The organism is Rhodovulum sulfidophilum DSM 1374, assembly GCF_001633165.1.
Taxonomy (GTDB): domain Bacteria; phylum Pseudomonadota; class Alphaproteobacteria; order Rhodobacterales; family Rhodobacteraceae; genus Rhodovulum; species Rhodovulum sulfidophilum.
This window is the reverse complement of record NZ_CP015418.1, coordinates 3463867-3521200: the sequence shown is the minus strand read 5'-3', so window position 1 is coordinate 3521200 and position 57334 is coordinate 3463867. Positions and strand designations below refer to the sequence as shown.

The window sequence follows — 57334 nt, the reverse complement described above, 5'->3', positions numbered from 1 at the left end:
TGCGCGACAAGGCCGGTTACTCTACATGCAGATGGTTGGCCGAGGCCTCAGAGGACCGGCGAACGGCGGTACCAATCACTGTGAGATCATGACCGTTGAAGACAACATCATTAATTTCAAAGACCGGCTCGCCTATCACTTCTGCAGGCGCTTTTTGATACTTGAAGCAGCGCGCGAGTGCCCTGCAGGAAGGAATGCCAATGATCTGCTCTTCGCTGAAACGGCTTTTCCGCATCGTCTGTCTCCTCGTTTGGAGAACAGGCTAACCTCAAACCGCGGACTGTTCAGGGGAGCACGTCAGCAGCTTTCTTCTTGGAGGAATCAAACTCATGGTTTAGTCGTGGAATTCCATAGCGGTTCTCAAGATTTACTTGATTTTTCCGCCTTAGATCAAATCCGTTTCTACTTCTGCGCTTCCATCGCGTATTTTTAGATTACTTTACTAGCTCCAGATGCGAACTGAAGAGCTGCCCATCCCTCAACTCCCCCGACGTCCCATCAGATTCGGAGATGATTTTACCCTTGGCTGCGGCAGACAGCGCACCGGTAAGTTCGTCACTTCTCGGCGCATCGCTCTTTGATATCTCAAACCACTCGTCGAATGCATCCTTCTGAATAGTCGAAGATATCTTGACTTTAGTGAATCTACCCTTTTCGGTAATGATGGGGAAAGGTAAATCAATATTTGCCATACGGCCATACCCTTCTGGCGAAGGCGTCAGCATAGACTGCTCCTCGTCAACTTGCTCCCTGAGCTGCCTTTCACGTTCCATCTGCCGTTTGGAAATTATCACGTCCGGCGTTGCACTCGGCCTATCGCCGTACGGAGCAGCTACTATTCGCGCGAGGCTGTTAGCACCGGCGAGCGTCAGTATTCTGGATATTTTCCCTCTAGCAATTGCATCATGAGCGATCTTTTCTTCATCGTCGTCAATTCTCAACTGCGGAGCCTTGGGTTCCGGATCTGTTATTATGAACGTGCTGGAATGAGTATTGCTTTCCGCGCTTATGGAAAAACCGGTTGCCAATGATTCACCCGTTATTGAGGCGTCAAAAGATATAGCCTCTTTCTGCGGGTAGGCGTCAGCAAGTTGCCTCTCTGCATATGCGAGGCCAGACTGCGTGCCTTTGCATTCAATCACATGGTATCGCCCGGAACTATCGATTGCGACGAAATCAGGTGATTTTCGCGGCCCTCGTTTTGCTCCAGTTGCCGCAACATGGCAACGCACTCGGGGCGCGACACGGTCAATGAAATACTTCCCATCACAAAATTCGGTAAGATCGAGCGCCGATGCAAGGAGTTGTAATGAAATCCCCATACCAAAATCATCCGACAAAATAGTTTTTTGATGGGGGTCTAGTTCCGAAAAATCGGCGCCGAGCCTTAAGTCTTGATCCTGAGATATTGCGCCGAAGTATCGGACCCAGGCCCAAAGCGAGTTGATCGAGTGACGTGCAGCATGCGCGGGAACTGTACAGTAGCCAATCATCAATAGAAATTCGATCAGATCAACCTGGCGGAGGCCTGATAGAGCTTTGATGTTTGGGGGCGCGACGTTCCGAGGCCACGTATTGTCGTCAACCCTCACCCTCAGATTTCGCCGCATATCTTGCCCTTACACTACTGGCTTTATATTATTTCCCGAATAGCTACATGCTTTTGGGGCAGAGGCTAGTGGCGCAGCTTAGATTTGCAGCTGTGTTGCAAGCGTGCCGTACCCTCTCAAGGAGTTTTAGGCCACAAATGAAGAGGTGCAAAATGTGGTACACCGAGGAATCATAGGATAAAGATATGGTTTTATCAAGCAATTGCGGGAGTGCACGCGCTCCCTTCATCGCTTTCGAAGGGGGCGCCGAAGGCGCGGTTGCGCTGCTCGCCGTCATGTCCGATGACGTAAAGCCGCAGGCTGTCGCCCTCGCCCAGATGAGCCGCCAGTCGCTGGCACAGCGCTTCGGCGCGGGCCGGCCCCGACCTGAAACGCCGTGACAGTGCCCCCGTCGCCGCCCGCGGCCCCTGCATTCGCGCGCACTTTCTCCCTGGCGCGGTCGAGGCGGCGCAGTGAAAGCAGGCTTTGCCAAAGATCGTATTTCGGCGATAAAGGCATGGGCCGACCCGACTTTGGGGGTGAAAAATGCGCAATCAGGTTCAGAAAATCAACAATTCACTGTGAACAAAACATAAAATACAGATCGTGCGTCAAAAACGGCGCAATTCAAACCCGGCATCGGGCCGGGTCCGTTTTGCCTTCAGAACCGTGGCATTTTTTCGGCTTGAACAAAAGGGGCTGCAAGAGCTAGACTGAAGCAACCGGTCCGCATGAGACGTACTTTCTCTTGACCGGCGGCTCCGGCGGCAGTCACGCTCTGCCCCATGCGGGGGGAGCGGTACGCAGGCTTGGCGGGCGCGCTGGCGGTGCCAGAACGGCACGGCGATACAGCCGCCATGGCTGCGGCCTGGGCCGACCAGACGGTTACTCTGCGGTTGGCCGGGGCTGGCCATGCCCCGCCGGAGTTGGGCGCGCATCTGCGCCGCTCTTTCCTTGGGGCCATGTGGCGCGCGGCTTCACCGGCGGCTGAAGCCGGTCGGCCCTGCGATTGGATCCTCCCTGCGCACTTGACGTCTTCCGCCGCGAACAGCTTCGCGGCCCCAAAGGCGAGGGCCTGCCAAAACACTATGTGCTGGCGGCCTGGCCCGATGGGGCGGATCTGGTCGTGACCTTGCGGATCGTCGGAATAGCCATCGACTGGGCCATGGCTGCCGCTAAAGCGCTGGTGACCGGGATCGGCACGATACTGCCCTGGGGCCGCGTTCTGCCAAGCGCCGGAGGCGCGCCCGTCATCGCAGGTCGCGAGATCGGCTTGCATCGGATCGTGGCGGACCCGCCCCCCCCCCAATGCCGTGCGGCTTGTCATTCTGTCGCCGATGGGTGCGACGGGGGGCGATGCAATGGCGCAGCCTTGGACAATCCTCTCGCGCGCGCTGCGTCGCGCGGACGCACTGTCGCGCTGGAATGGCGCGGCGCTTGATTATGCCCGTAGCTCTGCGTTCGATATCAGTGGCACTGAGTACGTGTGGCGCTCTTCGGCTCCGGGAATCCCTGTCCGGACTCTTGGCAGCAGCGATCATGCCAATCCGCTCATCGTGCTTGATGAGATCGACAAGGCCGGAGCGACAGTCGGCGGGAATTCGGTCGAAGCGCTCCTGCCGCTTCTGCAGTCCGACATGGCGCGGGACTTCGTTTGTCCGTTCCTTCAGGGAAGCATCGATCTCTCGTGGATTTCCTGGATCGCGACGGCCAACGATCTCAGCCGGGTCCCGGATCCGATCAAAGACCGAATGAAGATCTTCCGGGTTGAGGCCCCTCGCGGTGCGGGTCTTCGGCAAGTTGTGGCTGCGCGGCTCGGGCGGGTCGGTCATTCCAGGTGGGCGATTCTGATGCTGCTCGCATGCATCACGAGCGTCGCCATTCTCTTCGGATCTGACTGTGTTGCGGACAGAATCGCGATGATTCCGGGTATGGCCGGAGCATCGATAAGGGATCTGAACCGCGATCCGCGCCTGACGGCGGTACAGGGTCGAATAGTCCGGTACCGACCAGTCGAGACCGGCCATCTTGATTCGGCTCGCGACTAGACCGACGGTTTGGCGGAGCGGTAGGCCGAACATGCCGGGGCTCCGCCCGTTCAGGGCTGAAACGATCCCCCGGATCGTTTCCGGGACGCCCCTCACCCTTCAGCGTCAGGCAGGTCTGAATGGCGCTGTCGGAGAAGGTCTCGGGGTGGCCGTGCCTACCGGTCCTGACCGCGTACCACTCCATCTCTGGATCGAACCAGATCGACAGACCGTAATGATCGATGCGACCTATCTGAAGGCGCACCGCACAGCGACCAGCATGGCCGCGAAAAAGGGGGGCGTGCCCGCCTGATCAGTCGCACCAAAGGCGGCATGAACACCAAGTTGCACGCCATCTGCGACAGCAAGGGACGGCCGCTCAACCTATTCGTAACGGCAGGACCGGTGAACGACTACATCGGCGCGCGGGCACTGCTCGGCACCCTGCCAACGGTCGACTGGTTGCTCGGGGATCGCGGCTATGACGCCGACTGGTTCAGAGACGCGTTGAAAGACAAAGGGATACGCGCCTGCATCCACGGCAGAAAGCAACGCAAGACCCCGGTCAAATACGACAAGCGCCGATACAAGCGGCGCAACCGCATCGAGATCATGTTCGGCAGGTTCAAGGATTGGCGGCGCGTGGCGACACGCTATGACCCGCTGTCCCAAGGTGTTCCTCTCCGCCATCGCCCTCGCAGCGGTCGTCATCTACTGGTTATGAATCCTGACCCTAAATCTGTCCCTCAAACGGTTTTCTCGCAGAAGAAACGGATTCCTATTGAATCTCAAGGCTTCCAAGGCAAGTCGCTACAGGGTGCCTAGCTGGAGCGGATTGCCGTTTGGCAACGAGACCGCTCCCCAAATACCTCTAGCCGCTAGAATGCGACCACATGAAACACCATTAGTTTCAAAGGGCTATGGCGGAGACGAAGGGATTCGAACCCTCGAGACGGTTTCCCGTCTACTCCCTTAGCAGGGGAGCGCCTTCGACCACTCGGCCACGTCTCCACCGCCGGGTATAGCCGCGCAAGCCAAGGATATACAAGGCGAAATTCCATCTCCTGCCAAGACGCGACCCCGGTGTCCCAAGCCTTTGAAATTGCACTGAAAGGCATCGGAAATCACCGTGGGTAGGAAAGAATCGGTCAACTCCCTCCCTCAGGTTCGCGGCTTGGGTCGACGGTTGTGCCTGCGGCGGAAGTCCGTTCTCCCCGATTCGGAGCATGTTCGGATCGGTTTTCAGGGATGCGTGTGACTAACCGATTTACTCGTCAAGAGGGGCTTGCGCCATGACCGCACCGGATCAGAAACCCGTCCACGCCACACAGGAGGAACTCGCAGAAGATTGGCGGCTGCAGCCTGTGCGCGCCACTCAGGAGCTCGCCCGCAAGCTTGGTCTTCGCAGGGGCCGTGGGGTGAGTAGGCCCCATAGGTTGGTCCAGTTTGATTGTTAGGGTCAACCGTTGGAAACGATGGAGCGATAAGGGCGTCTTCGCCCGCATCTTGGCGGGTCTCCCTTGTAGCATGAGCAGGTTTTCAGTGGGTCGATACGAAACTGCACGCCATCTGCGACAGCCAGGGCCGGCCCATCGACCTGTTCCTGACTGCCGGACCCGTCAGCGATTACATCGGGGCGCGTGCCCTGGTCAGCGGGTTGCCCAAGGTGAAATGGCTGCTCGGAGATCGCGGCTACGATGCCGATTGGTTCAGAGAAGCCTTGCAGGACAAGCAGATACGTCCTTGCATCCCGGGCCGGAAGAAACGCAAGACGCCCGTCCGGTACGACAAGCGCAGATACAAACGTCGCAACCGGATCGAGATCATGTTCGGCAGGCTCAAGGACTGGAGGAGGGTTGCAACCCGTTATGACCGCTGCCCACAAACCTTCTTCTCAGCAATCGCACTCGCTGCGACCGTAATCTTCTGGCTTTGAGAGAGAACGAGTCCTGAACCTAGTGTATGATTGGCGCCCGGTTCATTGGAACGAAGCTTTCCGGCGCTGGCGGCCGGTAGCCCATAGCACCGTGTGGGCGTTTGGTGTTGTCCTGTCTCCTCCATTCTTCGGTCAGGATCTGGGCTTCGCGCAGGCTGCAGAAGGACTCGCCGTTGAGCAACTCGTCGCGGAACCGGGCATTGAAGCTTTTGCAATACCCGTTTTGGCGTACTGCTCGGGGAGTCCAAGCGTTCGGCAGGCAGTAGTGCGCCGCCGGACCTCTCGTCGCCAGAGGCTTGTAGCGTCTTCGATCCCTTCGCGCTGTAACGATCTGCGGCCAAAACGAACGACAAAATAACAGCATCAACGATCATCGGCTTTGAGGCTGTAGCCGCCCCCGACAGTATCAACCTGCCAAGGTGGGATCGCAACAATCCGATTTGTAAGGCGGTCATTTCGGAGATTGTCAGGGTCGTGTTAGAGCTAGTGAAAAACCTGTCCCAGCTCCACTGTGCTTACAGCCAAGGCAATGCTGTCTTGCGCAAGAAACTTGGAAGGGCTCAGGCGTTCGAGTTCTTCGCCAGGTTGCCTCCCTGCCCGGTGGCGATGGAGGTCTGCGGCGGTGCGCCTTTCCCGGGGGGGCGGAAGCTGGCAAAGTCGGGCCATGACATCCGCCTCATCCCCTCCGCATATGTGAAGCCCTTCATCAAGAGCCAGAAAAATGATGCCGCTTACCGCGAAACCTCCGGATTACAGCACCTGACGCACCGCCTGGCGGAGTTCAGGGTGCAGGATCCAGTTGCCCGTTTCTTCCTCGTTGGCCGTTGCTCCCCTGAAACCGAGAAGGGCGGCGCCTTCCGGAGCGCCCGGGGCGTCGTCAGCCTGGGACTCGACGGAGAGATATTCGGCGATCAGCAAACCCGCCGCCACCAGGGATCTGTTGGCCGACGCCTTGGACTTGTACCCCGCGGCATTTGCCATCTGTGCGTCCTTCAGTCCGTCCTCCTCGGCCAGCGAGAGGGCTGTCAGCATGGCGCATTGCGGGCCGGACAGGGCGATCTGGCGGATCGCTTCGACATATTCTTCGACGCTCGGGACGTCGACGCCGTTTTGCGTGTCCTTGCGCCGCTCGTCCGTCCTTCGATCTTCGCGAGCGTCGATGATCTCGTGCAGCGCGGTGATCGCCGCTTCTTCCGTCGCGCCGGTCGCCTCGGCGATCATGCCGCGTGCCTTTGTCGGTGGTTTCGGAAAGGCCCGCGCAACGAAGGTTCCCGCAAGCCAGCCCGACTTGATCTGGTAGCGGCTGTGCTCGCCGAGCTGAATGGCGGGCGCTTCCTTCGGCTTCTTGGTCGGTTTCTTGGCCTTCGACATGCTCCTGAACGGGTCACGGACGGCGTTCGCGTGTCTGGTCGAACCGTTGATGGACATGCTTGGGCTCCTTGGGGTTGGTGGGCGGAAACGGACGTGCCGGGGCCGCAAGGCCCGGTCAGGCGATCCGCGTATTGCGGGACCGGAGGGTGAAATTCAGTGTGAATGTCGCCGTGATCCGGATCGGGTCGAGGCTGAACGACGCGCCGACGAGAATGCCGCCGGGACGGTGAAGGTCGACAGCCAGAGGGTAGTCGCGGCGAACATATCGGCCGGGATATGCCTCAGGCCTAAGAAACCGCCTGACCGCAACATGTTGAAGGCGATTTGCCCCGTCAATCCTGCGTCGTCGATAGGGCTGCGAGGGCCATGCCGTCAGATGTGACCGCGAAGCGAGCGGCCACGACCGGCATGCGGGAGCATAAGGACAGGAAGCATCCGCTTCGGTGGCGTCGAGCAGGGCTTTGGCAGACCGGCATATCATGCGCCGGGCTTGAATGGCATGGCTGAGACAGCCGGGGCGGAGCAGGGGCAGGACGGGGCCACCAAGGCGCGCCGGTCATGCCTGTGCTTCCACTTGCTGTTAACGCCGCTCAGGTGGGCGCGTCCACAGCCCCGACCGGTTCAGGGCCTGTGCAGCCTGGGCGAACGTTGGGCGCATGGTGCGCCCAACGTCCAGGTTCGTTCACGCCAGGGCGAGGTTGGTCGCGCTTTCGCGACCATCGCGGCCGGTTTCCACGTCGAAGGTCACCTTCTGGGCGTCCGACAGGCCGGTCAGGCCGGCGCGTTCGACCGCAGAGATGTGGACGAAGACGTCCTTGCCGCCGGTCTCGGTTTCGATGAAGCCGAAGCCTTTTTGGGTATTGAAAAATTTCACGGTGCCATTGGCCATATCCGTAGTCTCCTGTTCATGTGCTGCCCGCAGGATGCGGCAGCCCGGCAAAGTCAGACTGAATCGATCAACTGAAAGCCGGATGAACGGAAGCAGAGGTTCGAAGCGAACAACGATTACCTGACCAACATGCGCCTTCCGGTCGAGACATACAAGGGGTGTTGCGCCATATCGCGAAATTTGTCCCTAGGCTGCCGTTCGGGGCGGGGCGACATTGAAATGCCATCGACGGCTCCCCATATCTGAATTGCGTTATCGCTCTGCCGCGTGAGCAGGCGGGATTGCTCCCGCCCCCGGCCGTGACGCATCGTTTTCCCATATCACGAAGGGGGGACGCCGCCCAAGGCGGCTCCGGGCACAATGCGGTGTCGGAGTGTTCGCCCCGGGTGCACCCCGACCGACCACGCATTGGCGCGTGTCGGTGACGCCGGACGCAAGGTCCGGCCAAGGATTGACATGACGTTCACCGAACTCGGGCTCAATGCCCGCATGGTCTCGCGGCTCGGCGCGCTGGGGCTGACCAAACCGACCCCCATTCAGGAAAAGGCCATCCCGCAGGCGCTGCAGGGCCACGACATTTTGGGGATCGCCCAGACCGGGACCGGCAAGACTGCCGCCTTCGGCATCCCGCTGATCGTGGCGCTGTCGAAACAGCAGGAGCGTCCCGCGCCGCATTCGGCCCGCGGATTGGTGCTTGCGCCCACGCGGGAACTGGCAGGCCAGATCGTCCAGAGCCTTCAGGGCATGACGGCCGATCTGCGCATCACGCTTGTCGTCGGCGGCAAGTCGATCAACGTGCAGGCCGAGAAGCTTGCGCGCGGCACCGATATCCTCGTCGCGACGCCGGGCCGGTTGATCGACCTGATGGATCGCCGGGCCATCGATCTTGGCCGGACACGGTTTCTGGTTCTCGACGAGGCCGACCAGATGCTCGATATCGGCTTCATCCATGCGCTGCGCCGCATCGCGCCGAAGCTGAGCAAGGACAGGCAGACCATGATGTTCTCGGCCACGATGCCGAAGGCGATGGCGGAATTGTCCCGCGACTATCTGGACAAGCCCGTCCGTGTCGAGGTCTCGCCGCCGGGCAAGGTCGCCGACAAGGTCAGCCATTCGGTGCATTTCGTCGCCAAGGAGCGGAAGCAGGATCTGCTGATCGAATTGCTGCGCGGGCATCGCGACGACCGGGCGCTGGTCTTTTCGCGCACCAAGCATGGGGCCGAGCGGTTGATGAAGCATCTCGATAAGGCGGGGTTCGCGGCGACCTCGATCCACGGCAACAAGAGCCAGGGGCAACGGGACCGGGCCATCGCGGCCTTCAAGGCGGGATCGGTGCGTGTGCTGGTCGCGACGGATGTCGCGGCCCGCGGGATCGACATCCCGGATGTGGGGCATGTCTACAATTACGACCTGCCGAACGTGCCCGAGAACTACGTGCACCGGATCGGGCGGACGGCCCGGGCAGGCCATAGCGGCCGCGCGATTGCCTTCTGCGCCGCCGATGAAGTGGCGGAACTCAAGGCCATCGAGAAGGTGCTTGGCACCCGTGTCGAGATTGCCGGTGGCCGTCCCTGGGAGGCGATGAAGGCTGCGCCGAAAACTCCGCAGAAACGCCGGACGCGTCAGCGCTCGGCAGGCCGTTCGGATCGACTGGCTGCGTAACCGCGGGCCCTTGGCCATATGACAGAGACCGCGCTGTGCCGGCAGCGGACTGCGACCCGGACAGGCTTTCACAGCGAGGCGGCGCTTTCTCCGCAGGAGGATATCTCGATGGGCATGCTCGAATGGCTCGAACCCGGCATCTATGGCGCTGTGATCGCTGCGGCGATCCTCGCCACCGGCGGCTTCACCCGGGCCGGCCGGGCGGCCCTGTCCGGCGTCCCTGCGTCGGACCGGGACCTCGCGCGGGCCTGCCCGGCCGCGCCTGGCGTTGCAGCCTCGCCCCGGCGCCCGGACGTCACGGGGGAAAACGCATGAACGGTTTCATCGCGACTGCCGGGCTACGGATCCCGGGGACGAGCCCCTGGATGGCGGTGATCCTTGCGGTGGGCATGGTCGCCTCGCTGGCATTTCCGGCCCTTGCGCAGGACGGCACCGGAACGGTGCCCGAGAATGCCGTCGCCCGGAACTATGACGGCGGCTGGGATTGCACCCCCGGATACCGTGTGGCCGGCGCAGAATGCGTTGCCATCGAGCTTCCGCAGAATGCTTATCCGAACGGGCGGTCATATGGCCCGGGCTGGGGATGCCTTCGCGGCTATGAAGAAGTCGGAGACACATCCTGCGGACAGATCCCGGTGCCCGAAAACGCCTTCCTGAGAGCCTCGGGCTACGACTGGCAGTGCAACCGCGGCTACCGGCAGGATCGCAAGGCCTGCGTTCCCATCGTCCTGCCGGAACATGCCTATCTCACGGATGACAGGTCAGGCTCCGGTTGGGTTTGCGACCGCGGCTTCACGGTCAGCTCCGGCGCCTGCGTGCCGATTGCGGTTCCCGAGAACGGCTATCTTACCAATGCCGATTACGGCGACGAATGGGCTTGCGAGCGGGGGTTCTTCGCGAACGAGGGCCGATGCGATCCCGTGGCACTTCCCAAGAACGCCTTTCTGGATCAGGATGTCTATGGACCGGGGTGGCGATGCGAGCGGGGCTTCGAGCCGGTGGGCAATGCCTGCGTTGCGATCGACCTGCCTGCAAACGCGCATCTCGATCGCTCCGGAAACAGTTGGCGCTGCGACCGCAGTTTCCAACTCTCGGGCGGGGAGTGCGTTCTTGGACGATAGAGCGACAGGCGCAGGCCATGGCGACCCGCCGGGCATCCGGATGCGGATCGGCTGCCGCCTGAAGTACCGGCTGACACAGCCGACCCCACTCATCGCCATGCTGAACGTGCATTACTCGCGCTTCGGCGATCTCGAGCGTGCCGACTATCTCGTGACCTCCCCCAGCGTGCCGCTGGAAAGCTATCGCGACGGGTTCGGAAACTGGTGCACGCGGATGGTGGCGCCGGCCGGCGAGTTCACCTTGTCCACCGACGGTATTTTCCGCGATTGCGGTCTGCCCGATCCGGTCGCGCCCGACGTGCCGCAACAGGCCGTCCAGGATCTGCCCTTCGATATGCTGGTCTATCTTCTTGGCAGTCGCTACTGCGATACAGATCTTCTGTCGGAAGAGGCCTGGCGCCTGTTCGAGCATACACCGCCGGGTTGGGCGCGGGTGCAGGCGATCTGCGATTTCGTGCATTCTTCGGTCTCGTTCGATTACATGCAGGCCAGCGCGACGCGCACGGCGTCCGAAACCCTGGCCGGACGGCAAGGGGTCTGTCGGGACTTCGCCCATCTCGCGATCGCGCTCTGCCGGTGCATGAACATCCCGGCCCGCTACTGCACCGGCTATCTGAGCGATATCGGCCAGCCCGAGCCCCATCCGCCCGGCGATTTCGCGGCCTGGATGGAGGTCTATCTGGGTGGCCGCTGGTGGGTCTTCGATCCGCGAAACAACACAAGGCGCATGGGGCGCATCCTGATCGCGCGCGGCCGGGATGCGGCCGATGTGCCTCTGACCCAGACCTTCGGGCCAAGTATCCTGACCCAATTCGACGTCTGGACCTGGGACGCGGAAGCTGACCCGACCGAGGCGGTGCCTGTTTTTCGCGTTTAGCCGGTAGCGTCCCGTCGCGGGGCGGATGTGTTCCTTCGTCGCCGGGTCGCAAGCCCGACCGCTCTGGCGGCGTTCTCGTCATGGCATCCCACGTCACCAATCGTCCTGGAGAACCGAGATGACCACTTCGATCAAGACGACCGCCGCCTTCCTTCGGCCGTTCCGGCTTCCGAGCTTCAACGAAACGCTTCCGGAGGGAGAATACGAGATCGAGACCGAGCTGTCCCAGCCCGTCGACCGGATCGAACCGGCAAGCTGGACCTCGTCGGTGCTCGTCCGGCTGCATCCGCGCGCCTCGCATCCCGGGCTCAGCCGGACGCTCACCGTGCCGCTTGCCGAACTCGAGCATGCGGTTGCGAAGGACAAGCTGACCGGCAAGGCCCTGATCGACTTCTTTCTCGAGGAAATGCTGGCCGACCCGATGATCCGTCTCGTCATGCAGGCGGATGGTGTGGCCGAGGCTGACCTGCGCGATCTCTACGCGCGCCAGCCGGACCGACGGCATGCCGGAGCAGACGGGCGCCGTCCTGCCCGGGAGGCAGGCAATACCGGCCCGGGCGCCGAGGGCAGGCATGCCGGCATCGGGAAATGACGGCCCCGGCGGGCAGGTGGCGCCCCCTCCGGCCTACGGCCCGTCACGCCGGACCCGGAGGGCATCCGCGATGATCGATACCCCGATCGATCTCGACGGCCACAGGTCTGCCGCGGGCCAGCATGATGCCGAGATGCGGCGGCGCCCCGTGAATACCGAGCCGGATTCCGGGCCCTCGCGGCAACCGCATCTTGAAGATCTCGAAGACCGGATGCTGGCGGAGCCCGCGCGGAGCTGGGTCGAGGTCATGGAGAAGTGGCGCTTTCTTCTCGACCGTTATGCGACGACGCCCGAGGCCGGAGATGAACGCGTTCAGATGCTTATCAAACGCGCCCTTGGTGACATGGAACGATTGAGAAAACGTGAGGAGCGGAAATGACGATCAAGTCTGCCGACATCGAATTCGGGACGGTCAGGGCAACGGCCGACATTGCCGCCTCGCGGGTCTGCCTGAGATGCAGGTCGAGCTTCTGGAGCGAAGGGTTCGGCGAGCGGATATGTTCCCGTTGCAAGGGATCGGTCGCCTGGCGATCCTCCGTTGCCGGGGGCGGCGGACAGGGCCAGCGCCGCTCTGGCGGACGGTCGTCCTAGGGCTTGCCGATGCCATCCGTCACGATCCTGCACGCGACCGATTATCGTTACCGGACCGAGGTCCCGCTCGGGGCGCACCGGCTGATGCTGCGTCCGCGCGAGACCCGGGATCTCAGCCTGACATCCTTCGAGCTCGAGATCACGCCCGAGGCCCGCATCGACTGGTCGAACGACGTGGCCGGCAATGCGGTCGCGACGGCGCAGTTCGACCGCACCACGACGATGCTGTCGATCCGCGCCCGCACGCGTCTTGAATTGCGCGCCCCGGTCTGGCCGGTCTTCCCGATCGCCGCCGCCGCGGCCTCGTATCCGTTCGCATATTCCCCCGATGACTGGACCGATCTCGGCGCCCTGGCCATGCCGCAATATGCCGACGATACGGGGCGGCTGTCGAAATGGGTCGAGCGCTTTGTCATGTCGCGGCCGACGGATACGCTTTCGCTGCTGAAGGATGTCAGCAACGGCATCACGGCCTTGATTTCCTACCAGAGCCGCGAGACGGAGGGCACGCAGGGACCGCTGGAGACGCTGGACCGGGGCTGGGGCTCCTGCCGCGATTTCGCGGTCCTGCTGGCCGAAGCCGTCCGCACGCTTGGTTTCGGGGCGCGGCTGGTCTCGGGCTATCTCTTCGATCCGGACGGCGACAGGACCGGGGCGGCGGCGACCGGCTCCACCCATGCCTGGGTCGAGATCTTCGTCCCCGGCGCGGGGTGGGTTGCCTTCGACCCCACCAATCGCGCCATGGGCTCGGCCAACCTGATCCCGGTTGCCGTTGCCCGACGTATCGCACAAGTCTCGCCGGTCAGCGGCAGCTTCCACGGAAGGCCGTCAGACCTGCTGGCGCTCAATGTCGAGGTCAGCGTCTGTCAGGACGGAGCGTCGCGATAGGGTCGGAGCCTCTCACGCCGCATTGAGGGCGCGGATCGTCTCCTCCAGAGCGGAGGAGGTCACGGGCTTCGGGAGGAAACGGCTGCCCGTCGGCATCTCATCGGGCCGGGGAGGTCGGCCGCCCGAAACGATGAGGATTTGGCACTGGGGCAGGCGGTCGCGAACCGCGACTGCAAGCGCGAGGCCATTCATCGCGCCGGGCATGTCGATATCTGTGACCAGCAGCTCGAACCCGGTGCTTTCGTTCAACAGCTCGAGGGCCTGATCCGCGCTGGACGCCTCGGTCAGGCTGTAGCCCATTTCTTCGAGCATTATGGCAAGATCCATTCGGATCAGACCATCGTCCTCCACGAGAAGACTCCGGGGATTTTGATCGTCCATGCCGCGCGCTCCCATGTCCCGGCAGCGCATCGCGTCGCCCGGCAGATAAACCCCGCTCGGGGCAGATCGTTCCTCGGGGACCGGGAGATGAGGCGAAACCGGCATTATATGTCCGGGCAGTCCCGGCAAGGTCGGCATTCCCGACCCGTTTTCGGTGCGCGTCTCGGGGCCTGTCGGCGGCGCCCGGCGCGTCATTTCAGGTGTCGATAGCGATGAGACAATGCCCGGGGCCGGATGGATCGGGTGGTCGTTCATACAGCGGCCCTGAATTGATCGCCGGGGCCGAAAGCGGGTTTCGCCGGTTTCAAGCTGTTGTCCGACATGCTGCGCGAGCTGGTCGCGACGGTTCTCCGGGGCTTGTTGTTATCCGGCGTCTCCTGCCCATGGGCGGGGCCATCCATGCCCGTCGCTTAGCGCCCATCAACGATCCTGCCGCATCGGGAGGCACGCGTTTCGGCCGTTGGATGCCGATTGGGTCCCGCGCTTTGCGCCTTGTTCCGCTCATCCCGCGCGTGCGGCAGCTCGCGGCTTTGTCGCGAAACGATCTTGTGCTTATCTTCCCCCGGTTCGTCCGGCGCCGACATCCCCGCGCCCGCAGGTCGAGCCGGGGCGCCGTTTGGGTGCGCCTCGTTTGTTGGACGAGTTGCCGTGACGTTTCTTTCCCCTGCTACCCCGGATCGCCAGCCATGACACACCGTTCCCCGAACGGCGGCGCCGTGGTGCCCCTGCGCCATGAAGCGGTGCTCGAAGCGGTTGCCGCGATCCGTGCCGCCGGGGTGCTGGGGCGCAGCCCCCGCCGCGCCCGGCTGCTGGAATATCTCGTCGACCGCGAGCTCTCCGGCCATGGCGATGAAATCAAGCCGCATGCCATCGCGGTCGAGGTCTTCGATCGCGATCCACGTCTTGAAACCGGCCGCGCCGGTGTCGTGCGAAGCGAGATCGGCCGGCTGCGCGAGGCGTTGGCCCGGTTCTACGCGCTGGCCGATCCCGAACTGCCGGTGATCGAAATCCCCGATGGCAGCTGCCGTGCGACCCTGCGCCCCGGTCCCGGCGAGGCGGGACCGCCGCCGTCGCCCGGTTGGTGGCGCGTGGCGCTTCTTGCGGGGCTTGTGCTGCTGCTGATCCTGCCGGTCCTCTGGCAGGCGCATCTCCGGCACGACCGGGACGAGATCATCGCGGCCGCCGCGCGGCCCGTCGAAGAGGCTCCCTATCAGGTGCTGCGGGTGGCGGTGCTGCCGCTGCGGGCCGAGGGGCGGCTGGCCGGGCTGGAGGATCTTGCCTTCGGTCTCGCTGCCGAGATCGCCACCGATCTTGCCACCCGTCCCTGGATCGCGGTCAGTGCCCCGTCAGATGCCGCGCGGGCGGCGGAAACCGCCGATTACCTGCTCAGGGGGCGTCTGATGTGGCGCAGCCAGGCCCTGCTGGCCCAGCTCGAGCTCATTTCCTTTCCCGAGCGGCGCACGGTCTGGACCACCTTCCAGCGCGTTGGCGACAGCGCCGAGGCGGTCCGGGCCGTCGAACGTGACGCGGTCGGCCATATCCTCCGGCGGCTCGGGGCGGCGCATCGCATGGGGCCCGATCAGATCGGGCCGCCACCGCCTCGCCAGGGCGCGGGCGGTCTGCCGGAGCTGTCCTGCCTGATGGGGATTCACCGCTATCTGGCCACGCCGGCGGCACCGGCCCATGCCGAACTGGGCCTGTGCCTCGGCCGGCTCGTCGAGGGGCATCCCGGCCTTGGCGAGGCCTGGGCGGCGCTGGCGCTGGTGCGTCTCGACGAGGCCCGGTTCGGGCGCAATCTCAGGTCTGGCACTGATGCGGTTGCCGCGGCCTGGTCCGATGCGGCGCGGGCCAGCGCACAGGCGCTGCGGCTTGCCCCGAAAGGCCTGATGACGCTGCAGGCCGCGGCCATGCTGGCGATCGAGGGGCCGGCCCGCGATCCGGAGAGCTTCCGCTTCCACGCGGCACGGCTGCTCGAGCTTTATCCGCACCACCCGCCAAGCCTCGCGCTGATCGGGTCCCGCATTGCCGCCTTCGAGGGGCGCTGGGACGAGGGGCTGGCGCTGGTGGCGCAGGCGCTGCGGCTCGAACCGGACCCGCCGGGCTGGTTCCATGTCGCGCCGGCCCTCCATGCGCTGATGGGGGCGGATGCGGTCGCCGCGCGGGAGGCGGTGCGCCCGCTCGATCCGTCGGGGTCGCGGGTCGAGCGGCTTCTGGTCGGTCTTGCCGCAGCCCGCAACCGGAGCGCGCCGCCCGAGGCGCAGGCGGGCCTGACCGGGCTTGCCGCATGGACCGCGCCGGGCGGGCTTGCGGCGGCGGATGCGCTCGGCGATGCGCTCGGTGCCGGGGCGGCGGCCTTCGTCCGAAGCCGCGGCTATGCGCCCGCCCTCCAGGCCGAGCTCCTGCGCCAGATCGCGGCCGCGGGTCCGGTCGCGCCCGCCCCCTGAGCCCCTGAGGCCGGACGTCGCCCGATGCCGCAAAAGTGGCGGGCCGGGGCCCCGGGCAAGGCGGCTCCATGCCGCGTTTCAGCGGCGCTGCGGCGCATTGAACTCGGCAATTGTTTGCCTATTATTCTCCCGCTATGGCAGAGTTCTGCGCATCCGGTGTATGACGGTGGCCGGAAACCTGCCTGCGGTCATGCGGAGGAATTGCCGCCGTTGGCAGATGCTCCAGTTTCTGCGCAAGCATCGGGTTTTTCCGGCGTGTTTCTGCCATGCTGCGCCTGCAGGGTGCATGGGGTCGGGACAAACGGAGAGTCTGGTGGCAATCAAGAACGACGAACCTTGGTTAAGGGGTCCATTAATGTTTCCAGACAGTTCCAGTTCTTCGGTGCTTACCGGAGAATCCTGTCCGTCCCGTCGCCGCCTGCTTGCGGCGCTTGCTGGCTCTGCCGCGGTCGCGGCGCTGGGCCTGCCCGGACATGCCGCGGCGCAGGATGCCGCGCCCGAGGCCGAACCCTCCGCACCGGCGCCCGAGGTCGCGCCCGAAGCCGTTCCCGAACCGGCGCCCGAGCCGGTTCCGTTCTCCTTCGACGTGCTGAGCGACCGGATGCAGGCGCTCTCGAAAGAGCCTTACAAGGCCGCCGCACTGCCCGACGGGCCGCTTTCGGGGCTCGATTACGACGCCTATCGCGCGATCCGCTTCCGGCCCGATCATTCGCGCTGGGCCGATGAGGGCACATTCTTCCGTCTGCAGGCCTTCCATCCGGGCTGGCTCTACAAGGAGCCGGTCGAGATCTACGAACTGGTCGACGGCCTCGCCGAGCCGATGCATTTCTCGGCCGCCGATTTCGAGTATGACGGCAAGGCCGCCGACCTGGTCCCGGCCGATTTCGAGATGCCGGGCGTCGCGGGCTTCCGCCTGCATGCGCCCTTCAACCGTGCCGACACCTTCGACGAGGTCGTCGTGTTCCAGGGCGCGAGCTATTTCCGGGCGCTCGGGCAGGGAAATGTCTACGGGCTCAGCGCACGCGGGCTTGCGGTCAACACCGCCTCGGGCAAGACCGAGGAATTCCCCCGCTTCAGCGCCTTCTGGCTGGAACGTCCGGCGCCCGGCGCGACGTCGATGACGATCTATGCCGCGCTCGACAGCCAGTCGCTGACCGGCGCCTACCGCTTCATCGTCACGCCGGGGGTGAACACCGTCATGGACGTGACCGCGCGGCTGTTTATGCGCGAGAATGTCGATCAGCTGGGCATCGCGCCGCTGACCTCGATGTTCCTGCTGGGCGATAACGATCGCGGCGATTTCGACGATTTCCGCCACAGCGTGCATGACAGCGAGATGCTGATCATGAACACCCGGGATGGCGAGACCTGCGTGCGTCCGCTGAACAACCCGCCGCGGCTGGCCAGCTCCTATCTGGCGGCGCAGGACCCGGTCAGCTTCGGCTTGATCCAGCGCAATCGAAGCTTCGACGACTATCTCGATGCGGGGGCGCATTACGAACGCCGTCCCTCGCTGATGGTCGAGCCGGTCGGCAACTGGGGCCGCGGCACGGTGCGGCTGGTCGAGATCCCGTCGGATCTGGAGGCCAATGACAATATCGTCGCCTTCTGGGTGCCCGAGCAACGGGCGCGCAAGGGCGATGCGATGGAATACGATTACCGTCTGCACTGGGGCACCAATCCCCCCGGTGCGGTCGGGACGCGCGCCCATGTGGTGCGCACGCTGGTCGGGCGGGGCGGTGTCGCCGGCGCCGCCGGAAGCCCGGGACTGCGAAAATTCGTGGTCGATTTCGAAGGCGGCACTCTCGGGGAACTTCCGGACGATGCGGACGTTACTGCCGAGGTGTACGCAAGCACGGGCCGGATGGAGAAACCCGTGTTCAGCCGTATCCCGGATACGAATACATGGCGCCTTGTCGTCGACATAACCGCCGATACGGGCGCTCTGGTCGAACTCAAGGCCGAAATTACGGGGTACGGGCAAAACCTGACCGAAACCTGGCTCTACCAATGGATCAACGAATGAGTGCAGATACCACCTTCGATGCGCAGAACGCGATTGCGGTAGAAGGCCCGCATTGGGCTCCTCCGGTCGCTCCCATGGACATGCCCCAGCAGGTGCTGGAGGCGCGGCGCGAGCTGCGCCTGCCGGTCTGGCTGGCCCGCCTGATGCGACCGCTTCAACTGGGCTGACGGCAAACCAGATGTCCCGCATCCTTGCGTCCGGTTTCCGGACCCGTCTGCTGCGCGGCCTCGCGATCGGTTTTTCGCTCGCGGCGGCGTCCGTCGCCGCGTCCCTTCTGGCCGAGGCCTCTGCGCAGGATGGCGTCGACCCTTGGGACATGGCCCGAACCACCCTGATCTTCATCACCACGGCCTGGCTCGCCTGGGGTGCGGCCGGGGCATTTCTGGGGCTGCTCGGCCATCTGCGCCGGGCGCCCGAGCCGCAGCTGAAGCTGCCGCATCAGCCGACCGTGGTGCTGGTGCCGATCTGCAACGAGGACCCGGTGACGACCTTCGCCCGGATCGCCGCGATGGACGTATCGATCCAGGCGGCGGGGCTTCGTTGCGACATTGCGGTGCTGTCCGATACCCGCGACCCGGCCAATGCGGCGCGCGAACGCGACGTCTTCGCCCGGCTGCTGGCCGAGACCGGCGGGGCAGGGCGCATCTTCTATCGCCGCCGCACCGACAATCGCGGCCGCAAGGCGGGCAATATCGAGGATTTCATCCAGAGCTCGGGCGGCGCCTATGAATTCGCGCTGATCCTCGATGCCGACAGCCTGATGGAGGGCGTGACCATCCGCCGGATGATCGCGCGGATGCAGGCCGATCCCCGGCTGGGGCTGTTGCAGACGCTGCCCAAGATCATCGGCGCGGGCTCGCTTTTCGGCCGGGCGATGCAGTTCTCGGCCAGCTTCCACTCGCCGGTCTTCGCGCGCGGACTGGCGCGCCTGCAGGGCAATACCGGCCCGTTCTGGGGCCATAACGCCATGGTGCGGGTGCGGGCTTTCGCCGAAAGCTGCGGCCTGCCCGCGCTGGGGGGCAAGCCCCCCTTTGGCGGCCATATCCTCAGCCATGACTATGTCGAGGCCGCGCTTCTGGCGCGGGCCGGATGGCGCGTGAAGCTCGACGAGACCATCGAGGGCTCGTTCGAGGAGGGGCCGGACAACATCCTTGCCCATGCCAAGCGCGACCGCCGCTGGTGCCAGGGCAACCTTCAGCACATCCGGCTGGTGCTGGCGCCGGGGCTCGCGGGCTGGAGCCGCTTCGTCTTTTTGCAGGGCATCTTCGCCTATCTGGTGTCGCTTTTGTGGGGCGCCTTCCTGATCGCCTCGCTGCTGGCCACCGTCTTCGCGCCCGCGCCCGACTATTTCCCCGAGCCCTACCAGCTTTTCCCGGTCTTCCCGTCGGACCGCACGAAAGAGATCATCACCCTTCTGATCGGCATCTGCGGCCTGCTGCTTCTGCCCAAGCTGTCGATCCTTCTCGGAGCGGTGCTGTCGCGCCGCGCAGAGGGCTTCGGCGGCGGCAAGCGGGCCGCGGCCTCGGTCCTGGCCGAGATCCTGCTGACCTCGCTGCTGGCGCCGCTGATGCTGATGTATCAGTCGCGCGCCGTGCTGCAGGTGCTGTCGGGCCGGGATGGCGGCTGGCCTGCGAACCAGCGCGGCGAAGGCAAGCTGACGCTGTTGCAGGGGCTGCGCGCCGGGCTCTGGATCACCCTGACCGGGGCGGCGGCGCTGGCGCTCGTCACCCGGATCGCGCCCGACCTGACGGTCTGGCTGCTGCCGGTCTGTCTGCCGATGCTGATCGCGCCGCTGCTGATCGCCTGGACCTCGCGGCCGCTGACCCACAGCCTGTTCGCCGTTCCCCAGGAAGCCGAAGCCGCTCCGGTGATCCGGGCCTATCGCGATCTGGTCCGGCGCTGGATGGCCGAAGACGCCAGGAAGGAGGCGGTCGATGTCGCGGCCTGACCCGGTTTCCCTTCCCGGCAAGCGTCCGCGCGACCCCCGGATCGACGCGTTCCGCGGCCTGGCCCTGGTGATGATCTTCATCGACCATGTGCCCGGCAATCCCTACGAGAACTGGACGATCCGCAATTTCGGCTTTTCCGATGCGGCCGAGGCCTTTTTCGTGATGTCGGGCATTGCCGCGGGGCTGGCCTATTCCGGTCGCTTCGCCGCGCCGCAGATCCGGCTGAACGGGCTCTGGGCCGCGATCCGCCCGATCTGGAGCCGGTCCTGGACGCTTTACATCGTCCATGTCCTGCTGAGCGCCTGGGCCATCGCGATCTTCGCCTGGGGCGCGATGGCGCTGGACGTGCCCGAGCTGCTGACCAGGATCAACCTGCGCCAGGTGTTCGAGAATACCGCCCAGGCGCTGATCGGCATTCCGCTCCTGACCCACCAGTTCGGCTATGTGAACATCCTGCCTGCCTATTCGGTGCTGCTGCTGTTCGCGCCGGTGGCGATCTTCGTCGGGATGCGGGCCCCTCTGCTGATGGTCGCGGTCTCGGTCGCGATCTGGTTCGTTGCCGGGATGGGCCGGATCGATCTGCCGAACTATCCCAATCCGGGCGGCTGGTTCTTCAACCCGCTCTCGTGGCAGATCATCTTCGTGCTGGGGATTCTGACCGGCATTCACATGCGCCGGGGCGAACGCTTCGTGGCGCGGCGTCGCTGGCTGTTCTGGTCGGCCCTGGCCTTTCTCGGCTTCGTCTTCCTCTGGGCGCAGATCCCCGCGCTGGGCCAGCCCTTGCATGCGCTGATGCGGCAGGCGGGCGAGGCGGGGCTGCCCTTCCATGTGGTCGGTTTCGACAAGACCTATGTCTCGCTGCCGCGGATGCTGCATGTGCTGGCGCTGTTTTATGTTCTGTCCTGCCTGCCTGTAGTCGTCCGGCTCGCGGGCAGCCGGGTGGCGGCGCCGTTGCGGCTGATGGGTCAGCACGGGCTTCTGGTCTTCTCCTTCGGCACGGCGGTCTCGCTGCTGTTCCAGGTGCTGTTGGCGGGCTATCCCGATATGGCGCTTTTGCCCTGGCTGCTGCCGCCGCTGGGGGTGGCCGCGATGCTGGTCGCGGCAATGCTGGGCCAGGCCGCGCGGCGCGACCGTCGCCGGGTGCCGCTGCCCGTGGTCGATCCGGTGACGGCGCCTGCCGGTCCGCTTCCCCAAGCGGCGGCCGTCGCGGCGGCCGTGCCCTGTCCGGATTGCTCCGCCGATCCGCTTCCGGCGACGACGCTGCCATCCGCCGGGCGTGCGCCGGGACTGCAACCCGCCGAATAGAGGACCCCAATCCCCGGGTGGCCGTGACAGGGCAGAGCGTTCCGCCCGGCTCGCTCCCTCGGTGCTTGTCTTGCCGGTTCGGCGGCTTAAAAGCTGATCGTCGGTCGCCTTTCGGCGGCGGCCTGCCGGTGATCCTCGGCCATCCGGTCCCGCCCGTGGACCGGGCCGGGATGCCGGCGATGCAGATCCGCTTCGTCTTTCGGGGGCCGAGGGACGCCGGACGGGACCGCTCAGCCGCCGAGCACGCGCGGAAGCCACAGCACCAGCGCCGGAAAGGCCAGCAGCAGGCCGACGCGGAAAAGCTCGGCCAGGAAGAAGGGCAGCACGCCCCGGAAGGTCTCGGCCATCGACACGTCGCGGGCCAGGGACGAGATCACGAAGACATTCATGCCGACCGGCGGGGTGATCAGACCCAGCTCGACGACGATGAGGGCGAGGATGCCGAACCAGATCTTAAGCTCCTCGGTGCCCATGCCGAAGCCCGAGCCCTCGGCCATCTGGTACAGCCCGCCATTGACCTCGACCAGCACCGGCCAGAAGAACGGGATCACCAGAAGGATCATCGACAGGCTGTCCATCAGGCAGCCCAGCACGATCAGCGCGGCCAGAAGCAGGACCAGCACCGCGAGCGGTGCAAGCCCGGCGCCCGCGATCCACTCGGCACCCGCCTGGGGCAGGCCCGCACGGGACATGAAGATCTTCATCAGCTCGGCGCCCAGCAGGATCAGGTAGATCATGCCAGAGGTCGCGGCGGTCTCCAGCACCGAGGCGCGCAGGGCGCCGAGGCCGAGCCGCCCGCGCAGCGTGCCATAGGCCCAGACCAGCGCGACGCCCACGGCGGCGCCCGGCGTCGGGTTGTAAAGCCCCAGATAGATGCCGCCGAGCACCAGCGCGAAGATGCCCAGCACCGGCAGCACGCCCATGGTCGCGGCGCGGAACTCGGCCTGTCCGGCCGGGGCATGGGCGGGCCCGGCGCCGGGCCGCAGCGCGACATAGCCCGCGATGGTCAGAAGGAACAGCAGCACCGCAAGCGCCGCCGGCAAGAGCGCGGCCATGAACATGGTGACCACATTGGCCTCGACCAGGATCGCGTAGAGGATCAGCACCACCGAGGGCGGGATCAGGATGCCGAGCGTGCCGCCCGCCGCCAGCGTGCCGGTGGCCAGCGCGCCCGAATAGTTCTGGCGCCGCAGCTCGGGCAGGGCGACCTTGCCCATGGTCGAGGCGGTGGCGAGCGACGAGCCGCAGACCGCGCCGAAGCCCGCGCAGGCGGCGATGGCGGCCATCGCGGTTCCCCCGCGCATCCAGCCGAGCCAGGCCGCACCCGCCCGGAACAGCGCCGCCGACAGCCCGGCATGGCCCGCCAGCGCCCCCATCAGCACGAAGAGCGGCACCACCGACAGGTCGTAGATCGAGAACTGGCCCCAGGCCAGCGTCTTGAGCTGGTTCAGAAGCAGCGCCGGGCTGTTCAGCGCGGCGATGCCGCCGCCACCGACCAGGATCATCGCATAGGCGATGGGCATCCGCCCCGCGATCAGGAGGACCAGCGCGCCAAGCCCGATCAGGCCCAGCATCATCGGATCAGGCATTGCCCCTCCCGCGCGCCGCGGTGGCATCCTCGGCCAAGGTCGCGGCGGCTGCCAGCGCCAACAGCGCCAGCGAGACCAGCACCGGCACGAAGCAGGGCCAGAGCGGGATCTGCAGGATCGCGCTGGTATAGCCATAGGCGTGCTGATCGGCGAGCCCGAGGCTCATGCGCCAGAACAGGATCCCGGCCACGGCAAGGGCGGCCAGCGACCCGGCAAGGCTCATCCGCGCGGTCCAGATCGGTGACGCGCCCATGGTGAAGACATCGGCCGTGACATTGGCGCGGGTCAGCTGGCACCAGGGCAGGAAGGCGAAAACGGCGATGGCGGTGCCGATCTCGGTCAGCTCGAAATCGCCCGGGACCGGATGGCCGACCATCCCGCCGAGGATCGAGGCCAGGTTCAGCCCGACCACGCCCGCCAGCACCAGCCCGCCGAGGATCGCCCAGAATGCGACCGCGGCGGCCAGCGCGCGCCGGGCCATCAGCGGCTCTCGTGGGCGGCGATCGCGGCGCGGGCGCGGGCGACCAGCGCGGCGCCGTCGATGCCGCGGCGTTCCGCGTCCTCGATCCAGCGCTCGACGACCGGGGCGAGCGCCGTGCGGAAGGCCTCGGTCTCCTCGGGGCTCAGGACCTGATGGCTGCGCCCCGCGGCGGTGGTGATGGCGACCCCGGTTTCTTCGGTGCCGCGCCAGATCCGGCCCAGCTCGGCCAGCCATTCCGGGCCCGAGGCCTCGCGGAAGGCGGCCTGGATCTCGGGCGGCAGGCTGTCCCAGCGCGCCTTGTTCATCGACATCTGGAAGGTGGTGGTGCCGAAGCGGGTATGGCTGTCGCCCTCGATCAGCCGGTCGGTCTGGTCCTGCAGCTTCAGCGCGGGCACGATCTCGAACGGCACCAGCGCGCCATCGACCACGCCCTTCTGCAGTGCCTGCGGCAGTTCGGGCACCGGCATCGCCACCGGCACCGCGCCCAGCGCCTCGAGCACCCAGGCGCCGGTGCGCGACGGGATCCGCATCTTCTTGCCCGCCAGATCGGCCGGGGCATGGATCTCGGGACCGCGCAAGGCGATGCCGTTGCCGGCATGCACATGCAGGAACATCACCTCGAGCCCCTTGTAGTCGGGCTTGAGGTCGGTCTCGAACAGATCTGCCAGCGCCAGATTGGCCGCGCCGGGATCGTTCACATAGACATTCGGAAGCTCCATCACCTCGGTCCGGGGAAACAGGCCCGGCGTGTAGCCGTTCACCACCCAGATCAGGTCGACCACCCCGTCGCGGGCCTGGGTCACCAGTTCGGGCGGGCGTCCGCCCAGCGTCATCGAGGGATAGATCTCGATCCTGACCCGGCCGCCCGAGCGGGCCTCGACCGCGCGCGCCCAGGGTTCGAGCGTCTCGGTCTGGGTGGGCGAGGTCGCGGGCAGGAAATGGTGCAGCTTGAAGGTGTAATCCTGCGCCAGTGCCGCGCCCGTGGTCCAGATCGCGGCCGTTGCCGCGGCAAATGCGCCAACCAGTTTTCCGGCCAGTTTTCCGGTTGGCCTTCCGGCGCTGCGTTCCGGTCCCATCCCGTTCTCCCCCCGTCTGCGGCTCCTAGCGGCCGGTCGCCACGGGCCTACACCGGGAGGGAAAACCGGTCAACGCCGCGGGCCCGGGCCGCCCGGTACCCGGCCCGGTGGCAGCCCGCAGCGGGCGCGGGGCATTGACAGCTCGTTGACGCCAAGGGGCGAGGATGGTGCGACGGGGATGACATGACGCCATCGTGAGGCCTTGTGATCGCGCCCGGGAAACACGATCGCGCGGGGGCGCGTTGTCCCCCTGCCGAGCAGAAAGGCAGAAAAGGAGATCCGGATGAGCCGCAAGAGCGAGAAAGAGCAGAGCGAGCGCCGCGCGCCGACGCCGAGGAACGATCGGGGCCTGCCGAGCGCGCCGACGACCTGGCGCTTTACCGACTGGGCCATGATCTGAACGAAAAAGCCCCGCGGCGGCTGCCGCAGGGCTGGGTGTTCATATCTGTGACGGCATTCGGGCCGGTCTGCGCCGCGGGCGCGTCCGGCCCGTCGGGCCTCAGATTTCGGCCAGTTTGGTCGCCGATTCACGGCCGTCGCGGCCGGCTTCGATCTCGAACGACACTTTCTGGCCGTCCTGCAGGCCGGCCAGGCCCGAGCGTTCGACGGCAGAGATGTGCACGAACACGTCTTTCTTGCCGCCGTCCGGGGCGATGAAGCCGAAGCCTTTGGTGGTGTTGAACCATTTCACGGTGCCGGTAGCCATCCCGTGTGTCTCCTCAAGTAATGCCGCTCGCGGAAGTGCAGCGGCCCGGCTCGTCAGGTATCGATCGATGAACTGACAGCCGCTTAAGGGAAGACAGTGGTCGATAGAGATAACGTCGCGCACCGTGCTATGGGGCTTTTCTCGAGTCGCTGCAAGAAAAATTCGCGGCCTTGCCGGGGGGCGGGACGGCCTGTCGCAGAGACGGCCCCCAACGACAAGCTTTGACAACAGGCCGACGAAGTCGGGCCTTCGCGGGCCTGCCATTGCACCCGAACCGGGGCGGAATGCTCGGCGCGGGGGATGAAACCGCGCCATTGCCGCCTGTTATTCTCGCCATCACCTCCTAATTAAGAGACATTGTGGCCGGATTAACCGGAAAAACGCTCCAAGCGGGCAAAACGCTCCAACGGGAAGGTGCATGGCACGGCAAATCGGTCTCTCCGTCCTGCTTCTGGCCGGAACGCTCGCGCTCTGGGTCGCCTTCGTTCCGGGGGCGCGCCCGCTCCTCGACAGGATCGGGATCAGCGCCGTGCTGGGGCTGGCGCCGGCCGGGTCAGATGTGGGCTCCGGTCCCTCGGGGCCGCGCGGCGGGCCTGTGGCCGTCACCGTCGGGGAGGTGGCGCAAGGCCGCATCCGGGACCGGGTGGCCGCCATCGGCGATGGCCGGGCACTGCGCGCGGTCACGCTGCGCTCGAAGGTCACGGGCGAGGTGGTCGGGATCGGTATCCGGGATGGCGAGCGGGTGGCGGCGGGCGATCTGATCGTGCAGCTCGACGACGAGGCCGAGCGGATCGCGCTCGACCGCGCGCAGCTGGTTCTCGAGGATGCCCGCGACGAGGCTGAACGCGTCACCCGGCTGGAAACCACCGGTGCCGTCACCGAGGTCCGGCGGCGCGAGGCCGATCTGGCGCTCCGGACCGCCGAGCTGGAACTGCGCCAGGCCGAATTCGATCTTTCCGAACGCACGGTTTCCGCCCCTTTCGCGGGCTGGGCGGGGGTGCTCGACATCGATGTCGGCGACCGGGTCTCGAGCCAGGACGCGCTGGCCGTCATTGCCGACCGCAGCCGCATCCTGATCGATTTTCACGTACCCGAACGGGTGGTGGGCCAGGTCACTGAGGGGCTGGCCCTGACCGCGCGGCCGCTGGGCATGCCGGGCCGGCTGCTGGAGGGGCGGGTCCATGCCGTCGACAATGCCGTCGACCCGGCCAGCAGGACCCTGCGGGTGCAGGGCGAGCTCGACAATGCCGACGATCTTCTGCGTGGTGGCATGTCCTTCGAGGTGGTGCTGAATTTCGAGGGCGAACCGCTGCCCATGGTCGATCCGCTGGCGGTGCAATGGTCGAGCGCGGGCGCTTTCGTCTGGGCGGTGCGCGACGGCCGCGCGACACGGGTGCCGGTGGCGATCCGTCAGCGCAATGCCGACAGCGTGCTGGTCGAGGCCGATCTGGCGGTCGGCGAGCCGGTGGTGGTCGAGGGGCTGCAGACGCTGCGCGAGGGCACCGAACTGCGCGTCGTCGGGCCGCAGGCGGGGCGGACCCCGCCGCGTCCGGCGCGGGATGCGGGCTAGGGAGGCGCGGCCATGCTGCAGGAAGCATTGCGCGAGGCCGAATCCGGCGGCACGTCGCTGTTTGTCCGGCGTCCGATCCTGGCGCTGGTGCTCAGCGCGCTGATCGTGCTGGCGGGGCTCGCGGCCCTGTTCGGGGTCGAGATCCGCGAGCTTCCCAATGTCGACCGCCCGGTCGTCACCGTCACCACCTATTTCACCGGGGCGGCGCCCGAGACCATCGATCAGGAAATCACCAGCCGGATCGAGGGCGCGGTCGGCCGGGTCTCGGGCATCCGCTCGATCGAGTCGAATTCGCGCTTCGGGCGCAGCCGGGTGACGCTGGAATTCGCCGAGGATGTCGATATCGACGTCGCCGCGACCGATACCCGCGATGCGGTTGCCCGGATCCAGCGCGAGCTGCCCGATGAGGCCGACGATCCGCGCGTGGTCAAGGCCGATGCCGATGCCCAGCCGGTGCTTAGGGTCGCGGTGACCTCGTCGCGGCGCTCGGCCGAGGCGCTGACCGAGATCGTCGAGGACCGGATCGAGGACCGGCTGGTCTCGCTGCCGGGCGTGGCCGATGTGCATGTCTATGGCGACCGGGCGCCGATCTTCCGGATCGATATCGACCAGGCGCGGCTGGCCAGCCGCGGGCTGACGCTGGCCGATCTGGCCGAGACGCTGTCGGATGCGGGTTTCAACGCCGCGGCGGGCGATCTCGAGGGCGGCCGGCAAAGCCTCAGCGTGCGCACCACCGCCATGGTCGTCTCGGCCGAGGCCTTCGAGGATCTGCGCATCGCCCCCAATGTGTTCCTGCGCGACGTGGCGCGGGTCGATCTCGGCCCCGAACCCAACACTTCGGTGCTGCGCGCCAATGGCCGGACCGGGATCGGCATGGGGGTGATCCGGCAGGCGGGCAGCAACACGCTCGACATCTCGCGCGAGGTGCGCCGCACCGTGGCCGAGCTCGACCGCAGCCTGCCCGAGGACATCTCGATCTTCGTCACCTCGGACGATGCGGTCTTCATCAAGGGCGCCATCGCCGAGGTGCTGAAGACGCTGGGGCTTGCCGTCGCCATCGTGGTGCTGGTGATCTTCCTGTTCCTGCGCGATCTGCGGGCGACGCTGATCCCGGCGCTGACCATGCCGGTCTCGCTGATCGGTACGCTGGCCGCGATCTATCTGGCGGGCTTCTCGGTCAACATCCTGACGCTCCTGGCGCTGGTTCTGGCCACCGGCATGGTGGTCGACGATGCCATCGTGGTGCTGGAAAACATCGTCCGCCGCCGGGCCGAGGGCATGGGGCCGCGCGCCGCCGCCGTGCTGGGCGCCAAGCAGGTCTTCTTCGCGGTCGTCACCACCACCGCGACGCTGGCGGCGGTCTTCGTGCCGCTGTCCTTCCTGCCGGGTCAGGCGGGGGGGCTGTTCCGCGAATTCGGCTTCACCCTCGCGATCGCGGTCGGGATCTCCTCGGTCGTGGCGCTGACGCTCTGCCCGGTGCTGGCCAGTCGCATGCTGGCCCGCGCGCCCGGGACCGGGGCGGGCACGGGGGCCAGGATCGGCGCGGCGCTGGCCGGGCTCTACCGCCGCAGCCTCGGCGGCGCGCTGGCGCTGCCCCTCGTGGTGGTGACGGCTGCGCTCCTGTTTGCCGCGACCGCCCTGCTTGTGGCGGGGGGCGTGCGCCAGGAGCTGACACCGCGGGAGGACCGCTCGGTCGCGCTTCTGAGCATCCAGGCGCCGCAGGGCGTCTCGCTCGATTACACACAGGCGAAGATGGCCGCGATCGAGGACGCCATCGCGCCGCTGCGCGCCTCGGGCGAGATCGTCAACATCTTCTCGATCGCGGGCTCGGGCGGCTCGGACAGCCGCGGCTTCATGGTCTTCACCCTCGCCCCCTGGGAGGCCCGCGACCGCAGCCAGGACGAGATCGTGACCGATATCAACACCCGGCTGCGCGAGGTGATCGGGGTCCGTGCCTATGCGATCCAGCCCAATTCGCTGGGCATTCGCGGCGCGGGCAGCGGCATCAGCGTGGCCCTGACCGGCGAAAGCTACGACCGGCTGGCCGAGACCGCCCAGGCGCTGGTCGAGCGGATGCAGGATGACGGCGCCTTCGGCGAGGTGCGGCTCGATTTCGAGCGCACCCAGCCCGAGCTTTTCGTCGAGGTCGACCGCACCCGCGCGGCCGATCTGGGCATCGACATCGCGGGGCTGGGCGATGCGCTGAGGGCCTTCCTGAACGGGCGCAGCGTCGTCTCGGTCTTCGTCGGCGACCAGAATTACGACGTGCAGCTCGTGTCCTCGGCCGAGCCGGTGGACGATCCCGGCGATCTGGAGAACATCTTCGTGAAAAGCACGGGCGGGCGGATGGTGCCGATGTCGACCTTCGTGCGGCTCGAGGAACGCCCCGTGGCGCCCGATCTCGACCGACTGGATCAAAGCCGCGCGGTGTCGATCTCGGCCGATCTGGGGCCGGGCCAGTCGCTGGGCGGTGCCTTCGAGCGGATCGTGCAGCTGTCGGACGGGCTTTTGTCCGATGACAACCGGATCCTGCCCAAGGGCGCCGCGGCCACCATGGACGAGACCAATTCCGGGCTGTTGCTGATCTTCGGCTTCGCCATCGCGGTGGTGTTCCTGGTGCTCGCCGCGCAGTTCGAAAGCTTCATCTCGGCCATCGTGGTGATGGCGACGGTGCCGCTGGGGCTGGCCTGTGCCATCTTCGCGCTGCTCGTGACCGGGCAAAGCCTCAATGTCTACAGCCAGATCGGGCTGGTGATGCTGGTCGGCATCATGGCCAAGAACGGCATCCTGATCGTCGAGTTTGCGAACCAGCTGCGCGACGGGGGCGCGACGGTGCGCGACGCCATCTTCGACGCGGCGACGATCCGGCTGCGCCCGGTGATGATGACCATGGTCTCGACCGTCCTGGGCGGCGTGCCGCTGATCCTGTCCTCGGGAGCGGGGGCCGAGGCGCGCGAGGCGCTGGGCTGGGTCATCGTCGGCGGGCTGGGGCTGGCCACGCTCTCGACGCTTTACCTGACGCCGGTGGCCTATCTTCTGCTGGCGCGGTTCTCGCCGCCCCGGGCCGAGGAAAAGCAGCGTCTCGTGCGCGAGCTGGAAGAGGCGCTGGCAGGATGAGCCCCGGGGCAAGGCAATGGTCCGGGAAGGATGCGGCCCGGGCGGGGGGAAACGCCCGGGCCTTGTCGGCGGCGCGAAAGGCCGGTGAGGGAGCCGGCCCGAGGTGCATCTACGCGGCTCGCCGCCAGACAGTCATCGTTGGAAAAACTCCGGGCATGGCTGCAAGTTCCCGCGTCGATGCGAAAAATCCCGTCGGTGCGGAAAGGGGCGGGGCGCGATGATGGGCGGCTGGGGCGAATTCGCGGCCGCCTATGCGCTGTTCCTGCTGTCGCATGCGCTGCCGGTCCGGCCCGGGGTGCAGGCCGGGCTGCGGCGCTGGTTCGGTCGGAGGGGCTATCTTGCGGCCTATGTCGCGGTGTCGCTGGCGGCTCTGGGCTGGCTGATCGTGGCGGCGGGCCGGGCGCCCTTTATTCCGCTCTGGGCGCCTCTGCCCTGGCAGCTCTGGCTACCCGTTCTGGTCATGCCCTTCGTCTGCCTGTTGATCGCGGCGACGCTTGGCGCCCCCAATCCGCTGAGCTTCGGCGGCGCGGGGAATGCGCGCTTCGACCCGGAGCGGCCGGGCATCGTCGGGCTGACGCGGCATCCATTGCCGGTTGCGCTGACGCTCTGGGCGTTGGCCCATGCCGCGGCCAATCCCGATCTGGCGCATCTCATGATGTTCGGCGGTTTCGCGGTTTTCGCGATGGCGGGCAGCCGGGCCATCGACCGGCGGAACCGCCGTCTGATGGGGGCAGAGTGGGACCGGCTTGCCGCCCGCACCGCGACCCTGCCTTTCGCGGCACTCGCGACCCGGCGCTGGCGCCCCTCGGGGCCGCCGCCTCTCTGGCGGCTCTTGCTGGGCCTTGCGCTCTGGGCGGGGCTTCTCGCCGTCCACCGCCCGGTGATCGGGGTCTCGCCGCTGCCGTTCTAGTCCGCTCAGCGCGCGTCGCGCTGGGCTTAGGCTGGTGCCCGGCCCGGGAAGCCTCGAGAGGCACTCACGCTTCGGCGCCTTCCGGATCGCCGTTGCGAATAGGGCAGGGGTGCTGATGGCGACGCCTATGGTCTCGTGGAGGCCTGCGCAGGCGCTGACCGCATCTGGAGAGGGCTGCCTGCACAGACGCCGTGAGCCCGTCCCGGAGGTTCTCCATGGTCGGGGCGGTCGCTTCAAATCCGGCGGCGGCCGACAGCTTCCATGCGTCTGGTCCCGGATGAAGGACTATTCCGTCCGGGCACAGGCGTGGGGTGTCGCACTTCGTGTCGAGCCAAGCCGGTTGCCGTTGCCTCCGGTCGGGCGAAGGTCTGTATCTGCGTACAGACGCCTTGGCGCCTGCCGCCAGAGATGCGGGACGTGACAGGCCGCGCCCGTTACGGAACCGCGCCGGAAACCGGCAGCCTTATCGCTATTCTGAGAAGGAGACCCTGGAGCGGGCGATGAGATTCGAACTCACGACCCTTACCTTGGCAAGGTAATGCTCTACCCCTGAGCTACGCCCGCATCCATTGGGTAGGCGGGGTGTATAAATTCCGGCGGGGGGCTGCAAGAGGAAAATTGCGTGCTGCCTGCGGCGAGGCTGTCGACGGGACGGATCGCCGCCCAAAGCCCGCATCCGACCTTGCGGTCGGTTCCGGTCATCGAGATTTTCGAGAGAAACTGGAGCGGGCGATGAGATTCGAACTCACGACCCTTACCTTGGCAAGGTAATGCTCTACCCCTGAGCTACGCCCGCATCCATTGGGTAGGCGGGATGTATAAATTCCGGCCGGGGGCTGCAAGTGGAAAAAGCGGCCCGGGGCGGAAAAATCGCCCTGAAGGGGTGCCAGGCCGCAGAGGCGCGGGAGGGGCAGGCCGATAGCGGGGCCGTTCGCGCCCCGAAAGGGCCGCTCTGTTCTGGCCATGCGTTCGGGACCCACGCGTTCGGGCTAGAGGTGGAAGGTCTTCGAAGAGAGGCGCCGGAGGCGGTCCATGATCTTGAGCTTGCCCATGGCGTTCGGCTTCTCCGGCTTCTTCCAAGACTTGCGTTTCTTGCGGTTCGTCCTCCGGACTTCTCCGTTGGGGTTGATCATGCTTCCTGCCTCTGGGGCCGGCAGGAAAAGACCGGGCTCCGAATACAGGAAGTGGTCATGCAGGCCTTCTTGTCCGCGCCGGGCGAACTCGTCGGCGACAGTCCGGATCGGGGTCTCGGCCGCAACAGTGCGCCGCGCGGCTTCCCGCGAGATCACATAGGCATGGGCGCGCCATATATTGTGATCTTTCCCGGCGTCGCGCACGATCCAGCGGTGCCAGAAGCCCACGCCGCATCCGGCCAGAACGCGGTTGACGGTCTTGGGGCGTTGCCGCCGCTTGACGCCGAGATGCAGGATGAAGGAGGCGCCCTGTCGGCCCTGTTCGAAAACGGGCATGAGGATCTCCGGGAGCACGTCAAATGCCCGCGGGTCGGCGGGGCGGGCGTCATCCTCGAAGATCAGGACGAGGGGATGGTCTGAGTTGGCGAGCCATTCCATGACGCGCCTGTGGGACAGCGCGCATCCGACTTCGCCGGGAAGGGGCCTGCGCCCGATGGACCGAACAAAGTGCTCCATATCCGCGATTTCAGCCAGGCGCGCCTCATCGGCATTGCGCAGATCCGATGCGGGCCAGCAGCCCTCGACCCAGTCTGCGGGAAAACCCGCCTGCCTGAGATTGGCGCGGCGCTCGGTCGCGTCGTCGAGCGAGATCAGCGCGACGGGGATGATATCGGTCTTGTCGCTGTCGGTTTCCGCGTCCCGCCAGCTTGCGAGACGCGGCTGGTTCTTCGTCTTTGTCATTCGAATTCGATCAGCAAATCCTTGGCATCGATCTGTTGGCCCGGGGCGACATGGACGGCCTTGATCATGCCGTCGCGTTCGGCGTGAAGGCCGGTTTCCATCTTCATTGCCTCGATGGTCAGCAGCAGATCGCCCTCCTTGACCTCCTGACCGGCCGCCACGGCGACGGTGGCCACAGCCCCCGGCATCGGCGCGCCGACATGGGCCGGGTTGCCAAGCTCGACCTTCGGGCGGCGGGCGACGCTGGCCTTGGCCTTGCGGTTCGGCACCCGGATCACCCGGGGCTGGCCGTTCAGCTCGAAGAAGACCCGCGCCTCGCCATCCTCGGCGGTCTCGCCCACCGCCTGCAGCCGGATCTCGAGCGTCTTGCCGGGATCGATCTCGGCCTCGATCTCCTCGCCGGGCTCCATCCCGTAGAAGAAGGTGCGGGTGGGCAGGGTGCGCACCGGCCCGTATTGCAGGTGCCGCGTGGCATAATCGGTGAAGACCTTGGGATACATGAGATATCCGTTCAGGTCCTCGTTATCGAAGGTCAGGTCCTCGAACTGGGCCTCGAGCTCGCCGCGGATCCTGTCGATATCGGCCGCGGGCACATGCTTGCCGGGCCGGTCGAGGAAGGGCTTTTCGCCTTTCAGGATCTTGTTCCGGATCGCCTCGGGGAACCCGCCCGGGGGCTGGCCAAGATTGCCGCGCATCATGTCGATCACGGAATCGGGGAAGGCCACATCCTTCGACGGGTCCTCGACCTCGGCACGGGTCAGGCCCTGGCTGACCATCATCAGCGCCATGTCGCCCACCACCTTGGAGGAGGGCGTCACCTTCACGATATCGCCGAACATCTGGTTCACCTCGGCATAGGTCTCGGCGACCTCGTGCCAGCGCTCCTCGAGCCCCAGACTGCGGGCCTGGGCCTTGAGATTTGTGAACTGACCGCCGGGCATCTCGTGCAGATAGACCTCGGAGGCCGGCGCCATCAGACCGGATTCGAAGGCCGCATATTGCTGGCGCACGGCCTCCCAGTAGGCCGAGATCTCGCGCACCGCGCCCATGTCGATACCGGTCTCGCGGGGCGTGTTGCGCAGCGCCTCGACGATCGAGCCCAGGCAGGGCTGCGAGGTGCCGCCCGAAAAGCCGTCCATGGCAGCGTCGACCGCATCGACGCCCGCCTCGGCCGCGGCAAGGATCGTGGCCGCGGCAATGCCCGAGGTGTCATGGGTGTGGAAATGGATCGGCAGCCCGACCTCGTCCTTCAGCGCCTTGATCAGTACCGTGGCCGAGGCGGGCTTCAGGAGCCCGGCCATGTCCTTGAGCCCCAGGACATGCGCGCCCGCGGCCTTCAGGTCCCTGCCCATCGCGACGTAATAGCTCAGGTCGTACTTGGCCCGCGCCGGGTCGAGGATGTCGCCGGTGTAGCAGATCGTGCCCTCGCAGACCTTGCCGGTCTCGAGCACCGCATCCATCGCGACGCGCATGTTCTCGACCCAGTTCAGGCTGTCGAAGACACGGAAGACATCGACCCCGGTCTCGGCGGCCTGCTTCACGAAGCCCTGCACCACATTGTCGGGATAGATGGTGTAGCCGACACCGTTGGCGCCCCTCAGCAGCATCTGCGTCATCACGTTCGGCATTGCTGCGCGCAGGTCGCGCAGCCGCTGCCAGGGGCATTCCTGCAGGAAGCGATAGGCCACGTCGAAGGTCGCGCCGCCCCAGCATTCGACGCTGAAAAGCTGCGGCAGGTTATGGGCATAGGCGGGCGCCACGCGGATCATGTCGATCGAGCGCATCCGGGTCGCCAGCAGCGACTGGTGCCCGTCGCGCATCGTGGTGTCGGTGATCAGAAGCTGCTTCTGCGCGGCCATCCACTCGGCCAGTCCCTCGGGGCCGGACTGTTCCAGGATCTGGCGCGTCCCGGGGGCATAGGTTTCGTGCCGGGCGAGCGGCGGCCGCGGGTCGCGCGCCTCGGCCGGGGGCTTGGCCCGGCCGGTCGTCTCGGGATGCCCGTTGACGGTGATGTCGGCGATATAGGTCAGGATGCGGGTCGCCCGGTCGCGCCGTTTCTCGAAGCTGAACAGCTCGGGCGTCTCGTCGATGAAGCGGGTCGAGTATTCGTTGTTCAGGAAGGTCGGGTGCTTCAGCAGGTTCTCGACGAAGGCGATATTGGTCGAGACGCCCCGGATCCGGAATTCGCGCAGCGCCCGGTCCATCCGGGCGATGGCGGCCTCGGGGGTCGGAGCCCAGGCGGTGACCTTCTCCAGCAGCGAATCGTAATAGCGGGTGATGACCGCGCCGGAATAGGCGGTGCCGCCATCCAGCCGGATGCCCATGCCGGTCGCGCCGCGATAGGCGGTGATGCGGCCGTAATCGGGGATGAAGTTGTTCAGCGGGTCCTCGGTCGTGATCCGGCATTGCAGCGCATGGCCGCTCAGATCTACGTCATACTGGCTGGCCACGCCGGTCGCCTCGACCAGGCTCTTGCCCTCGGCGATCAGGATCTGGGCGCGGACGATGTCGATGCCGGTCACCTCTTCGGTGACGGTATGCTCGACCTGGACGCGCGGATTGACCTCGATGAAGTAGAAATTGCCCGTCTCCATGTCCATCAGGAACTCGACGGTGCCGGCGCATTCGTAATTCACCGCCTCGGCGATCTTCTTGCCGAGATTGCACAATGTCTCGCGCTGGGCGGGCGACAGGTAGGGGGCGGGGGCGCGCTCGACGACCTTCTGGTTGCGGCGCTGGACCGAGCAGTCGCGCTCCCACAGATGGTAGATCGTGCCGTGCTTGTCGCCGAGGATCTGCACCTCGACATGGCGCGCGCGGGTGATCATCTTTTCCAGATAGCCCTCGCCATTGCCGAAGGCGGCCTCGGCCTCGCGCCGGCCCTCGCGGACCTTCTCGGCCAGCTCCTCGGGGCCGTGGATCGGCCGCATGCCGCGCCCGCCGCCGCCCCAGGAGGCCTTGAGCATCAGCGGATAGCCGATGTCCTCGGCCTCCTTGGCGATGGCGTCCATGTCATCGCCCAGCACCTCGGTCGCGGGAATGACCGGCACGCCGGCCTTGATCGCGACCTTGCGGGCGCTGGCCTTGTCGCCGAGCGCGCGCATGGTCTCGGCCTTCGGACCGATGAAGGCGATGCCCTCGGCGGCGCAGGCCTCGACGAAGGCGGGGTTTTCCGACAGCAGCCCGTAGCCCGGATGGATCGCATCGGCGCCGGACATCTTGGCGACGCGGATGATTTCCTCGATCGAGAGATAGGCCTGGACCGGCCCCAGCCCCTCGCCGATCTTGTAGGCCTCGTCGGCCTTGAACCGGTGCAGCCCCAGCTTGTCTTCCTCGGCGTAGACCGCGACGGTGCGCTTGCCCAGCTCGTTTGCGGCGCGCATCACGCGAATGGCGATCTCGCCTCGGTTGGCGACGAGAACCTTGGTGAATTCGGTCAAGTTGGGGCCTCCCTGGGGTCGTTCCGGACCGCGATATCGGATCGCGGCTGATTTCTGTCGGTATAAAGCTGCGCTGCGGCGAAGCAAGGGTGAACGGGCCTTCGGGCCATGATGGGACGTGTCGTCCGACCCCGGAAGCGGGCGCGCGGGCGGTCTCGCATGCCCGGCAAAGTCGCGCTTTCCGCGGCCCTTTGTGGCCTCGTTCCCGGGGCGCGGGACCGGGATGCGGCGCGGTCCTGTGGTGCCGGGCGAGGTGCGACATATCCGTCTCGATTGCGAGGCGCCGCCCGATGTGGTCGAGCCCGGGTTCGATGCCCGCCGGTCGTCCCGCGACTCGCTGCCTCGGGCGCTGGTCGCGGTGCACCCGGCCGGCAAGGAGGATCGACATCAATGGCCGCAAGGAACCGGCCGAGTTCCATATGCGTATGGGCGGCGGGGGGCAGTGACCTGACAGTCGATGCCGATGTCCTGGCCGTTCGGGCAGGCGCGGCCAGGTCCGGTCAGGTCGATGGGATCGGGGTGACGGTGACGACGCGGCCGTCGCGGGTGGTCTGACAGCGCCAGGTGCCGTCGCGCCCGGCCATCTTCATGTCGATCCAGACCCCCGCGGCGGTGGGGCCGGTGCCGACCTGGAAGATGCCCGCTTCGGGCTGGTGGAAGCGCGCGGCCATCTCGGCGCTGCAGGCGGGGGCCGAGGCCTCGGGCGCCTGCGGCAGCATTTCGGGGGTGATGAGTTTCGGAACGCCGGTTTCCGGCCGTTCCGGCGTGCCGCAGGCGGCCAGAGCGGCCAGTGCCAGACCCGACAGAATGATGCGATATCGACTCATTCTCTTTTTCGCCCCTGTTTGTTCCGACTATTCGCCTTATAGGCGAATTTGCAATCGCGACGGCAAAAAATGCCCGAAAACAGGAACGGAATGGGAACACTTCTTTAACTCACCGCCGGAGCGCGCTAGATTGGTCGCCATGTGCCCGATCGACGACTCCGATGCTTTCGAAACCGCCGCAGAGGCGCCTCTTTCCGTTCGCGCCTCCGTTGGTGCCATGGCGGCGCGGTCGGCGCCCTATCTCGACGGGCTGAACCCGTCGCAGCGCCAGGCGGTCGAGACGCTGGACGGCCCGGTCCTGATGCTGGCGGGGGCGGGCACCGGCAAGACCCGGGCGCTGACGGCGCGGATCGCGCATCTGCTGTTCACCGGCGCGGCCCGGCCGAACGAGATCCTGGCGGTGACCTTCACCAACAAGGCCGCGCGCGAGATGAAGGAGCGGGTCGGCCGGATCATGGGCGAGACCGTCGAGGGCATGCCCTGGCTCGGCACCTTCCATGCGATCTGCGTCAGGCTGTTGCGCCGCCATGCCGAGCTGGTCGGGCTCAAGTCGAATTTCACCATCCTCGATACCGATGACCAGATCCGGCTGCTGAAGCAGCTGATCGCGAGCGCGAATATCGACGAGAAGCGCTGGCCCGCGCGCCAGCTGGCCGGATTGATCGACCACTGGAAGAACCGCGCCTGGACGCCCGAGGCCGTGCCGGCCTCGGAGGCTTCGGGTTTCGATGGCCGGGGCGTGAAGCTTTACGCCGCCTATCAGGAACGGCTGAAGACCCTGAACGCGGCCGATTTCGGCGATCTGTTGCTGCATGTGGTGACGATCTTCCAGGCCCATCCCGATCTGCTCGAGCAGTACCGGCGCTGGTTCCGCTATATCCTTGTCGACGAATATCAGGACACCAATGTCGCCCAGTATCTGTGGCTGCGGCTTCTGGCGGGCGGGCACAAGAACATCTGCTGCGTCGGTGACGACGATCAGTCGATCTATGGCTGGCGCGGTGCCGAGGTCGGCAACATCCTGCGCTTTGAAAAGGATTTTCCCGGCGCCGCGGTGATCCGGCTGGAACAGAATTACCGCTCGACCCCGCATATCCTCGCCGCGGCCTCCCATCTGATCGCGGCCAACAAGGGGCGGCTTGGCAAGACGCTCTGGACCGAGGCCGAGGGCGGCGAGCAGGTCCGCCTGATCGGCCATTGGGATGGCGAGGAAGAGGCCCGCTGGATCGGCGAGGAGGCCGAGGCGTTGCAGGGCGGCAGCCGCGGGATGCGGCCCTTCTCGCTGGACGACATGGCGATTCTCGTGCGGGCCAGCCACCAGATGCGCGCCTTCGAGGACCGCTTCCTGACCATCGGTCTGCCCTATCGGGTGATCGGCGGGCCGCGCTTCTACGAGCGGATGGAGGTCCGCGATGCGATGGCCTATTTCCGCCTCGCCGTCAGCCCCGCCGACGATCTGGCCTTCGAGCGGATCGTGAACACCCCCAAGCGGGGGCTTGGCGACAAGGCGCAGCAGAAGATCCAGGCCACGGCGCGGGCCGAGGGCGTGCCCTTGGTCGAGGGCGCGCGGCTGCTGCTGGAAGCGGGCGGGCTGGGTGGCAAGGGCGCGACCGAGCTGCGCAAGCTGATCGAGGCGATCTGGCGCTGGCATGACGATGTGCGGGCCGCGGCCCCCTCGGTCGTGCCGGACGAGGCCGCGCTGATCGATGACGAGGCTGTGCCGCTGGAGACCGGGCGGGGGGCTCCGACCCATGTCGAGCTGGCCGAGCGCATTCTCGACGACTCGGGTTACACGGCGATGTGGCAGGCCGACAAGACGCCCGAGGCGCCGGGCCGGCTGGAAAACCTCAAGGAACTGGTCAAGGCGCTGGAGGAATTCGACAACCTGCAGGGCTTTCTCGAACATGTCGCGCTGATCATGGATAATGAAAGCGAGGCGTCCGGGGCCAAGATCTCGGTGATGACGCTGCATGCCGCCAAGGGGCTGGAATTTCCGGTGGTGTTCCTGCCGGGCTGGGAGGACGGGCTGTTCCCCAGCCAGCGGGCGATGGACGAGACCGGACTGAAGGGGCTCGAGGAGGAGCGGCGGCTGGCCTATGTCGGGCTGACCCGGGCCGAAGAGCTTTGCACCGTGTCCTTCGCCGCCAATCGCCGGGTCTACGGGAAATGGCAGTCGCAACTGCCCTCGCGCTTCATCGACGAGCTGCCGCCTTCCCATGTCGACGTGCTGACGCCGCCCGGGCTTTACGGTGGCGGCTATGGCGCGGCCGCGCCTCAGGCGGCGGTCTCGGGCATCGAGGCACGGGCCTCGCGCGCCGATGTCTACAATTCGCCGGGCTGGCAGCGGCTGCAGAGCCGCAATGCCGGACGGGCGCCCGCCGCCCCTTCGCGCGGCGCGCGCGGCGGCGGTGTCGTGATCGATGCCGAGGCGGTGCCGGTCTTCGAGCTTGGCGCGCGGGTGTTCCACCAGAAATTCGGCTATGGCACGGTGACCGGTATCGAGGGCGACAAGCTCGACATCGCCTTCGACAAGGCCGGGGCGAAGAAGGTCGTGGCCCGGTTCGTGGTGGCGGCCGCCAGTGCAGACGACGTTCCCTTCTAGAAACTGACGGCAGGCGATTCGATGTCTGTGCGCCGCCGCTTGGCCGGGGCCGTTGCGGCATGCGGCTGCGAAGGGCTTGGGCCGGGGCCTGATCGGTACCTGTGGGCGGATCTGTCTGCTGGGCTCCCCCGGAAAAGAGAAACGGCGACGCCAGGGAGGAGAGGGCGCCGCCGTTCTGCACAACGGCAGTGTCAGGGAGGAGGAGACAGACTGCCGTATTCCGGTGGGACCGAGGTCCCGTATGAAAAATGCGGCGGCACCTGGGAGGAGGTAGGTGCCGCCGCGAGATGAGGAAACCCAGGGAGGAGGAGGGGTTTCCTTTCTCTGGGCGGTGGGACGTCGGTCGATGCCGGTGCGTCCCGCCCGCGCCGTTGGTCCTATAAATACGCCTTTGCTGCAGTTGCACAATGGCTTGCGGTCGAATTGCTGCCATGCGGAAACTGCATAAGTCATTCTGACATAGTTTTGGGCGGGTTCTGCCGGAATGGCGCAGGAACGGGCAGGGTGGAAACGACTCTTGCCCTTTCGGGGGATCCGGCCAAGTAAGAGGGCAGGTCTCGCGTGAAACGGAGTCTCTGATGCCTCTTTCCAATGATGTGATTTTAGCCGAACTGTCCCGAATCGCGGTGCCGGGCGGCGGCGATCTGGTCTCGCGCGATCTGGTCCGCGCGCTGTCCGTCGACGGCGAAACGGTTCGTTTCGTGATCGAGGCCGAGACGGCCGAGGCCGCCCGGGCGATGGAGCCGGTGCGGGCGGCCGCCCAGGCCGCGGTCGAGGCCGTTCCGGGCGTGGCGCAGGCGTCGGTCGTGCTGACCGCGCATGGCGGGGCGGCTGCGGCGCCGCAGCCCGGGCCCCGGATCGGTCGCCACCCCACCCCCGACGATGGTCCGCGCAATCCTTCGGGCGTCGACCGCATCCTGGCGGTGGCCTCGGGCAAGGGCGGCGTCGGCAAGTCGACGGTGGCCAGCAACCTGGCAGTGGCGCTGGCGCGTCAGGGGCGCCGGGTCGGGCTGCTCGATGCCGATATCTACGGTCCGTCGCTGCCGCGGATGATGGGCGCGACCCGCCGCCCGGCCTCGCCCGACGGCAAGATCATCGAGCCGGTCTCGGTGCATGGCGTGGCGATGATGTCGATCGGCCTGTTGCTGAAGGAGGACGAGGCGGTGGTCTGGCGCGGCCCGATGCTGATGGGCGCGCTTCAGCAATTGTTGGGCCAGGTCAATTGGGGGCGGCTCGATGTGCTGGTGGTCGATCTGCCGCCGGGCACGGGCGACATCCAGCTGACGCTGTGCCAGCGGACGCAGCTGACCGGTGCCCTCGTGGTCTCGACGCCGCAGGACGTAGCGCTGCTGGATGCGCGCAAGGCGCTCGACATGTTCGCGAAGCTGCAGGCCCCGGTGCTGGGGCTGATCGAGAACATGTCCACCTATATCTGTCCGAATTGCGGGCATGAAGCGCATATCTTCGGTCATGGTGGGGTCGAGGCCGAGGCGCGGAAGCTGGGTGTGCCCTTCCTCGGCGCGCTGCCGCTGGCGCTCGAGGTGCGGGAGGCGGGCGATGCCGGGCGTCCGGTGGCGCTGGGCGAGGGGGCGATGGCCGAGGCCTATGCCCAGATCGCCGGTCGGCTGATCGGCGGCGGCATGGCCTGAACCGCGCATGAGGTGGGCAGGGATGGTCCTGCCGCCGCGCTCACGGGAATTCATGGTCTTCTTTGGTTATATGGCTCCGGATCCTTGATTCGGAGCCATTTTTGTCGGTTTCAGGGGGAGGGCATCCGCTCACGCCTCTATGGTCCCCACACGCTATTCGTGATTTTTTTCTTGGGGACACGCATAGGCTGCGTTGGGGTTGTTAACTACGATATGTGGGAGTCGTTGCGGCCGAAGGCTCAATTTGAGGTATATGCAGGCCGGACTCGGTGCCAATTTCTGGGCGTGTTTCTGCCTTGGGGGCGTGCTTTCTTCAACACATTCCCGCCAAATTCAGTTGATCTCCATGAATTCCCATGCCATAAGAGTTCCAGAAGGCGATGGCGGTCGAACGGATCAAGGGGCGCACGAAGAGACCCCGAAAGACCAAGAAACGGTTTCATACAGGCACCCGCCACTGCCTCCATAAAAGATCCGGCGCGCGAGCGAGCAGACATCCCCCAGGTGGTGCGCGCAGCCGGGCAACCCGGAACGGGACGAGGGCGGCGGATTGGGCAGTGGCAGCAGCTCAGTCCGCCGTTTTCGTCGGAGCGGCCGCGAGATCGGTCATTGTCGCAGGCGGTGAGGGTAAAGGAGCGTCGGGCAGGTGGCGCGCAGGTTCAGAGGCGAAAGCCAGCACAAGGTGGATGCCAAGGGCAGGGTCTCGATCCCGGCCCTGTTCCGCCGTGTGCTCGAAGCTTGCGATCCGGACTGGACCGAGGGGCTCCGCCCGCAGCTGGTGATCGTCTATGGCGACCATCGCCGCAAATATCTGGAATGCTATACCATCGAGGCCATCGACGAGGTCGACGAGAAGATCGCGGCGCTGCCGCGCGGCTCGATGCAGCGGCGGATGCTGGAACGGATGTTCCACGGCCAGTCGCATCCGACCGAGGTCGACAATGACGGCCGGCTGACCCTGCCGCAGAAACTGCGCGACAAGATCGGGCTCGAGGGCGAGGCCTTCTTCATCGCCTCGGGCGATACCTTCCAGATCTGGAAGCCGGAAACCTACGAGACCGAGGAACTGGCCAAGACCGAGGCCTGGCTCGACGAACTGCCCGACGATGTCGATCCGCTGAGCTTCCTCGACGGTGCCGTCGCCGAACCCGCCAGGGACGGCTAGGCCATGACTGCCGCGGACAATTCCGCCCCCGCCGAGCCGCCGCATATCCCGGTCCTGCTGCGCCCCCTGCTCGAGGCGGTGGCGCCGGTCTCGGGGCTCTGGCTTGACGGCACCTTCGGCGCGGGCGGCTACAGCCGCGGGCTGCTGGAGGCCGGGGCCGACCGGGTGATCGGGGTCGATCGCGACCCCAGCGTCGCCGATCTGGCCGCCTCCTGGTCCGCGGGCTGGGGCGACCGGCTGCAGCTTGTCGAGGGCGTCTTCTCCGAGCTCGACCGCCATGCCGAGGCCCCGCTCGACGGGGTGGTGCTGGATCTTGGCGTGTCCTCGATGCAGCTCGACCAGGCCGAGCGCGGGTTCTCCTTTGCCAAGGACGGCCCGCTCGACATGCGGATGGGCGCCGAGGGGCCCTCGGCCGCCGATCTGGTTGCCTCCGCCTCCGACACGGCCCTGGCCGACATCCTGTTTCATTACGGCGAGGAACGCGCCTCGCGCCGGATCGCGCGGGCCATCGTCAAGGCACGTGCGATCGCGCCCATCGTGACCACGGCGCAGCTGGCCGAGGTGGTGGCGCGCTGCCTGCCGCCGCACCGTCCGGGACAGACCCATCCCGCGACCCGCAGCTTTCAGGCGATCCGGATCGCGGTCAATGACGAGCTGGGCGAGCTGGTCCGTGGGCTGGAAGCCGCCGAGCGGGCGCTGAAACCCGGCGGAAAGCTGGCCGTCGTCACCTTCCATTCCCTTGAAGACCGGATCGTCAAGCGGTACCTGCAGGTCCGGTCCGGACAGGCCGCGGGCGGCAGTCGCTATGCGCCCGAAGCCCGGCCCGATCCGGCCCGTTTCGAGCTTGTCACCCGGCGCGCCGTGGCGCCCGACCCGGTCGAGCTCGAGGCGAACCCGCGCGCGCGCTCGGCCAAGCTGAGGGTCGCGATCCGCACCGGCGAGCCCGCCGGACCCGTGGACCGCGCCCGTCTGGGGCTGCCGAAGATCATGGAGGATTGATGCGCAGCCTCGTCTATGTCCTGACGGCGATGGCGGTGATGGCGCTGGCCTTCTGGGCCTATCGCGAGAATTACCGGACCCAGGCGGCGCTCGACAATGTCCAGCGTCTGAACCGCGCGATCGGGTCGCTGCGCGAGCAACTGGCCATGCAGAATGCCGAATGGGCCTATCTGAACCGTCCCGAACGGCTGCGCGAGCTGGCTGCGCTGAATTACGACCGGCTCGGGCTCGGTCCGCTCGCGCCCGAACAGTTCGGCCAGATCGATCAGGTCTCCTATCCCGAGATGGTGCTGCCAGACATCGTGCTGCCCGACGAGCTTTTCCAGGAGATCATGGCCGAAGCCGACCGCCCGGCCCAGACCGCCGCGCCGACCTTGCCCGTCGAGGATGCCGCCGCGGCCCCGGCCGTGCCCGAGGCGCTTGACGCGCAGGGCGCGCAGGATGCGGAGGCCGGGCAATGATCCGGACGCCGTTGCGCCCGCTGGCCCGCATTCTCGAGGCCCGCGCCAAGGGCGAGAATCCCGATGCCATCGAGCGCGAGAACAAGCGCCTGCGCCACGAGAAGATGCGCGATCAGGCCCGGGTCCGGGCCGAGGGGCGGCTGCTGGTGCTGGGCGTGGTGTTCTGCGCGGCCTTCGCGGTGGTCGGCGTGCGGATGGGGCTGCTGGCGGGATCGGTCCCCTCCGAGCCGCGCGCGACCGCCCCGGGCGCCTCGATCGTGGCGCAGCGGGCCGATATCGTCGACCGGAACGGCAATATCCTCGCGACCAATCTCGCCACCCATTCGCTTTATGCCCAGCCGCCGCTGATGATCGACCCGAAGGCGGTGGCGCGCGAACTGGCCCGGATCTTCCCCGATCTCGACGAGGCGCGGATGGTGAAGGATTTCACCGGCAGCCGCAAATTCGTCTGGATCAAGAAGAAGATCAGCCCCGAGCAGATGCAGCTGGTGCATGATATCGGCGATCCGGGCCTCAGCTTCGGCCCGCGCGAGATGCGGCTCTATCCCAACGGGGCGCTGGCCGCGCATATTCTCGGGGGGGCCGGGTTCGGCCGCGAGGGCGTGCAGTCGGCCGAGGTGATCGGCGTGGCGGGGGTCGAAAGGTATTTCGACGATTATCTGCGCGATCCGGCCAATGGCGGCCAGCCGCTCCGGCTGTCGCTGGATCTGACGGTGCAGGCCGCGGTCGAGCGGGTTCTGGCCGGCGGCATGAAGCTGATGAACGCCAAGGGCGCGGCCGCAATCCTGATGGATGTGCATAGCGGCGAGATCCTGTCGATGGTCTCGCTGCCCGATTTCGACCCGAACGAGCGTCCGCGCCAGCTGGTCAAGGGCGACCCGTCCGACAGCCCGCTGTTCAACCGTGCGGTGCAGGGGGTCTACGAGCTCGGCTCGACCTTCAAGACCCTGACCCTGTCGCAGGCGCTTGAAGAGGGCATCGTCACCCCGAATACCATGATCGACACCAAGGGACCGCTGGTCTGGGGCCGGTTCCGGATCCATGATTTCCACAATTACGGCTCGAGCCTGTCGGTGACGACGGTGCTGGTGAAAAGCTCGAATATCGGCACCGCCCGGATCGCCCAGCGGATCGGCGGAGAGCGTCAGCGGGCTTTCCTCAGCCGCCTCGGGCTTTTGGACCCGTCGCCGGTGGAGCTGGTCGAGGCGGCCGGGGCCAAGCCGCTGCTGCCCGCGAACTGGAGCGAGCTGTCGACGATGACGATTTCCTATGGCCACGGGGTGTCCACCAGCCCGCTGAACCTGGCCGCGGCCTATTCCACCATCGCCAATGGCGGTCGTCTGGTGCGTCCGACGCTGCGGGCGGGCGGCGGCAGGCTGGGCGAGCGGGTGATTTCCGAGGAAACCTCGCGCCAGATCCGCAAGATGCTGCGCGAGGTGGTGGTGCATGGCACCGCCTCCTTCGGCGAGGTGCCGGGCTATCGGGTGGGCGGCAAGACCGGCACCGCCGACAAGCCGAAGCCCACCGGCGGCTATTACGACAAGAAGGTGATCGCGACCTTTGCCAGCATGTTCCCGGCCGAGGCGCCGCAATATGTGCTGATCGTCACCCTCGACGAGCCCCAGGACACCACCGGTCCCAAACCGCGCCGCACCGCGGGCTGGACCGCGGTGCCGGTCGCCGCCGAAATCATCCGGCGCGCCGCGCCGCTTCTGGGGCTCCGGCCGGAGATTGAACAGGCGCCGGGCTTCGGGGTAACACTGACCGCGAACTGAGGGGCGCGGAGATCATGACAATCCGGACCGAAACGACGCTCGGAGATCTTGGGCTCACCGCCCAGGGCGGGCGCAACACGCATATCACCGGGCTGTCGGTCGACAGCCGCCAGACGAAACCGGGCCATCTCTTCGCGGCGATGCCGGGGACGCGGGCGCATGGCGCCGAATTCGTGCTCTTCGCGCTGCGGATGGGGGCGGCGGCGGTTCTGACCGACCGCGCGGGCGCGCGGATCGCCGCCGAGGCGCTGGCCGGCAGCGAAGCCGCGCTGGTGGTGGCCGAGGATCCGCGTCAGGCGCTGGCGGGGGCGGCGGCGCTGTTTTACGGGGCCCAGCCCGCAACCATGGTCGCGGTCACCGGCACCGCGGGCAAGACCTCGGTCGCAAATTTCACCCGGCAGATCTGGGCCGGGCTGGGACATGCGGCCTGCAATCTCGGCACGATGGGTGTGCAGGGCGCCTATGAGGCGCCGCTGGCGCATACCACGCCCGAACCGCTTACGCTGCACCGGCTGCTGGCCGAGATGGCGCAGGCGGGCGTGACCCATGCGGCGATGGAGGCCTCGAGCCACGGGCTCGACCAGCGGCGGCTGGACGGGGTGGCGCTGAAGGCTGCCGCCTTCACCAATTTCAGCCAGGACCATCTCGATTACCATGCCGGGTTCGAGGACTATTTCGCGGCCAAGGCCGGGCTCTTCGACCGGGTGCTGCCCGAGGACGGCACCGCGGTGATCAATATCGACGATGCGCGCGGCGCGCAGATGCTGGGACATGCCCGTGCGCGCGGACAGACCATCCTGACCGTCGGCCGCTCCGAAGAGGCGGATCTGCGCATCCTGGCGCAGCGCTACGACGCCACCGGCCAGGATCTGCGCTTTGCCTGGGAGGGCCGGTCGCAGCAGATCCGGCTCGACCTGATCGGCGGTTTCCAGGCCGAGAACGTGCTGGCGGCCGCCGGGCTGGTCATCGCCGCGGGCGAGGCGCCCGGGCAGGTCTTCGCGGCCCTGCCAGAGCTTGCCACCGTGCGCGGCCGGATGGAGTTGGCCGCGACCCGGGCCAATGGCGCCACGGTCTTCGTCGACTATTCGCACAAGCCGGGCGCGCTGGCGGCGGCCATCGCTTCGCTGAGGCCCCATGTGATGGGCCGGATCGTGGTCGTCTTCGGGGCGGGCGGCGACCGCGACCGGGGCAAGCGGCCGCTGATGGGGCAGGTGGCCAGCGAGCATGCCGATGTCGTGATCGTGACGGATGACAACCCCAGATCCGAGGACCCAGCGGCAATCCGTGCGGAAATACTGCAGGGCTGCGCCGAGGCGATCGAGGTCGGCGACCGTGCCGAGGCGATCCTACGCGGGGTCGATGCGCTGGAGAAGGGCGATGCGCTCCTGATCGCGGGCAAGGGGCATGAGACCGGCCAGATCGTCGGTGACGCGGTCTATCCCTTCGACGATGCCGAACAGGCCAGCGTCGCGGTCGCGGCGCTTGACGGGCGGCTGGCATGAGCGCGCTCTGGACCGCGGCCGAGGCGTTCGGGGCGACCGGCGGGCGCGTCACCCGGGACTGGTCCGTCAGCGGCGTCAGTATCGATACCCGCAGCCTGAAACCCGGCGATCTGTTCGTGGCGCTGAAGGACCAGCGCGACGGCCATGATTTCGTCGCCGAGGCGCTGGCGCGCGGCGCGGCCGCCGCGCTGGTCTCGCGCCTGCCCGAGGGTGTGGACGAGAGCGCACCGCTGCTGATCGTGCCCGATGTGCTGGCAGCGCTCGAGGCGCTCGGCCGGGCCGGGCGCGCCCGCAGCAGCGCCCGGGTCGTCGCGGTCACCGGCTCGGTCGGCAAGACCTCGACCAAGGAGATGCTGCGCGCGGTGCTGGCCGGGCAGGGGCGGGTCCATGCCGCCGAGGCGAGTTTCAACAACCATTGGGGCGTGCCGCTGACGCTGGCACGGCTGCCGCGCGAGGCCGATTTCGCGGTACTCGAGATCGGCATGAACCATCCCGGCGAGATCGCGCCGCTGGCGCGGCTGGCGCGGCCGCATGTGGCGCTGATCACCACCATCGCGCCAGCGCATCTGGAGGCCTTCGACGGGCTCGCGGGCATCGCCGCCGAGAAGGCCATGATCTTCGAGGGGCTGGAGCCGGGCGGCATCGCGGTCTATCCGGGCGATCTGGAAACCACCCCGGTGCTGGCCGCGGGCGCGGCCGGACGGGCCTCGGCCGACATCAGCTTCGGCGCGGAAGACGGCTGCGATTTCAGGATGGTTCGGGCCGATCTTCATGCCGATTCGACGGTCGTGCGGGCCGAGGCCCGGGGCCGCGATCTGCTGTTCAACATCCATGCCCCGGGGCGCCATTTCGCCAGTAATGCGCTGGGCGTGCTGGCGGTGGCCGAGGCGCTGGGCGTCGATCTTGTGGTCGCGGCCTGCGATCTTGGCCAGTGGAGACCGCCCGGCGGGCGCGGCGCGCGGCTGAGGATCGCGCTCGACCCGGTCGAGGAAAGCCTTTCGGTCGAGGTGATCGACGACGCATTCAACGCCAACCCGGCCTCGCTGGCGGCCGCGCTGGAGGTGCTGGCGGCGGCCCGGCCCACCGACGGGCTCGGCCGGGTGGCGCGCGGGCGGCGGATCGCCATTCTGGGCGACATGCTGGAACTTGGCCCCGACGAGCAGGCAATGCATGCGGGGCTGGCCGATCTGGACGCGATGGCGCGCGTCGATCTGGTTCACTGTGTCGGGCCGCGGATGCGCGCGCTCTATTTCGCGCTGCCCCTGTCCCGGCGCGGGCAGTGGTTCGACGAAGCCGATCTCCTGGCCGCCAAGGTCCATTCGCTGGTCGATGCCGGCGACGTGGTGCTGGTCAAGGGGTCGAAAGGCAGCCGCGTGTCGGTCGTGGTCGACGCGCTGAAAAGGCTGGGGCAAGGCGGCCCCGGCAGCGACGAGGAACTTTCGTAATGCTTTACTGGCTTGCCGACCTGTCCGATGGCGGTGGCGTCTTCAACCTGTTCCGCTACATCACCTTCCGGGCGGGCGGCGCGTTCTTCACGGCGCTGCTCTTCGGCTTCCTGTTCGGGCGACCGCTGATCAACCTCTTGCGCAAACGGCAGAGGAACGGCCAGCCGATCCGGACGGACGGTCCCGAAGGCCATATCGTCTCGAAGGCGGGCACCCCCACCATGGGCGGCGTGCTGATCCTGGGCGGGCTGATCGTCTCGACCCTGCTCTGGGGCAGGCTCGACAATCCCTATATCTGGATGCTGCTGTTCGTGACCCTTTCCTTCGGCGCCATCGGCTTTGCCGACGACTATGCCAAGGTCTCGAAGAACAACACCAAGGGGGTTCCCGGAAAGATCCGCTTCGGGCTGGGCCTGCTGATCGCGGCCATTGCCGGATATTGGGCGGCCTGGGCGCATCCGGCGGATCTGAGCTACAATCTGGCGCTGCCGGTCTTCAAGGACACGCTGATCCATATGGGGGTGTTATTCGTCCCCTTCGCGATGATCGTGATCGTGGGCTCTGCCAATGCGGTCAACCTGACCGACGGGCTCGACGGACTGGCGATCATGCCGGTGATGATCGCGGCCGGGGCGCTGGGCGTCATCGCCTATGCGGTCGGCCGAGTCGACTTCACCGACTATCTCGAGGTGCATTACGTTCCCGGAACCGCCGAGATCCTGATTTTCTCCGCAGGGTTGATCGGCGCGGGGCTCGGGTTCCTGTGGTATAACGCCCCACCCGCCGCCGTCTTCATGGGCGATACCGGTTCCCTGGCGCTGGGCGGCGCGCTGGGCGCGATCGCCGTCGCCACCAAGCACGAGATCGTTTTGGCCATAGTAGGCGGGCTTTTCGTGGTCGAGGCGCTGTCGGTGATCATCCAGGTCGGCTATTTCAAGGCGACCGGAAAACGTGTGTTCCTGATGGCCCCCATCCACCACCACTTCGAGAAGAAGGGCTGGGCCGAGCCCCAGATCGTGATACGATTCTGGATCATCAGCCTGATCCTTGCGCTGATCGGTCTGGCTACCCTCAAGGTCCGCTGAGTGGTCGGGCCGGGGTGGCCGAGGAGAAGAGAGATGCAGATGAACCCGGTCGAAGACACCTACAACTATCTTTCGCCGGCCGCCCGGCTCGGCAGTCCGTCCCTGCACGCGGTCACGCCCGACGTGAAGCTCAAGTCCTGGAACGGCGTCCCGCCCTATGCGGTCTGGGCGGGCCTTGGCTACCTGCTGGTTCTGGCGGTGATCTTCTCGGATCAGATCGTGCCCTATTGCGAGGCGAATTTCGCCCAGCCGCAGAACTGCGCGCCGATCTTCGGCAAGATCATCCCGATCTTCGTGGCGGGCATCATCCTGGCTCCGGCGCTTGCCGGTGCGGTGCAGCGGATGGGCGGCAACAAGGCCACCGGTCTGGCCTTTTCCTTCGCCGTGGCGGTGGTGCCGCCGGTGATGCTGGGCTGGTCCTACCTGCTGGGCTGAGCCCGCAGCCCCCGCGACCCGCGTCGCCCTGACAGGGGCGCGCGCCCGGCGACCGGGGCCCTCGGGCTGGTCGCCCGTCCTTTCCGTAGCCGATCCGGACCGTCTGCCCTGTCTTGCACCCGGCCCGGGCGGGGGGCATCGTCGCGCCGCTGACAGCGAAAGGACAGGGCATGATTCCGGTGCGAGGTGTAGAGGGCCAGAAGCTGGCCGTGCTGGGGCTGGGCCGCTCGGGCCTCTCGGCGGCGCGGGCGCTTCGCGCGGGCGGGGCCGAGGTCCTGCCCTGGGACGATAACGAGGCCGCGCGCGCCGCGGCCGAGGCCGAGGGCTTCGTTCCCGTCGATCCGACCCGCGCAGGCGCGCTCGACGGCGTGGCGTCGCTGATCGTCAGCCCCGGCATCCCGCATCTTTACCCCAGTCCGAACCGCGCGATTGTGGCCGCCTGGGCCGCGGGCGTGCCGGTCGACAACGATATCGGGCTGTTCTTCCGCTCGCTCGCGACCCCGGACTGGGACAGTTTCGATGTCGCCCCCAAGGTGATCGCGGTGACCGGCTCGAACGGCAAGTCGACGACCTCGGCGCTGATCCATCACGTTCTGGAACATTGCGGCCGCCCCAGCCAGCTTGCAGGCAATATCGGCCGTGGCGTGCTGGATATCGACCCGCCGGGCGAGGGCGGGGCGGTGGTGCTGGAGCTGTCCTCCTACCAGACCGATCTGGCGCGGGCGCTGACCCCCGATATCGCGGTCTTCACCAATCTCTCGCCCGACCATCTCGACCGGCATGGCGGCCGCGGCGGCTATTTCGCGGCCAAGCGCAGGTTGTTCGCCGAGGGCGGGCCGGACCGCGCCATCATCGGCGTCGACGAGGATGAAGGCATGTTCCTCGCCAACCAGCTGGCCGAGGGCGCGGCCGATGACCGGGTGATCCGGATCTCCTCGGGGCAGAAGCTGGCCGGGCCGGGCTGGCTGGTCTTCGCCCGCAAGGGCTTCCTGAGCGAATGGCGCAAGGGGCGGCAGGTGGCCAGCATCGATCTGCGCGCCATTGCCGGTCTGCCGGGGGCGCATAATCACCAGAACGCCTGTGCCGCCTATGCCGCGGCGCGCTGCCTCGGGATCGGACCGAAGCAGATCGAAGAGGCGCTGGAGTCCTTCGCCGGGCTGCCCCATCGCAGCCAACTGGTGGCCGAGGCGGACGGGGTGCGTTTCGTCAATGACAGCAAGGCCACCAATGCGGCCAGTGCGGCGATGGCGCTGGCGGCCTTTCCGAAGATCCGCTGGATCTGCGGCGGGCTCGAGAAGGAGGGCGGTCTGGGGCCGCTTCTGCCCCATCTCGGCCATGTCGCGAAGGCCTATGTGATCGGCCGCGAGGCGGCGGCCTTCGCGCTGCACCTCAAGGATGCCCCGCATGAGGTCTGCACCACGATGGAGGCCGCGGTCGCCCGCGCTGCCGACGAGGCCCTGCCGGGCGAGGTGGTCCTTCTGGCCCCCGCCGCGGCGAGCTTCGATCAGTATGACAGCTTCGAGCGCCGCGGCGAGGATTTCATCGCCCGGGTCCGGGCGCGGCTCGGCGGCTGAGGCCTCTTACAGCCCCAGCGCGTCCGAGGTCTCGCGCAGCATCCGCGCACTTGCCGTCAGCGCCGCGATCTCCTGGGCGTCGAGGGTCGGCATCAGCGTCGAACGAAGCCCGCTTGCCCCCACTACGCGCGGCAGCGACAGCGCCACGTTATGCACTCCCGTAACCTCGGGGGTGACCAGCGACAGCGACATCACCGCGCCCTCGTCGCGGCCGATGGCCTGCACGATCCGGGCCAGCCCCGCGCCGATGCCGTAATTGGTGGCGCCCTTGCCCTCGATGATCCGGTAGGCCGCGCGCCGCACCCCGTCATCGATCCGGGCGCGGACATCGGCGGTGATGGCCGAGCCGAGCTGGGCCGCGACCGAGGTCAGGGGTTCCGACCCGACCCGCGCGCCCGACCAGCCCAGTACCTCGCTGTCGCCATGTTCGCCCAGCACATAGCCGTGGATCGATTGCGGCGCGAGCCCGAGGTGATGCGCCACGAGGCTGCGGAACCGGGCGGTGTCGAGGATCGTGCCCGAGCCGAAGACCCGCCCCGGGGCCAGCCCCGCGATCTTGGCCGTCACATGGGTCATCACGTCGACCGGATTGGTCGCGACCAGCAGGATCGGGTCGGGGGCCGCGCGCAGCACCGCCCTGATCACATCCTCGAAGACTGCCGCATTGCGTTCGAGCAGCGCGAGCCGGCTTTCGCCGGGCTTCTGCCCGACGCCTGCCGCCAGGATCACGACATCGGCCCCCGCAAGCGCCTCGTAGCCGCCCGCCTCGACCGTCACCGCCGCGGTGAAGGGCGCCGCATGGGCGATGTCCTGGGCCTGGGCAAGCGCCAGCGCCTCGCTGCGGTCGACCAGCACGATCCGGCTGGCAGCCCCGGTCAGGGCCAGCGCATAGCCCGCTGCCGAGCCCACCATGCCCGCACCCACGATTCCAACCTTCATCCGTCGCTCCTGTCTGACAGAGATACAACCCTGGCGGTTCTGGACGGCCGCGTCGCCGTGCACAACGCTTCCTTAACAACCCTTTGTTCTTCGTGATAAAAATACCCGATTCCCCGGGGCTCTGCCGGCCCTTTTGTTCACGGTTTCGTGTGGCGCGCAGAAAAAAACGACTCGCTCCGGATTTTCTATTGAACCGACTCAGCACCGGCCCTATGTGGCCGCCTTACAGACGCCAACGCACGCGCCTCTGGCCCTCAGGCCACGTAGCGACGGTAACGTCTCCCTTGGAACTGAGCGGTCATATATGGCCGGGTCTATTGGAGATGACCATGCACGCTACGCAAGCCGATTTCGGCGGCGGTCCCGATCTGCTGTCGAGCTCCCGCGTCGAAACCTATATCCGGACCAACCGCTTCGAGCGGCCGACCCTGGTGATCGACACCGACCGTGTCGCCGACCGCTTCCATGCGCTGCGCGCGGGGCTCGGCCGGGCCGCCATCCATTACGCGGTGAAGGCCAACCCCGCCCGCGAGATCGTCGAGCGGCTGGTCGGCCTCGGCTGCCATTTCGATGCCGCCTCGCGCGGCGAGATCGAGCTTTGCCTCGGGCTCGGTGCCGCGCCGCATCGGATCTCCTTCGGCAATACCGTCAAGCGGGTCGCCGACATCGCCTTCGCGCATCGCGCGGGGCTCACGCTCTTTGCCGCCGATGCCGAGGAAGAGCTCGACAAGATCGCCGAACACGCGCCGGGCGCCGAGGTCTATATCCGCGTGCTCGTCACCGCCACCGAGGCCGATTGGCCGCTCAGCCGCAAGTTCGGCTGCGCGCCCGGCAAGGTCATGCCGCTGATGGCGCGGGCGGTCGCGCTGGGTCTCAAACCGGTCGGGCTGTCCTTCCATGTCGGCAGCCAGACCCGCCGGGCCGATATGTGGCTGCCGGTGCTGAACGAGGTGGCCGAAATCTGGCAGGCCGCCCGTGCCGAGGGCTTCGATCTGGATCTGCTGAATATCGGCGGCGGCTTCCCGGCCTTCTATGGCGAAGAGGTGCAGCCGCCCGCGATGTACGCGGCCGAGGTGATGCGCCTGGTGACCGAGCGTTTCGGCGCGGTGCCGCGAGTGATGGCCGAGCCGGGGCGCGGCATGGTGGCCGAGGCCGGCGCCATCGCGGCCGAGGTGATGCTGGTGTCGCAGAAATCCGAGGACGACACCTATCGCTGGGTCTATCTGGATATCGGCAAGTTCTCGGGTCTGGCCGAAACCATGGACGAGGCGATCCGCTACCAGTTCGCGACCGATCGCGACCATGAGCCCACCGCGCCCTGCATCCTTGCGGGTCCGTCCTGCGACAGTGCCGATGTGCTTTACGAAAAGCGCCCCGTCCAGCTGCCGGTGGGGCTTCGGTCGGGCGACAAGGTCATCATCCGCAATTGCGGCGCCTATACCTCGACCTATTCCTCGGTCGGTTTCAACGGCTTCCCGCCGCTGGACGTCGTCGTCATCTAGGCGTCGAGCCCGATCACCGGGCCGCCTGCCGCTTCGGCATCGGCCCGGTCATGGGTGACCAGAAGAACCGGCAGGCCCCGGTCGCGCGCGCGGGCAAAGACCAGCGCGCGGATCTGGTCCCTCAGGGCTGTATCGAGCCGCGAGAAGGGCTCGTCGAGCAACAGCGCCTCGGGTTCTGCCAGCAGCATGCGCATCAGCGCGACCCGCGCCTTCTGCCCGCCCGAAAGCGTCGCCGGATCGCGCTCGGCAAAGCCCGGCAGCCCGATCTCCTCCAGTGCGGCCTCGATCCGCGCGCGGCGGGCCTTGCGGCCGCGCAGGCTGCGGGGCAGGGCGAAGGCGAGGTTGCCGCCGACGCTGAGATGCGGAAACAGCAGCTCGTCCTGATAGAGGATGCCGATCCGCCGGTCCTCGGGCGGCAGCCCCGTCACCTCGCGCCCGTTCAGGAGGACGCGGCCGGTCATGGCGAAACCCGGGGGCAGCGTGCCGATCACCGCCGCCAGCAGGGTCGACTTGCCCGAGCCCGACGGCCCCATCACGCTGAGAACCTCGCCGGGGGCGACATGGGCATCGACCGCGATCAGCGGCTCGGTTCCCCGGGCGATGGCAATATCCTCAAGTCTCAAGCCTTCCATCACGCCCCCCGCATGCCGCGGCGGCGGCGGAAGATCAGCCGGGGCGCCGCCAAGGCCAGCGCGAAGGGCGCCGCGACGAGGGCGGTCTGGACCAGCACGGTCACGCCGATGATCCGCCGGTCGCCGCCCGCGGCCAGCGCCACCGCCTCGGTCGTCAGCGTCCTGATCCGGCCGCCGCCCGGCAGCAGCGTCGGCAGATATTGCCCGACCGAGACCGCGAAGCCCACCGCCGCCGCGGTCAGCACCGGCGCCAGCAGCATCGGCAGCCGGACGGTCCGGAAGATGCGGCCCGGGCCGGCGCCGAGCGCTGCGGCCACCGTGGCATGGCGCGGGTCCCAGGCCCGCCAGGGGGCCGAAAGCGCGAGAAAGACATAGGGCAGCACGAAGACCAGATGGGCCAGAACGACCGTGCCGCGCCCGGTCCCCGCGCCGAGGCTGAGCGCAAGGGTCTGCAATCCCGGCAGGAAGGCCACCTGCGGCACCAAGAGCGGCAGGTATAAAAGCCAGAGGCTGCGACTGCCGGGGGCAAGCCCGAAGCGATGCTCGGCCTCGAGACAGGCCAGCGTCAGGGCCAGCGCGAGCGCCGTCGCCAGCGCCGCGAGGACCAGCGTCTCGCGCGCGGGGGCGATCAGGGCTGGGCCGTGGCGGATCCAGCTGCGCAGCCCGATGCCTTCCGGCAGGGCATCGGGGAAACCCCAGAAGCCCGCCACCGACCAGAGCGCGAGCCCCGCAAGCCCGAGGATCACCGCCGCCGCCGCCAGCGCCGCAAGCCCCAGACCGGCGGCGCGCAGCAGCGGCTCGGCCAGACGACGCGTGCCGCCCTCGACCCAGCGGCGTCCGAGCCGGGCGGTTGCCAGCTCGCCCAGCCGCCAGAGCCCCAGCACCGCGAGGACCAGCCCCAGTTGCAAAATCGCCCCGGCCGCGGCCTGGAACCGGAGGCTCAGGTCGGGGTCCGACATCCAGCGCACCACCTGCACCGAAAGTGGCGGCGGCGTCGCGGGGCCCAGGACGATCGCCACATCGACCACCGACATCGAATAGGCCAGCACCGCATAGACCGGCAGCCGGATCTGGGCATAGACGGCCGGAAAGACCGCCTTGAGCCAGCCGGTCACCCGCCCGTATCCCAGCGCCCGCGCGATGGTCAGCCGCCGGGCGGGCGCGGCCTGCGGCAGGGCGGCCAGCGTCATCAGGAACAGGAACGGGATCTCCTTGACGGCGAGCCCGGCGATCATCGCCAGCCCCATCGGGTCCTGCAGGATCAACAGGTCGGGCGGGCGCTGCCAGCCGGTGGCCCAGGGCGACAGCGCCCGCAGGACCCAGCCCGAGGGCGCGATCAGGAAGGCCAGTCCCAGCGCCGCCGCCGCATGCGGCACGGCGAGCAGCGGCGAAAGCAGTCGTTCGAGCAGGGCCATCCCCCGCGTGTCGGCCCATCCGGCGGTGAAGAGCGTGACCGTGCCAAGCGCGATCAGCGTCGCGGCAAGGCCGGTCGCGACCGACAGCCCGATCGCCCGCGGCAGGCCCGGCCAGTCGGCCAGCGCGCGGGCGGGCTCGAGGCTGAGCGACCGGCCGCCAAGGGCAGGGAAGATCCCGAGCGCCGGGGCAAGCGTGCCGGCAAGCCCCGCCAGCACCGGCCCCAGCATCAGCGCCAGCGTCAGCGCGGGCGCGGCGCGCAACGGGCGCATGGGCCTCAGGGCGCCATGCCGTAACGCGCGGTCCAGTCGGTCTCGAGCCGGGTCGCCCAGGAGGGATGCGGCTCGGGCAAGGCGGGGCCAAGCTCGGCGGGCGAGAGCGTGGCGATGCCGAGATCGAGCACCTCGAACCGGGCGCGGTCCTTGGGGGCGAGCTTGTCCATTGCCAGCACCGTGCCATAGCCCAGAATGTCAGGGTCCTGTGCATGGGCCTGGGCCTCGGGCGACAGCAGGAAATTCGCCAGCACCATCGCGCCCGCCTTGGCCGAGGCGTTGTAGGGGATCGCGACGAAGCTGGCATTGCCGATGGTGCCGCCGTCCAGCACGAAGGTCCTGACCGTGTGGGGCAGTTGCCCATTGGCGATGGCGGTCGAGGCCTCGCCCGGGCTGAAGGAGATCGCGAGGTCGATCTCGCCATCGGCCATCAGTTGCAGCTGTTGCGGGCCGCTCTGCGGATAGGCCCGGCCCTGCCGCCACAGATGCGGGGTCAACTCGTCGAGAAAGGCCCAGAGCGGCGCGGTGACGACGTCGTAATCGGCCTCGTCGGTGGGCTTTTGCAGAACCGACGGGTCGGGGGCCAGTTCGTAAAGCGCCTGCTTGAGGAAGGTCGTGCCGAGAAAATCGGGCGGCTGCGGATAGG

Annotated in this window: 45 protein-coding genes, 3 tRNA genes and 5 pseudogenes (1 of these 53 cut by a window edge); 33 read left to right on the top strand and 20 right to left on the bottom strand. The window is 67.1% G+C overall.

Annotation, left to right across the window (positions count from 1 at the left end; translation table 11 throughout):
• The first annotated feature begins 88 nt into the window (after positions 1 to 88).
• Entirely contained in the window at positions 89 to 433 is a 345-nt protein-coding gene (locus tag A6W98_RS20515) for a hypothetical protein (RefSeq protein ID WP_072071716.1), read from the top strand.
• A gap of 1 nt (position 434) precedes the next feature.
• On the opposite strand, the gene A6W98_RS21250 is transcribed toward A6W98_RS20515, so the two are convergent.
• On the bottom strand, positions 435 to 1496 hold the full coding sequence (locus A6W98_RS21250; protein WP_155734833.1) for a hypothetical protein: 1062 nt from the start codon (positions 1494 to 1496) through the stop codon (positions 435 to 437).
• A gap of 299 nt (positions 1497 to 1795) precedes the next feature.
• On the opposite strand from A6W98_RS21250, the gene A6W98_RS16445 reads away from it, so the two are divergent.
• Positions 1796 to 1990, top strand: coding sequence for a hypothetical protein (locus A6W98_RS16445; protein ID WP_042463320.1), 195 nt, complete (start codon positions 1796 to 1798; stop codon positions 1988 to 1990).
• A 960-nt stretch (positions 1991 to 2950) separates the two neighbouring features.
• Positions 2951 to 3637, top strand: a complete 687-nt coding sequence (locus A6W98_RS21535; protein WP_063490944.1) for a P-loop NTPase family protein — start codon at positions 2951 to 2953, stop codon at positions 3635 to 3637.
• Here the strand turns inward: A6W98_RS21535 and A6W98_RS20510 are convergent.
• Positions 3533 to 3845, bottom strand: a pseudogene (locus A6W98_RS20510) (transposase); the annotation flags it as partial. The gene A6W98_RS21535 and the pseudogene A6W98_RS20510 sit on opposite strands and share 105 nt — an antisense overlap.
• Between A6W98_RS20510 and A6W98_RS16435 the strand changes: the two are divergent.
• Positions 3837 to 4340, top strand: a pseudogene (locus A6W98_RS16435) (IS5 family transposase); the annotation flags it as partial. The pseudogenes A6W98_RS20510 and A6W98_RS16435 sit on opposite strands and share 9 nt — an antisense overlap.
• Positions 4341 to 4537: 197 nt before the next feature.
• Here the strand turns inward: A6W98_RS16435 and A6W98_RS16430 are convergent.
• A tRNA-Ser gene (locus tag A6W98_RS16430) sits at positions 4538 to 4627 on the bottom strand.
• A 450-nt stretch (positions 4628 to 5077) separates the two neighbouring features.
• On the opposite strand from A6W98_RS16430, the pseudogene A6W98_RS20505 reads away from it, so the two are divergent.
• Positions 5078 to 5552, top strand: a pseudogene (locus A6W98_RS20505) (IS5 family transposase); the annotation flags it as partial.
• 19 nt (positions 5553 to 5571) lie between these two features.
• Here the strand turns inward: A6W98_RS20505 and A6W98_RS22400 are convergent.
• Positions 5572 to 5793 (bottom strand): annotated as a pseudogene (locus A6W98_RS22400) (integrase core domain-containing protein); the annotation flags it as partial.
• 212 nt (positions 5794 to 6005) lie between these two features.
• Here A6W98_RS22400 and A6W98_RS22020 point away from each other — a divergent pair.
• A pseudogene (locus tag A6W98_RS22020) lies at positions 6006 to 6293 on the top strand (IS110 family transposase); the annotation flags it as partial.
• 9 nt (positions 6294 to 6302) lie between these two features.
• On the opposite strand, the gene A6W98_RS16420 reads toward A6W98_RS22020, so the two are convergent.
• Positions 6303 to 6980, bottom strand: coding sequence for a hypothetical protein (locus tag A6W98_RS16420; protein WP_155734832.1), 678 nt, complete (start codon positions 6978 to 6980; stop codon positions 6303 to 6305).
• Positions 6981 to 7605: 625 nt separating this feature from the next.
• Entirely contained in the window at positions 7606 to 7812 is a 207-nt protein-coding gene (locus tag A6W98_RS16415; protein WP_042463316.1) for a cold-shock protein, read from the bottom strand.
• 456 nt (positions 7813 to 8268) lie between these two features.
• Here A6W98_RS16415 and A6W98_RS16410 point away from each other — a divergent pair, with 456 nt between their 5' ends.
• The 7 genes from A6W98_RS16410 (at position 8269) to A6W98_RS16380 (ending at position 13543) form a co-directional block, all read left to right on the top strand.
• Positions 8269 to 9474, top strand: coding sequence for a DEAD/DEAH box helicase (locus tag A6W98_RS16410; protein WP_042463314.1), 1206 nt, complete (start codon positions 8269 to 8271; stop codon positions 9472 to 9474).
• A 108-nt stretch (positions 9475 to 9582) separates the two neighbouring features.
• On the top strand, positions 9583 to 9789 hold the full coding sequence (locus A6W98_RS16405; RefSeq protein WP_042463312.1) for a hypothetical protein: 207 nt from the start codon (positions 9583 to 9585) through the stop codon (positions 9787 to 9789).
• A 74-nt stretch (positions 9790 to 9863) separates the two neighbouring features.
• Positions 9864 to 10595 (top strand): hypothetical protein, encoded by a 732-nt coding sequence (locus tag A6W98_RS16400; RefSeq protein ID WP_155734831.1) that lies wholly within the window; start codon positions 9864 to 9866, stop codon positions 10593 to 10595.
• A 34-nt stretch (positions 10596 to 10629) separates the two neighbouring features.
• Positions 10630 to 11472 (top strand): transglutaminase-like domain-containing protein, encoded by an 843-nt coding sequence (locus tag A6W98_RS16395; protein WP_042465301.1) that lies wholly within the window; start codon positions 10630 to 10632, stop codon positions 11470 to 11472.
• 118 nt (positions 11473 to 11590) lie between these two features.
• Complete coding sequence (locus A6W98_RS16390; protein WP_042463309.1) at positions 11591 to 12064, top strand: hypothetical protein; 474 nt, start codon at positions 11591 to 11593, stop codon at positions 12062 to 12064.
• 70 nt (positions 12065 to 12134) lie between these two features.
• Complete coding sequence (locus A6W98_RS16385; RefSeq protein WP_042463306.1) at positions 12135 to 12443, top strand: hypothetical protein; 309 nt, start codon at positions 12135 to 12137, stop codon at positions 12441 to 12443.
• A 221-nt stretch (positions 12444 to 12664) separates the two neighbouring features.
• On the top strand, positions 12665 to 13543 hold the full coding sequence (locus A6W98_RS16380) for a transglutaminase family protein (RefSeq protein WP_042463303.1): 879 nt from the start codon (positions 12665 to 12667) through the stop codon (positions 13541 to 13543).
• Between the two features lie 12 nt (positions 13544 to 13555).
• Here the strand turns inward: A6W98_RS16380 and A6W98_RS16375 are convergent, their stop codons facing one another.
• Positions 13556 to 13924 (bottom strand): response regulator, encoded by a 369-nt coding sequence (locus tag A6W98_RS16375; RefSeq protein ID WP_042465300.1) that lies wholly within the window; start codon positions 13922 to 13924, stop codon positions 13556 to 13558.
• 686 nt (positions 13925 to 14610) lie between these two features.
• Between A6W98_RS16375 and A6W98_RS16370 the strand changes: the two genes are divergently transcribed.
• The 5 genes from A6W98_RS16370 (at position 14611) to A6W98_RS16355 (ending at position 21648) form a co-directional block, all read left to right on the top strand.
• On the top strand, positions 14611 to 16368 hold the full coding sequence (locus tag A6W98_RS16370) for a hypothetical protein (protein ID WP_042463300.1): 1758 nt from the start codon (positions 14611 to 14613) through the stop codon (positions 16366 to 16368).
• 355 nt (positions 16369 to 16723) lie between these two features.
• Positions 16724 to 18394 (top strand): OpgD/OpgG family glucan biosynthesis protein, encoded by a 1671-nt coding sequence (locus A6W98_RS16365; protein ID WP_042463297.1) that lies wholly within the window; start codon positions 16724 to 16726, stop codon positions 18392 to 18394.
• Positions 18391 to 18561 (top strand): hypothetical protein, encoded by a 171-nt coding sequence (locus A6W98_RS21240; protein WP_155734830.1) that lies wholly within the window; start codon positions 18391 to 18393, stop codon positions 18559 to 18561. The genes A6W98_RS16365 and A6W98_RS21240 overlap by 4 nt, the downstream gene beginning before the upstream one ends.
• An 11-nt stretch (positions 18562 to 18572) precedes the next feature.
• On the top strand, positions 18573 to 20342 hold the full coding sequence (mdoH, locus tag A6W98_RS16360) for a glucans biosynthesis glucosyltransferase MdoH (protein WP_042463295.1): 1770 nt from the start codon (positions 18573 to 18575) through the stop codon (positions 20340 to 20342).
• Complete coding sequence (locus A6W98_RS16355) at positions 20329 to 21648, top strand: OpgC family protein (RefSeq protein ID WP_063490942.1); 1320 nt, start codon at positions 20329 to 20331, stop codon at positions 21646 to 21648. Before mdoH ends, A6W98_RS16355 begins: the two co-directional genes overlap by 14 nt.
• Positions 21649 to 21878: 230 nt before the next feature.
• Here the strand turns inward: A6W98_RS16355 and A6W98_RS16350 are convergent, their stop codons facing one another.
• From A6W98_RS16350 to A6W98_RS16335, 4 genes are all read right to left on the bottom strand, one after another.
• Positions 21879 to 23237, bottom strand: coding sequence for a TRAP transporter large permease (locus A6W98_RS16350; RefSeq protein WP_042463293.1), 1359 nt, complete (start codon positions 23235 to 23237; stop codon positions 21879 to 21881).
• Positions 23230 to 23718, bottom strand: coding sequence for a TRAP transporter small permease (locus A6W98_RS16345; RefSeq protein WP_042463291.1), 489 nt, complete (start codon positions 23716 to 23718; stop codon positions 23230 to 23232). Before A6W98_RS16345 ends, A6W98_RS16350 begins: the two co-directional genes overlap by 8 nt.
• Positions 23718 to 24794, bottom strand: coding sequence for a TRAP transporter substrate-binding protein (locus A6W98_RS16340; protein WP_081251973.1), 1077 nt, complete (start codon positions 24792 to 24794; stop codon positions 23718 to 23720). The genes A6W98_RS16345 and A6W98_RS16340 overlap by 1 nt, the downstream gene beginning before the upstream one ends.
• 499 nt (positions 24795 to 25293) lie before the next feature.
• Positions 25294 to 25500: a cold-shock protein gene (locus A6W98_RS16335; RefSeq protein ID WP_042463288.1), complete on the bottom strand. Its 207-nt coding sequence runs from the start codon at positions 25498 to 25500 to the stop codon at positions 25294 to 25296.
• 418 nt (positions 25501 to 25918) lie between these two features.
• Between A6W98_RS16335 and A6W98_RS16330 the strand changes: the two genes are divergently transcribed.
• The 3 genes from A6W98_RS16330 (at position 25919) to A6W98_RS16320 (ending at position 31097) form a co-directional block, all read left to right on the top strand.
• A complete protein-coding gene (locus A6W98_RS16330) occupies positions 25919 to 27070 on the top strand; it encodes an efflux RND transporter periplasmic adaptor subunit (RefSeq protein ID WP_042463285.1) in 1152 nt (383 codons plus the stop codon).
• 12 nt (positions 27071 to 27082) lie between these two features.
• A complete protein-coding gene (locus tag A6W98_RS16325; protein WP_042463283.1) occupies positions 27083 to 30187 on the top strand; it encodes an efflux RND transporter permease subunit in 3105 nt (1034 codons plus the stop codon).
• Positions 30188 to 30404: 217 nt separating this feature from the next.
• Complete coding sequence (locus A6W98_RS16320) at positions 30405 to 31097, top strand: NnrU family protein (RefSeq protein ID WP_319801164.1); 693 nt, start codon at positions 30405 to 30407, stop codon at positions 31095 to 31097.
• 489 nt (positions 31098 to 31586) lie between these two features.
• On the opposite strand, the gene A6W98_RS16315 is transcribed toward A6W98_RS16320, so the two are convergent.
• From A6W98_RS16315 to A6W98_RS16295, 5 genes are all read right to left on the bottom strand, one after another.
• Positions 31587 to 31661: transfer RNA gene (locus tag A6W98_RS16315), tRNA-Gly, on the bottom strand.
• A 157-nt stretch (positions 31662 to 31818) separates the two neighbouring features.
• A tRNA-Gly gene (locus A6W98_RS16310) sits at positions 31819 to 31893 on the bottom strand.
• Between the two features lie 193 nt (positions 31894 to 32086).
• A complete protein-coding gene (locus A6W98_RS16305; RefSeq protein WP_042463281.1) occupies positions 32087 to 32971 on the bottom strand; it encodes a glycosyltransferase family 25 protein in 885 nt (294 codons plus the stop codon).
• Positions 32968 to 36411 (bottom strand): pyruvate carboxylase, encoded by a 3444-nt coding sequence (locus A6W98_RS16300; protein WP_042463279.1) that lies wholly within the window; start codon positions 36409 to 36411, stop codon positions 32968 to 32970. Before A6W98_RS16300 ends, A6W98_RS16305 begins: the two co-directional genes overlap by 4 nt.
• Before the next feature lie 500 nt (positions 36412 to 36911).
• The gene (locus A6W98_RS16295) at positions 36912 to 37238 is read right to left on the bottom strand and encodes a hypothetical protein (protein ID WP_042463276.1); all 327 of its coding nucleotides are present in this window, start codon (positions 37236 to 37238) and stop codon (positions 36912 to 36914) included.
• 139 nt (positions 37239 to 37377) lie between these two features.
• Here A6W98_RS16295 and A6W98_RS16290 point away from each other — a divergent pair, with 139 nt between their 5' ends.
• From A6W98_RS16290 to murD, 11 genes are all read left to right on the top strand, one after another.
• Positions 37378 to 39840: an ATP-dependent helicase gene (locus A6W98_RS16290; protein ID WP_042463274.1), complete on the top strand. Its 2463-nt coding sequence runs from the start codon at positions 37378 to 37380 to the stop codon at positions 39838 to 39840.
• Between the two features lie 578 nt (positions 39841 to 40418).
• On the top strand, positions 40419 to 41489 hold the full coding sequence (locus tag A6W98_RS16285; protein ID WP_042463272.1) for an Mrp/NBP35 family ATP-binding protein: 1071 nt from the start codon (positions 40419 to 40421) through the stop codon (positions 41487 to 41489).
• A 646-nt stretch (positions 41490 to 42135) separates the two neighbouring features.
• Positions 42136 to 42654 (top strand): division/cell wall cluster transcriptional repressor MraZ, encoded by a 519-nt coding sequence (gene mraZ, locus A6W98_RS16280; RefSeq protein WP_042463269.1) that lies wholly within the window; start codon positions 42136 to 42138, stop codon positions 42652 to 42654.
• Between the two features lie 3 nt (positions 42655 to 42657).
• The gene (rsmH, locus tag A6W98_RS16275; RefSeq protein ID WP_042463267.1) at positions 42658 to 43653 is read left to right on the top strand and encodes a 16S rRNA (cytosine(1402)-N(4))-methyltransferase RsmH; all 996 of its coding nucleotides are present in this window, start codon (positions 42658 to 42660) and stop codon (positions 43651 to 43653) included.
• A complete protein-coding gene (ftsL, locus tag A6W98_RS22395) occupies positions 43653 to 44114 on the top strand; it encodes a cell division protein FtsL (RefSeq protein ID WP_063490941.1) in 462 nt (153 codons plus the stop codon). Before rsmH ends, ftsL begins: the two co-directional genes overlap by 1 nt.
• Complete coding sequence (locus tag A6W98_RS16265; protein ID WP_042463265.1) at positions 44111 to 45889, top strand: peptidoglycan D,D-transpeptidase FtsI family protein; 1779 nt, start codon at positions 44111 to 44113, stop codon at positions 45887 to 45889. The genes ftsL and A6W98_RS16265 overlap by 4 nt, the downstream gene beginning before the upstream one ends.
• A gap of 14 nt (positions 45890 to 45903) precedes the next feature.
• Positions 45904 to 47391, top strand: coding sequence for a UDP-N-acetylmuramoyl-L-alanyl-D-glutamate--2,6-diaminopimelate ligase (locus A6W98_RS16260; protein ID WP_042463262.1), 1488 nt, complete (start codon positions 45904 to 45906; stop codon positions 47389 to 47391).
• The gene (locus A6W98_RS16255) at positions 47388 to 48836 is read left to right on the top strand and encodes a UDP-N-acetylmuramoyl-tripeptide--D-alanyl-D-alanine ligase (protein WP_042463259.1); all 1449 of its coding nucleotides are present in this window, start codon (positions 47388 to 47390) and stop codon (positions 48834 to 48836) included. Before A6W98_RS16260 ends, A6W98_RS16255 begins: the two co-directional genes overlap by 4 nt.
• The gene (gene mraY, locus A6W98_RS16250) at positions 48836 to 49921 is read left to right on the top strand and encodes a phospho-N-acetylmuramoyl-pentapeptide-transferase (RefSeq protein WP_042463257.1); all 1086 of its coding nucleotides are present in this window, start codon (positions 48836 to 48838) and stop codon (positions 49919 to 49921) included. Before A6W98_RS16255 ends, mraY begins: the two co-directional genes overlap by 1 nt.
• Positions 49922 to 49954: 33 nt before the next feature.
• Complete coding sequence (locus A6W98_RS16245; RefSeq protein ID WP_042463254.1) at positions 49955 to 50356, top strand: hypothetical protein; 402 nt, start codon at positions 49955 to 49957, stop codon at positions 50354 to 50356.
• A 170-nt stretch (positions 50357 to 50526) separates the two neighbouring features.
• Positions 50527 to 51930 (top strand): UDP-N-acetylmuramoyl-L-alanine--D-glutamate ligase, encoded by a 1404-nt coding sequence (murD, locus tag A6W98_RS16240; RefSeq protein WP_042463252.1) that lies wholly within the window; start codon positions 50527 to 50529, stop codon positions 51928 to 51930.
• A gap of 6 nt (positions 51931 to 51936) precedes the next feature.
• Here the strand turns inward: murD and A6W98_RS16235 are convergent, their stop codons facing one another.
• The gene (locus A6W98_RS16235; protein WP_042463250.1) at positions 51937 to 52869 is read right to left on the bottom strand and encodes an L-lactate dehydrogenase; all 933 of its coding nucleotides are present in this window, start codon (positions 52867 to 52869) and stop codon (positions 51937 to 51939) included.
• Between the two features lie 329 nt (positions 52870 to 53198).
• Between A6W98_RS16235 and A6W98_RS16230 the strand changes: the two genes are divergently transcribed.
• Complete coding sequence (locus A6W98_RS16230) at positions 53199 to 54371, top strand: type III PLP-dependent enzyme (RefSeq protein WP_196760191.1); 1173 nt, start codon at positions 53199 to 53201, stop codon at positions 54369 to 54371.
• On the opposite strand, the gene A6W98_RS16225 is transcribed toward A6W98_RS16230, so the two are convergent.
• The 3 genes in view from A6W98_RS16225 to A6W98_RS16215 are tightly spaced (at most 5 nt apart) and all read right to left on the bottom strand, a layout consistent with a single transcriptional unit that may run on beyond the window.
• On the bottom strand, positions 54368 to 55003 hold the full coding sequence (locus A6W98_RS16225; RefSeq protein WP_042463245.1) for an ATP-binding cassette domain-containing protein: 636 nt from the start codon (positions 55001 to 55003) through the stop codon (positions 54368 to 54370). The genes A6W98_RS16230 and A6W98_RS16225 overlap by 4 nt on opposite strands.
• On the bottom strand, positions 55003 to 56688 hold the full coding sequence (locus A6W98_RS16220) for an ABC transporter permease (RefSeq protein WP_042463242.1): 1686 nt from the start codon (positions 56686 to 56688) through the stop codon (positions 55003 to 55005). Before A6W98_RS16220 ends, A6W98_RS16225 begins: the two co-directional genes overlap by 1 nt.
• 5 nt (positions 56689 to 56693) lie before the next feature.
• A protein-coding gene (locus A6W98_RS16215; protein ID WP_042463240.1) for an ABC transporter substrate-binding protein crosses the window boundary here: on the bottom strand, positions 56694 to 57334 show its 3' portion. It continues 565 nt past the right edge of the window; the window shows 641 of its 1206 coding nt (coding positions 566-1206); its start codon lies beyond the right edge, outside the window; it ends in the stop codon at positions 56694 to 56696.

Coding starts and splice junctions, on each gene's coding strand:
- A6W98_RS20515 (WP_072071716.1), top strand. CDS start 89: ATGACCGTTGAAGACAACATCATTAATTTCAAAGACCGGCTCGCCTAT.
- A6W98_RS16445 (WP_042463320.1), top strand. CDS start 1,796: ATGGTTTTATCAAGCAATTGCGGGAGTGCACGCGCTCCCTTCATCGCT.
- A6W98_RS21535 (WP_063490944.1), top strand. CDS start 2,951: ATGGCGCAGCCTTGGACAATCCTCTCGCGCGCGCTGCGTCGCGCGGAC.
- A6W98_RS16420 (WP_155734832.1), bottom strand. CDS start 6,980: ATGTCCATCAACGGTTCGACCAGACACGCGAACGCCGTCCGTGACCCG.
- A6W98_RS16415 (WP_042463316.1), bottom strand. CDS start 7,812: ATGGCCAATGGCACCGTGAAATTTTTCAATACCCAAAAAGGCTTCGGC.
- A6W98_RS16410 (WP_042463314.1), top strand. CDS start 8,269: ATGACGTTCACCGAACTCGGGCTCAATGCCCGCATGGTCTCGCGGCTC.
- A6W98_RS16405 (WP_042463312.1), top strand. CDS start 9,583: ATGGGCATGCTCGAATGGCTCGAACCCGGCATCTATGGCGCTGTGATC.
- A6W98_RS16400 (WP_155734831.1), top strand. CDS start 9,864: ATGGTCGCCTCGCTGGCATTTCCGGCCCTTGCGCAGGACGGCACCGGA.
- A6W98_RS16390 (WP_042463309.1), top strand. CDS start 11,591: ATGACCACTTCGATCAAGACGACCGCCGCCTTCCTTCGGCCGTTCCGG.
- A6W98_RS16385 (WP_042463306.1), top strand. CDS start 12,135: ATGATCGATACCCCGATCGATCTCGACGGCCACAGGTCTGCCGCGGGC.
- A6W98_RS16380 (WP_042463303.1), top strand. CDS start 12,665: ATGCCATCCGTCACGATCCTGCACGCGACCGATTATCGTTACCGGACC.
- A6W98_RS16375 (WP_042465300.1), bottom strand. CDS start 13,924: ATGGACGATCAAAATCCCCGGAGTCTTCTCGTGGAGGACGATGGTCTG.
- A6W98_RS16370 (WP_042463300.1), top strand. CDS start 14,611: ATGACACACCGTTCCCCGAACGGCGGCGCCGTGGTGCCCCTGCGCCAT.
- A6W98_RS16365 (WP_042463297.1), top strand. CDS start 16,724: ATGTTTCCAGACAGTTCCAGTTCTTCGGTGCTTACCGGAGAATCCTGT.
- A6W98_RS21240 (WP_155734830.1), top strand. CDS start 18,391: ATGAGTGCAGATACCACCTTCGATGCGCAGAACGCGATTGCGGTAGAA.
- mdoH (WP_042463295.1), top strand. CDS start 18,573: ATGTCCCGCATCCTTGCGTCCGGTTTCCGGACCCGTCTGCTGCGCGGC.
- A6W98_RS16355 (WP_063490942.1), top strand. CDS start 20,329: ATGTCGCGGCCTGACCCGGTTTCCCTTCCCGGCAAGCGTCCGCGCGAC.
- A6W98_RS16350 (WP_042463293.1), bottom strand. CDS start 23,237: ATGCCTGATCCGATGATGCTGGGCCTGATCGGGCTTGGCGCGCTGGTC.
- A6W98_RS16345 (WP_042463291.1), bottom strand. CDS start 23,718: ATGGCCCGGCGCGCGCTGGCCGCCGCGGTCGCATTCTGGGCGATCCTC.
- A6W98_RS16340 (WP_081251973.1), bottom strand. CDS start 24,794: ATGGGACCGGAACGCAGCGCCGGAAGGCCAACCGGAAAACTGGCCGGA.
- A6W98_RS16335 (WP_042463288.1), bottom strand. CDS start 25,500: ATGGCTACCGGCACCGTGAAATGGTTCAACACCACCAAAGGCTTCGGC.
- A6W98_RS16330 (WP_042463285.1), top strand. CDS start 25,919: ATGGCACGGCAAATCGGTCTCTCCGTCCTGCTTCTGGCCGGAACGCTC.
- A6W98_RS16325 (WP_042463283.1), top strand. CDS start 27,083: ATGCTGCAGGAAGCATTGCGCGAGGCCGAATCCGGCGGCACGTCGCTG.
- A6W98_RS16320 (WP_319801164.1), top strand. CDS start 30,405: ATGATGGGCGGCTGGGGCGAATTCGCGGCCGCCTATGCGCTGTTCCTG.
- A6W98_RS16305 (WP_042463281.1), bottom strand. CDS start 32,971: ATGACAAAGACGAAGAACCAGCCGCGTCTCGCAAGCTGGCGGGACGCG.
- A6W98_RS16295 (WP_042463276.1), bottom strand. CDS start 37,238: ATGAGTCGATATCGCATCATTCTGTCGGGTCTGGCACTGGCCGCTCTG.
- A6W98_RS16290 (WP_042463274.1), top strand. CDS start 37,378: ATGTGCCCGATCGACGACTCCGATGCTTTCGAAACCGCCGCAGAGGCG.
- A6W98_RS16285 (WP_042463272.1), top strand. CDS start 40,419: ATGCCTCTTTCCAATGATGTGATTTTAGCCGAACTGTCCCGAATCGCG.
- rsmH (WP_042463267.1), top strand. CDS start 42,658: ATGACTGCCGCGGACAATTCCGCCCCCGCCGAGCCGCCGCATATCCCG.
- ftsL (WP_063490941.1), top strand. CDS start 43,653: ATGCGCAGCCTCGTCTATGTCCTGACGGCGATGGCGGTGATGGCGCTG.
- A6W98_RS16265 (WP_042463265.1), top strand. CDS start 44,111: ATGATCCGGACGCCGTTGCGCCCGCTGGCCCGCATTCTCGAGGCCCGC.
- A6W98_RS16260 (WP_042463262.1), top strand. CDS start 45,904: ATGACAATCCGGACCGAAACGACGCTCGGAGATCTTGGGCTCACCGCC.
- A6W98_RS16255 (WP_042463259.1), top strand. CDS start 47,388: ATGAGCGCGCTCTGGACCGCGGCCGAGGCGTTCGGGGCGACCGGCGGG.
- mraY (WP_042463257.1), top strand. CDS start 48,836: ATGCTTTACTGGCTTGCCGACCTGTCCGATGGCGGTGGCGTCTTCAAC.
- A6W98_RS16245 (WP_042463254.1), top strand. CDS start 49,955: ATGCAGATGAACCCGGTCGAAGACACCTACAACTATCTTTCGCCGGCC.
- murD (WP_042463252.1), top strand. CDS start 50,527: ATGATTCCGGTGCGAGGTGTAGAGGGCCAGAAGCTGGCCGTGCTGGGG.
- A6W98_RS16235 (WP_042463250.1), bottom strand. CDS start 52,869: ATGAAGGTTGGAATCGTGGGTGCGGGCATGGTGGGCTCGGCAGCGGGC.
- A6W98_RS16230 (WP_196760191.1), top strand. CDS start 53,199: ATGCACGCTACGCAAGCCGATTTCGGCGGCGGTCCCGATCTGCTGTCG.
- A6W98_RS16225 (WP_042463245.1), bottom strand. CDS start 55,003: ATGGAAGGCTTGAGACTTGAGGATATTGCCATCGCCCGGGGAACCGAG.
- A6W98_RS16220 (WP_042463242.1), bottom strand. CDS start 56,688: ATGCGCCCGTTGCGCGCCGCGCCCGCGCTGACGCTGGCGCTGATGCTG.